This is a genomic window from Catenulispora sp. EB89, from assembly GCF_041261445.1.
In the GTDB taxonomy this organism is placed as follows: Bacteria; Actinomycetota; Actinomycetes; order Streptomycetales; family Catenulisporaceae; genus Catenulispora.
Genome location: NZ_JBGCCU010000005.1, coordinates 228,378 through 286,048 on the forward strand (window position 1 = coordinate 228,378; position 57,671 = coordinate 286,048).

General features: G+C 71.3%; 37 protein-coding genes (1 of these 37 only partly in view). 17 read left to right on the top strand and 20 right to left on the bottom strand.

The features are described from left to right. Positions 1-46 precede the first annotated feature (46 nt). The gene (gene eccB / locus ABH920_RS13310) at positions 47-1,585 is read right to left on the bottom strand and encodes a type VII secretion protein EccB (protein ID WP_370349239.1); all 1,539 of its coding nucleotides are present in this window, start codon (positions 1,583-1,585) and stop codon (positions 47-49) included. Position 1,586: 1 nt separating this feature from the next. Continuing rightward, positions 1,587-3,167 carry a type VII secretion integral membrane protein EccD gene (eccD, locus tag ABH920_RS13315; protein WP_370349240.1) on the bottom strand — a complete coding sequence of 527 codons (1,581 nt, stop codon included), beginning with the start codon at positions 3,165-3,167 and terminating at the stop codon, positions 1,587-1,589. Between the two features lie 154 nt (positions 3,168-3,321). Here eccD and eccCa point away from each other — a divergent pair, with 154 nt between their 5' ends. Beyond that, the gene (gene eccCa, locus ABH920_RS13320; protein WP_370349241.1) at positions 3,322-7,329 is read left to right on the top strand and encodes a type VII secretion protein EccCa; all 4,008 of its coding nucleotides are present in this window, start codon (positions 3,322-3,324) and stop codon (positions 7,327-7,329) included. A 47-nt stretch (positions 7,330-7,376) separates the two neighbouring features. On the opposite strand, the gene ABH920_RS13325 is transcribed toward eccCa, so the two are convergent. Next, positions 7,377-9,287: a fibronectin type III domain-containing protein gene (locus ABH920_RS13325; protein WP_370349242.1), complete on the bottom strand. Its 1,911-nt coding sequence runs from the start codon at positions 9,285-9,287 to the stop codon at positions 7,377-7,379. Positions 9,288-9,378: 91 nt separating this feature from the next. Between ABH920_RS13325 and ABH920_RS13330 the strand changes: the two genes are divergently transcribed. After that, entirely contained in the window at positions 9,379-10,587 is a 1,209-nt protein-coding gene (locus ABH920_RS13330) for a S8 family serine peptidase (protein WP_370349243.1), read from the top strand. Positions 10,588-10,602: 15 nt separating this feature from the next. Here ABH920_RS13330 and ABH920_RS13335 read toward each other — a convergent pair whose 3' ends face one another. The 4 genes from ABH920_RS13335 to ABH920_RS13350 form a co-directional block, all read right to left on the bottom strand. Then, positions 10,603-12,885, bottom strand: coding sequence for a transglutaminase domain-containing protein (locus ABH920_RS13335; protein ID WP_370349244.1), 2,283 nt, complete (start codon positions 12,883-12,885; stop codon positions 10,603-10,605). Next, positions 12,882-14,318 (bottom strand): DUF58 domain-containing protein, encoded by a 1,437-nt coding sequence (locus ABH920_RS13340; protein WP_370349245.1) that lies wholly within the window; start codon positions 14,316-14,318, stop codon positions 12,882-12,884. The genes ABH920_RS13335 and ABH920_RS13340 overlap by 4 nt, the downstream gene beginning before the upstream one ends. Beyond that, the gene (locus ABH920_RS13345; protein WP_370349504.1) at positions 14,311-15,270 is read right to left on the bottom strand and encodes an AAA family ATPase; all 960 of its coding nucleotides are present in this window, start codon (positions 15,268-15,270) and stop codon (positions 14,311-14,313) included. The genes ABH920_RS13340 and ABH920_RS13345 overlap by 8 nt, the downstream gene beginning before the upstream one ends. A 115-nt stretch (positions 15,271-15,385) precedes the next feature. Then, positions 15,386-17,857 carry a fibronectin type III domain-containing protein gene (locus ABH920_RS13350; RefSeq protein WP_370349246.1) on the bottom strand — a complete coding sequence of 824 codons (2,472 nt, stop codon included), beginning with the start codon at positions 17,855-17,857 and terminating at the stop codon, positions 15,386-15,388. A 146-nt stretch (positions 17,858-18,003) separates the two neighbouring features. On the opposite strand from ABH920_RS13350, the gene ABH920_RS13355 reads away from it, so the two are divergent. The 3 genes from ABH920_RS13355 (at position 18,004) to ABH920_RS13365 (ending at position 20,760) form a co-directional block, all read left to right on the top strand. After that, complete coding sequence (locus ABH920_RS13355) at positions 18,004-18,900, top strand: NAD-dependent protein deacetylase (protein WP_370349247.1); 897 nt, start codon at positions 18,004-18,006, stop codon at positions 18,898-18,900. Positions 18,901-18,984: 84 nt separating this feature from the next. Further along, positions 18,985-20,205: a hypothetical protein gene (locus ABH920_RS13360; protein ID WP_370349248.1), complete on the top strand. Its 1,221-nt coding sequence runs from the start codon at positions 18,985-18,987 to the stop codon at positions 20,203-20,205. Between the two features lie 159 nt (positions 20,206-20,364). Next, the gene (locus tag ABH920_RS13365) at positions 20,365-20,760 is read left to right on the top strand and encodes a hypothetical protein (protein ID WP_370349249.1); all 396 of its coding nucleotides are present in this window, start codon (positions 20,365-20,367) and stop codon (positions 20,758-20,760) included. 34 nt (positions 20,761-20,794) lie between these two features. Here ABH920_RS13365 and ABH920_RS13370 read toward each other — a convergent pair whose 3' ends face one another. Both ABH920_RS13370 and ABH920_RS13375 read right to left on the bottom strand, forming a co-directional pair. Next, positions 20,795-22,045, bottom strand: coding sequence for a glycosyltransferase (locus ABH920_RS13370; RefSeq protein WP_370349250.1), 1,251 nt, complete (start codon positions 22,043-22,045; stop codon positions 20,795-20,797). A 77-nt stretch (positions 22,046-22,122) separates the two neighbouring features. Continuing rightward, complete coding sequence (locus tag ABH920_RS13375; protein WP_370349251.1) at positions 22,123-22,971, bottom strand: glycosyltransferase family 2 protein; 849 nt, start codon at positions 22,969-22,971, stop codon at positions 22,123-22,125. Between the two features lie 91 nt (positions 22,972-23,062). Between ABH920_RS13375 and ABH920_RS13380 the strand changes: the two genes are divergently transcribed. Both ABH920_RS13380 and ABH920_RS13385 read left to right on the top strand, forming a co-directional pair. Continuing rightward, a complete protein-coding gene (locus ABH920_RS13380; RefSeq protein WP_370349252.1) occupies positions 23,063-24,163 on the top strand; it encodes a glycosyltransferase family 4 protein in 1,101 nt (366 codons plus the stop codon). Then, positions 24,147-25,079, top strand: coding sequence for a glycosyltransferase family 2 protein (locus ABH920_RS13385; protein WP_370349253.1), 933 nt, complete (start codon positions 24,147-24,149; stop codon positions 25,077-25,079). Before ABH920_RS13380 ends, ABH920_RS13385 begins: the two co-directional genes overlap by 17 nt. Positions 25,080-25,112: 33 nt before the next feature. Here ABH920_RS13385 and ABH920_RS13390 read toward each other — a convergent pair whose 3' ends face one another. The 4 genes from ABH920_RS13390 to ABH920_RS13405 all read right to left on the bottom strand — a co-directional run bounded on the left by ABH920_RS13390 (position 25,113) and on the right by ABH920_RS13405 (position 28,900). Further along, entirely contained in the window at positions 25,113-25,865 is a 753-nt protein-coding gene (locus ABH920_RS13390) for a hypothetical protein (RefSeq protein ID WP_370349254.1), read from the bottom strand. Beyond that, positions 25,862-27,025 (bottom strand): ATP-grasp domain-containing protein, encoded by a 1,164-nt coding sequence (locus tag ABH920_RS13395; protein ID WP_370349255.1) that lies wholly within the window; start codon positions 27,023-27,025, stop codon positions 25,862-25,864. The genes ABH920_RS13390 and ABH920_RS13395 overlap by 4 nt, the downstream gene beginning before the upstream one ends. Positions 27,026-27,425: 400 nt before the next feature. Next, entirely contained in the window at positions 27,426-28,097 is a 672-nt protein-coding gene (locus tag ABH920_RS13400) for a polysaccharide deacetylase family protein (RefSeq protein ID WP_370349256.1), read from the bottom strand. Then, complete coding sequence (locus tag ABH920_RS13405; RefSeq protein WP_370349257.1) at positions 28,094-28,900, bottom strand: glycosyltransferase family 2 protein; 807 nt, start codon at positions 28,898-28,900, stop codon at positions 28,094-28,096. Before ABH920_RS13405 ends, ABH920_RS13400 begins: the two co-directional genes overlap by 4 nt. Before the next feature lie 485 nt (positions 28,901-29,385). Between ABH920_RS13405 and ABH920_RS13410 the strand changes: the two genes are divergently transcribed. The 8 genes from ABH920_RS13410 to ABH920_RS13445 all read left to right on the top strand — a co-directional run bounded on the left by ABH920_RS13410 (position 29,386) and on the right by ABH920_RS13445 (position 41,164). After that, positions 29,386-30,777, top strand: coding sequence for a sugar transferase (locus ABH920_RS13410; protein WP_370349258.1), 1,392 nt, complete (start codon positions 29,386-29,388; stop codon positions 30,775-30,777). Between the two features lies 1 nt (position 30,778). Next, positions 30,779-31,855 carry a Gfo/Idh/MocA family protein gene (locus ABH920_RS13415; RefSeq protein WP_370349259.1) on the top strand — a complete coding sequence of 359 codons (1,077 nt, stop codon included), beginning with the start codon at positions 30,779-30,781 and terminating at the stop codon, positions 31,853-31,855. Further along, the gene (locus ABH920_RS13420) at positions 31,852-32,952 is read left to right on the top strand and encodes an NAD-dependent epimerase/dehydratase family protein (protein WP_370349260.1); all 1,101 of its coding nucleotides are present in this window, start codon (positions 31,852-31,854) and stop codon (positions 32,950-32,952) included. Before ABH920_RS13415 ends, ABH920_RS13420 begins: the two co-directional genes overlap by 4 nt. A gap of 107 nt (positions 32,953-33,059) precedes the next feature. Further along, positions 33,060-34,175: a DegT/DnrJ/EryC1/StrS family aminotransferase gene (locus ABH920_RS13425; RefSeq protein ID WP_370349505.1), complete on the top strand. Its 1,116-nt coding sequence runs from the start codon at positions 33,060-33,062 to the stop codon at positions 34,173-34,175. Next, positions 34,168-34,845, top strand: coding sequence for a NeuD/PglB/VioB family sugar acetyltransferase (locus ABH920_RS13430; RefSeq protein ID WP_370349261.1), 678 nt, complete (start codon positions 34,168-34,170; stop codon positions 34,843-34,845). Before ABH920_RS13425 ends, ABH920_RS13430 begins: the two co-directional genes overlap by 8 nt. Before the next feature lie 130 nt (positions 34,846-34,975). Then, the gene (locus tag ABH920_RS13435; protein ID WP_370349262.1) at positions 34,976-36,094 is read left to right on the top strand and encodes a DegT/DnrJ/EryC1/StrS family aminotransferase; all 1,119 of its coding nucleotides are present in this window, start codon (positions 34,976-34,978) and stop codon (positions 36,092-36,094) included. Between the two features lie 35 nt (positions 36,095-36,129). Then, complete coding sequence (locus tag ABH920_RS13440) at positions 36,130-39,978, top strand: DUF4082 domain-containing protein (RefSeq protein WP_370349263.1); 3,849 nt, start codon at positions 36,130-36,132, stop codon at positions 39,976-39,978. Positions 39,979-40,108: 130 nt separating this feature from the next. Further along, positions 40,109-41,164, top strand: a complete 1,056-nt coding sequence (locus ABH920_RS13445; protein WP_370349264.1) for a glycosyltransferase family 2 protein — start codon at positions 40,109-40,111, stop codon at positions 41,162-41,164. 496 nt (positions 41,165-41,660) lie between these two features. On the opposite strand, the gene ABH920_RS13450 is transcribed toward ABH920_RS13445, so the two are convergent. The 5 genes from ABH920_RS13450 to ABH920_RS13470 form a co-directional block, all read right to left on the bottom strand. Continuing rightward, positions 41,661-42,887 (bottom strand): cytochrome P450, encoded by a 1,227-nt coding sequence (locus ABH920_RS13450; protein ID WP_370349266.1) that lies wholly within the window; start codon positions 42,885-42,887, stop codon positions 41,661-41,663. Further along, entirely contained in the window at positions 42,884-43,459 is a 576-nt protein-coding gene (locus ABH920_RS13455; protein WP_370349267.1) for a TetR/AcrR family transcriptional regulator, read from the bottom strand. The genes ABH920_RS13450 and ABH920_RS13455 overlap by 4 nt, the downstream gene beginning before the upstream one ends. Before the next feature lie 66 nt (positions 43,460-43,525). Continuing rightward, positions 43,526-45,052 (bottom strand): oligosaccharide flippase family protein, encoded by a 1,527-nt coding sequence (locus ABH920_RS13460; protein WP_370349268.1) that lies wholly within the window; start codon positions 45,050-45,052, stop codon positions 43,526-43,528. Continuing rightward, positions 45,049-46,461, bottom strand: coding sequence for an O-antigen ligase family protein (locus ABH920_RS13465; protein WP_370349269.1), 1,413 nt, complete (start codon positions 46,459-46,461; stop codon positions 45,049-45,051). Before ABH920_RS13465 ends, ABH920_RS13460 begins: the two co-directional genes overlap by 4 nt. A gap of 13 nt (positions 46,462-46,474) precedes the next feature. After that, on the bottom strand, positions 46,475-47,368 hold the full coding sequence (locus ABH920_RS13470; RefSeq protein ID WP_370349270.1) for a hypothetical protein: 894 nt from the start codon (positions 47,366-47,368) through the stop codon (positions 46,475-46,477). A 226-nt stretch (positions 47,369-47,594) separates the two neighbouring features. Here ABH920_RS13470 and ABH920_RS13475 point away from each other — a divergent pair, with 226 nt between their 5' ends. Together ABH920_RS13475 and ABH920_RS13480 are read left to right on the top strand one after the other, a co-directional pair. Next, the gene (locus tag ABH920_RS13475) at positions 47,595-48,326 is read left to right on the top strand and encodes a hypothetical protein (protein ID WP_370349271.1); all 732 of its coding nucleotides are present in this window, start codon (positions 47,595-47,597) and stop codon (positions 48,324-48,326) included. 320 nt (positions 48,327-48,646) lie between these two features. Next, positions 48,647-49,914 (top strand): IS3 family transposase gene (locus ABH920_RS13480; RefSeq protein WP_370349272.1). Its coding sequence is split into 2 segments (ribosomal slippage): positions 48,647-49,004 and positions 49,004-49,914, totalling 1,269 coding nucleotides; the frame shifts between segments, so codons are not numbered across the junction. A 661-nt stretch (positions 49,915-50,575) separates the two neighbouring features. On the opposite strand, the gene ABH920_RS13485 is transcribed toward ABH920_RS13480, so the two are convergent. Both ABH920_RS13485 and ABH920_RS13490 read right to left on the bottom strand, forming a co-directional pair. Then, positions 50,576-51,061, bottom strand: coding sequence for a hypothetical protein (locus ABH920_RS13485; RefSeq protein WP_370349273.1), 486 nt, complete (start codon positions 51,059-51,061; stop codon positions 50,576-50,578). A 14-nt stretch (positions 51,062-51,075) separates the two neighbouring features. Next, on the bottom strand, positions 51,076-57,671 hold the 3' portion of the coding sequence (locus ABH920_RS13490) for a hypothetical protein (protein WP_370349274.1). 8,449 nt of this gene lie beyond the right edge of the window; only the last 6,596 of its 15,045 coding nucleotides appear in the window; its start codon lies beyond the right edge, outside the window — the gene reads right to left on this strand; its stop codon occupies positions 51,076-51,078.

Sequence of the window (57,671 nt, forward strand, 5' to 3'; positions counted from 1 at the left end):
CGAGGGCGTAACCGGTTTCGGGGCGATGATTGCGTTCCGCATCCCCCTACGACCCCGAAGCGCCAGCCGAAGAACTGGTGGCCGCCACGCCGGGCCCCGGCGGCACGACCGCCTCCCGTGCGGCGTCCGCGGTCAGTGCCGGGCCGTCGGGCAGGAGATCCAGCATCGTCTGCGGGACCGTGACCGGCACCACCGCGGCGTAGCCGAGGGCCTTGAGCGTGGTTGCCGGATCTGGGCCGAGGGAGTCCTTCGCCGTGTACTCCCCGTTGCCGCTGACCAGGTAGGTCGCCGCCGCGACGCCCGCGTTCGTGCGGCTGCGCACCACGGCGGCGGTGCCGGGTGTCGCGTCGACGCAGTCGGCCAGGTAGGTGGCGGATGGTGTTTGCGGGGGCAGGCGGTAGCAGGTCGGTTGGGTGGTTGTGGCCGGGGCGACCGAGACGGACATCGTGCCGTCAGTGCCGGTCGTGCTCGCACAGGCTGTGGACGGGCCGGCCGCTGCGGCGTTCACCAGCGTCGGCGGCGTCTGGGGCCACTGCCCGTCGCCGGAGGACACCGTGGCGGCGTCGCCGGACTGGCCGTTGCCGACGTCCAGTGGCGTGCCGGTCATCGGCTGCAGGTCGGAGGCTGTCGCGAGCAGTTGGTACTGCAGGTTGTCGATCTGCACGAAGCCCTTGACGGTGACCACGAACAGCCGCTCGGCCACGCCGTTCTGCGCCGGCACCCGCACCAGCTGCCCGACCGACACCTTCTGCCCGGTGACCGTCACGTTCGCGGGAGGCGTGCCGTTGTCCAGTTGCGGCGCACGCAGCGGAGCCAGGGCACTGAGACTGTCCAGCCACGCCTGGCTCACTGGCAGCGCCTGGCCCGGCGACCAGCCGAGGAACGTCAGGACCCGGGCCGGGGTGTCGCCGTTGGCCGCCGCGGCCGGGTCGCCGATCTGGAACCGGTGCCCGTGCCACACCAGCCAGTAGCCGCCGCCTGCCTGCACCACCAGGCCCTGGTCGCCGAGCGGTGCGCCGAGTGCGGCATCTGTGGCCGCACCGATGGTCAGCCGCGTCAGCGTCACGGGTTGGTTCTGGGCGTTGGTTCCGGGTAGTGAGCACACGGTCCACGGCCCGCCGTGCACGTTGCCGGCGCTCGGCAAGTCGTCGGGCGCGCCGACGATCCCGATGTCGGCCGCACGCGGAACGCTGGCCAGCGACTTTTCCGACACCGACACGGTCTTCCACCCCGACGAACCCAGCAGCAGCCGGGCCGAGGTGTAGTTCAGGATCTGGTGCAGCGCGGGCGGCGATCCGGGCGGGGCCGGCGTCGGGTCGTAGATGAAGCGGCTGCCGGTCTCCTTGACGACGATGACCACGTTCGGATCTCGCCACGACGCGCTGTGCCCTGGGCTGAGTGCGCCGAGGACTCCGGCGCCGGCGGCCATCAGTGTCGCGAGCATGATGCTCGCGAAGGTCGCCGTGCTCAGCTTGCGGAGCGGCGCCTCCGGGGAGTCCGGGTCGCCGCTGAGCAGCGTGGCGTGCCGCCGTCGCAGCAGGAAGCGGTACGCCAGGACCTGGTCTCGTCTGCTCTGGACCGCCATGTCAGCCGCCGAGCGAGCGGAAGTAGCCGAACGTGCCCAGCATCAGCAGCGCCAGCGGCACGGTCGCCATCACGCCGGCCAGCTCCAGCAGGTCGGCCCAGCGCGCGAGCGTCGGGGCGAACCGGCGCTCCGGCTGAACCGCGATCCGGCCGACGATCGTGGTCGCGAGCAGAACCACGCCCGCGACCACGCCGAGCCCGACATCGCCGCTGCGCCAGCGCTCTGCGACAGTGGCGGCGGTCGGTACCGCGACGGCCAGCGCGGCTCCGATGAGCCACCACCGCTGCGCGACACCGCCGAACAGCCGCGCACGCAGCGCCAGCAGGGCGGCGATCACCGCGGCGAGCACCGGCGGAGTCCAGCCGGGCCAGCGCAGCGCGAAGGCCGTGCACGCGGCCACGGCCAGCGCCGAGCCGGCGACCAGCGCGGTGACGAGCCGGTCGGCGGTGACGCTGCGTCCGGCCAGAGCCGCTGTGGACAGTGGGGTGCTTTGTGCGCGCAGGTCTGCGGCGTTCAACGGGACCACCGCTCCAGGCAGTCCTGCGGAGCGATAGGCGATGCGCGGTATGAGGACGCTGATGGCCAGCATCAGCGCAGCTGCGAGGGCTGCGCAACCTTCGGCGTTCCAGCGCAGGGACGCCAATGCGGCAAGGGCTATTGCTGCGGCAGCCATTGCCGGAGCGAGCAGCGCCGCGCCGGCCGGCGGCTTGTCGAGCCGCGGACCCGCGCCTGCTCCAACACCACCGCCACCGCCAGTACCACCCCAAACGCCGCCGGCAACCCCAGCACTACCGCCAGCACCGGCGCCGCTGCCACCGGCAAAGCCGCCACCGCCAACACCAGCAGCGCCGCCAGCACCAACGCCGCCGCCACTACCAGCACCAACACCAACAAACCAAGCCCCAAGCACCGAAGCCGCGAAAGCCGCTGCACCCCCGGTCGCCACATGCGCCGCACCAACGCCGCTCAGCGCGTGATCGCCAAGCGGCGCCAGCACCCCGGCAACAGCCGCGAACGGCACGGCCGCGACACCGAAAAAGGCCCCCGCGACGCTGTCGCCGACCGCGCGCGAGAGCGCCCCGGCGGTCAGAAGCAAGGCCAGCGCGATGATCCCCGCAGTGAGCGCCGGCCCGGACCAGCTCGGCCCGGCGTGCAGCAAGGGATACAGAACGACCTGCGGCAGCAGCGCCGCGCACGCCAGCGCGCAGCGCCGCGTCGCCTCCGGCGTCCAGCGCCGCGTGCGGTCGCGCAGGATGCTGCCGACGCCGTCCACCGGATCGTCGAAGACGGCCTCCGGCGCGGCGGCGGCCCGCGGCCGGAAGTACACGATGTCGCCGTCGAGGATGCCGAGCCCGGCGCAGGTCCCGTTGGTGTCCAGCGGCGGCTCGCCGAGCCGCTGCAGCGCCCACCCGCCGTGCGCCGCCCCGGCCTCGACGGCCTGCTCGCCGGTGTGCAGGAGCAGTGTCGGGACCAGCGCCGCGAGCGGGACGTCCGCCGGCACCGCGATGTCCAGCCTCATGCGCGGCGCGACCACCGTGATGCGGCAGGTCTCTGAGAAGGACAGTGCCGGGCTGGTCTCCATGGCCTAGCTCGCCCCCTGCGAATAGTCTGGGTCCGGCGACGGCCGCAGCGCCCAAAGGCCTGTGACCTCCCGTCGCCTCGGTACAGTAGCGGACTCCTGACTTGGCAGGAGGGGCGGCGACGCCCGGAGAGCCGCCGACCATGGGGGCAACACCTTGACGACCCGACCGTTCCACCGTCCCGCCCGGCGTACCGGCCCCGAGCGCCCCCGTGGCGATCTGCTGCTGGAGTCGCCGCCGGAACTCCCCGAGACGGTCGCGGGGAACTTCGGACAGCTGCTGGTGTACCTGCCGATGGCCGCCGGCGGCGCCGCGATGGTCTTCATGTTCGCCGGTCCCGGCGGCTCCATGGCGACGTACCTGGCCGGCGGTCTGTACGGCATGTCCACGATGGGCATGATGGTCGGGCAGCTGGGCCGCGGATCGGGGGAGAAGAAGCGGCGGCTGGAAGGCGAGCGGCGCGACTACCTCCGCTACCTTTCCCAGGCCCGGGCACGGATCCGCGCGACGGCCTCGCGGCAGCGGGAGGCCGCGTACTGGGACAGCCCGGACCCGGACGCGTTGTGGTCGCTGGCGATGACGTCCCGGCTGTGGGAGCGCCGGGCCACCGACCCCGACTTCGGCAACGTGCGCATCGCCGTCGGCCCGCAGCGGCTGGCGATGCGCCTGGTCGCCCCGGACACCAAGCCGCTGGAGGACCTGGACCCGATCGGCGCGGTCGCACTGCGCTCGCTGATCCGCGCGCACGCCGAGGTCCCGGAGCTGCCGGTCGGCGTCGCGCTGCGCTCCTACGCGCGCATTGCGCTGCGCGGCGACGAGGTGGTCGCCCGCGATCTGGCCCGCGCGCTGCTCAGCCAGCTGACGACGTTCCACGCGCCGGCCGATCTGCGGATCGCGGTGTGCACGTCGCGGACGCGGGCCGCGGAGTGGTCGTGGGTGAAGTGGCTGCCGCACGCGCAGCATCCGACGCTGGTCGACGGCGCGGGGCCGGTGCGCATGGTCGCCGAGGACCTCGGCGACCTGGAGGAGATGCTCGGCGGCGACCTGGCCGACCGGCCGCGGTTCCGGCCCGGGGGCTCCGGGCATCCGGAGGCGGCGCAGTGGGTGGTCGTGCTCGACGGCGGCCGGGTGCCGCCGGAGACGCAGTTGGCGATCGGGGATGCCGCGGGCGTGGTGCTGCTGGATCTGACCGGTGCGACGGCGCGGGACGCGGACCGGAATCTGTTGCGGTTGCAGGCGGACGCCGATGGCGTCGGGCTGCTGCGGCGCACTGCCGACGGTACTGATGACGTGCAGCCGATCGGGCGTCCGGATCGGCTGTCGGTGGACCAGGCCGAGGCTTTGGCGCGGGTGTTGGCGCGAGTTCGGATCGGGAGCGGCGCGGCGCTTCCGCAGCCGTTGGACGCGACGTGTGACCTGCCTACGCTGCTCGGCTTGTACGACCTGGATTCCTACGATCCCGAGGAGTTCTGGCGGCACCGTACCGCGCGGGATCGGCTGCGGCTGCCGATCGGTGTCGGTGCCGACGGGGCGCCGGTCGAGCTGGACATCAAGGAGTCGGCGCAGGGCGGTGTCGGGCCGCACGGGCTGATCATCGGGGCGACCGGGTCGGGAAAGAGCGAGTTGCTGCGGACGCTGGTCCTCGGGCTGGCGGTGATGCACTCGTCGGAGACGCTGAACTTCGTGCTCGTCGACTTCAAGGGTGGTGCCACGTTCCTGGGGCTGGAGCGGTTGGCGCATACGTCGGCGCTGATCACGAACCTGTCCGAGGAGCTGCCGCTCGTCGCGCGTATGGAGGATGCGCTGCGGGGGGAGCTGGTGCGGCGGCAGGAGTTGTTGCGGTCGGCGGGGAACTTCACCTCTGTCTACGACTACGAGCGGGCTCGGGCGCAGGGGGCGCTGTTGGAGCCGTTGCCGACGTTGCTGGTGGTCGTCGACGAGTTCAGCGAGTTGTTGTCGACGCGGCCGGAGTTCGCGGAGTTGTTCGTGATGATCGGGCGGCTGGGGCGAAGCCTCGGCGTGCATCTGTTGTTGGCGTCGCAGCGGCTTGAGGAGGGCAAGCTCCGTGGGCTGGAGACGCACCTTTCGTATCGCATCTGTCTGCGGACGTTCTCGGCTATGGAGAGCCGGATGGTGATCGGGGTGGCGGACGCTTATGAGTTGCCGGGGGAGCCGGGGCATGGGTTTGTGAAGTCTGACGTCTCCACGTTGACGCGGTTCAAGGCGGCCTATGTGTCCGGTGCGCATCAGCGGCGGAGTGGGTCGGTGATGCGGGAGGCGGTGCGGGAGTCGCGGATTGTGCCGTTCGGGACTTCTTGGATCGATCCGGTGGTGCCGGTTGCGGGGGCTGCTCCGGCGGATCCGGTCAGTTCCGGCTCTGGGTCTGGTTCCGGGACGGGTTCCGGTTCCGACGCGCGGGCGCCGCGGATGTTCGACGTCTTGCTCGACCGGATCCAGGGGCACGGGCGGCCGGCGCACCGAGTGTGGCTGCCGCCGTTGGACGTCCCGGTGACGTTGGGCGAGCTGGTCGGTCCGGTCGTCGAGGACCCCGAGCACGGTCTGCTCGCGCTGGATTCACCGTGGCGGGGGACGTTGTGCGCGCCGGTGGGGGTCGAGGACCGGCCGTTCGAGCAGCGGCGGGATCCGTTGGTCGTGGATCTGTCCGGGGCCGGCGGGCACGTGGCGATCGTCGGTGCGCCGCTGAGCGGGAAGAGCACGCTGCTGCGGACGCTGATCAGCTCGCTGGCTTTGACGCACGCGCCGGCCGAGGTGCAGTTCTACTGCCTGGACTTCGGCGGTTCTCTGGGGGCGCTGGAGGGACTGCCGCATGTCGGCAGCGTGGCGTCGCGGTTGCGGCCGGAGGCGGTGCGGCGGACCGTCGCCGAGGTCTCGGCGCTGGTGGAGGGGCGGGAGGCGGCGTTCTCGCTGCACGGGATCGACTCGATGGCGGCTTATCGGCGCGCCGTGCGGGAGGGGTCGGCGGTCGCGGACGGGTACGGGGACGTGTTCCTGGTCGTGGACGGCTGGAACCAGCTGCGGCAGGAGTACGAGGCGCTGGAGCAGACGATCACGCGGCTGGCCGCGCGGGGGTTGGCGTACGGGGTGCACGTGGTGGTCGCCACGAACCGGTGGGCCGACATCCGGCAGGCGCTGAAGGAGAGCCTGGCGACGCGGCTGGAGCTGCGGCTCGGGGAGCCTTTCGAGTCGGAGATGTCGCGGCAGGTCGCGGCGGACGTGCCGGCGGCGATGCCGGGGCGCGGCGTCACCTCGGACCGGCTGCACTTCTTGGCGGCGATGCCCCGGATCGACGGCCGGACCGACGACGAGGGGATCGGCGAGGGGCTGCGGGCCCTGGTGCAGGCGTCGAAGGCGGCGTGGCCGGGGGCGGCGGCGCCCGAGGTGCGGTTGCTGCCTCGGGAGCTGACGCCGGAGGGGCTGTTCGCGGGGCGTCCGCGCGACTCCGAGACGCCGGGGGTGGCGCTCGGGCTGGGGGAGGACGACCTCGCGCCGGTGCTGGTGGACTTCGCGGTCGACCCGCACTTCATCGTGTTCGGCGAGAGCACGTCGGGGAAGTCGTCGGTGCTGCGGCACCTCGCGGACTCGCTGGTGCGCGGGTACGAGGCGGAGCAGGCGCGGATCGTGATGGTCGACTACCGGCGCGCCCTGCTGGAGGCGATCGGCGAGCCGCACCTGATCGCCTACGCGGGATCCCCGACGGTCGCCGAGACGACGCTCCGGGACCTGGCGCAGGTACTGCGCGGCCGGCTGCCGGGCCCGGAGGTGTCGCCGGCGCAGCTGCGGGAGCGGAGCTGGTGGAGCGGGGCGGACCTGTACATCGTGGTGGACGACTACGACCTGGTGGCCACCTCGGCGGCGAACCCGATGCTGCCGCTGGTGGAGCTGCTGCCGCACAGCCGGGACATCGGGCTGCACCTGATCGTGGCCCGCACGTCGTCGGGCGCCGCGCGGACGATGACGGACCCGGTGATCAGGGCCCTGCGGGAGCTGGCGACGCCGGGGCTGCTGCTGTCGGGCGGGCGCGAGGACGGGCCGCTGATCGGGACGGTGAGCGCGGTGGCGCAGCCGCCGGGGCGGGGGATTCTGGTGCGGCGGAATCGGGGGAACTTGCTGGTGCAGACGCCTTGGCGGCCGCCGGCGGGGTGAGGGCGGCTGCGCGCGGCGGCGGCGGGCTTGCGCTTCCGGTGGTGCGGCTACGTCACCGCGTGGCTGGACCCCGACCCGCCGGACGAGTCGGGGTTCGAGGGCCCGGGCGTGGTCACGAGCGCACACTGCGTCGGCGGCGCGGTGTGCGGACCGGAGTCCCCTGGCGCGACGGCGTAGGTCACGACACTGACGCAGTAGGTGGTCGAGGGCGTGAGGTTCTTGAAGCCGGCGGTGAGGGTCTGGCCGGCGACGGTCGTGCTCTGCACGGACTGGTTGTGCAGGTTCACCACGACGATGTAGCTCTGCACGCCAGCGGTCACACGCGGGGCGGACCACGTGACCGTCACGTCGGCGCCAGACGCGGCGGCCTTGGCGTCGGTGACCTGGTACTCGGACAGCTTCGCGCCGCTGAAGGGTGAGACGGTGACGACGGGGCCGGCACTCGCCGACTGTGCGGCCTTCTTGGGCGCGGTCGCCACGCCCCATGCGACACCTGCTGCCAGCGCGGTCGCACCTGCGGCGACCAGCAGCACGAGCCCGGTGTTGCGGCGGCGCGGCTCGATCGGCTGGGGCTTCGGCGTGGTGGCGGATGTGGGTGGGGGCGTGGGGCGCGGGATGGGGAACTCGTTGGGCTGGGCCTGCTGGGCGAAGGGCGGCGCGCCGTGCTCGGGCGGCGGGGGGACGAGGAGGGTCGGCTGCTGCGCGATGGGGGGAGCGGCGATGGGCTGCGGCTGGAAGGCGGGCTGAGGCGCGGGTGACGCCTGCGAAGCGAGCCCCGGCTGCGCTTGGGCGGTGGGCTGTTGCGCGGGGGGCTGTGCCTGGTGCGCGCTGACCGGCTGCGGCGAGATGGCTGTTGGGCTCAGCGACTGCTGTTGCGGGACTACTGGCGCTGATTGCGGCTGTGGCGCTGGACTCTGCGGTGCTCCAAGCGCTGGTTCGGGCACAGGCTGCGGCGAGACCGCCGGCGTGCCCGGCTGCTGCTGCGCGATGACTGGCTGCGGTGGCGGCGGCGCTGATTGCGGCTCCGGCATGAGCCCCTGCGCCACCAGCGCGGCCGGCGGCATGAGCCCTCGTGCCTGCTGCGGCGGCGCGATCGGCATCGGCGGCCGAGCGGCCATCAGCCCGGGAATCCGCGCGACCTCCTCCAGCGTCCGCGTCACGTCGTCGAGCGCCGGGCGGCGCGCCGCGTCCGGGTCCATCATGCGGTCGAGGAGTGTCGCCAGTTGCTCGGGCACGCCCGGGTGGTGCAGCTTCGGCGGGGCGCCCTGCACCAGGCGGTGGTAGAGGGCGGCGCGGCCGGTGCGGGCTTCTGTCTCGAAGGGTGCGCGGCCTGTCAGTGCCGTGCGGAGGACCGATGCCAGGCCGTACGTGTCCGAGCCGACGGTGGGGCCGGACCAGCCGAACAGTTCGCGGGGGGCGTGCATGATCGCGGTGGCGGGGACGTCGGGTTGCGACGGCGGTCGGACGGCCCATGCCAGGCCGAAGTGGCCGAGGGCGGGGCCTTCGGGCGTGGGGAAGATGACGTCCGGCGCCACGCCGAGGTGCAGGATTCCGTTGCGGTGCGCGGCTTGGAGCGCGCGGGCGAGGGTCAGGCCGAGGGCCACCACTTCGCCGACCGGCAGTGCGCCCTGCTGCTCGATGCGCGTCGCGAGGGTGCCGGGCAGGACCACGTCGGTCACGAGGAAGGGCCGGTGGTCCTTGGTGAAGCCCAGGTCCCGGACGGCCAGCACGCCCGGCTCGGCGTTGATCGCCACCGCCCCGAGGCAGTCGCTGCGCAGCCGCTTCGCGTCGCGGCCGCGGATGGGCGTGTCCACCAGGGTGACGGCCACCTGCTCCACTTGGCCGTCGACGGTGGCGACACGCGCACGGTAGATCTGGCCGCACCCGGTGAGGGCGAGCGGCTCGACGTCGTCGAATCCCGGTGGCAGCGGATTGCTCTGGGCTTCATCCCCGTTCACCCTTGCAGGATAATGGAGACCTGGCGTACTGCTCCGGGGGGAATCCGCAGGAAATCAGGCCTGGAACGACCGAGGAGGGGGGACACACCGCGTGCGTATCAGGTCGCTGATCGCGGCGTCCGCGTTGGCCGCCGTCCTCCTCGTGCCCGCCGGCGTCGCCTCCTCCGCAGCGCACGCCGACGACACCTGCCACCCCTCCGACGGCCAGGGCGTGCCGAACGTCCCCGCGACCGTGCCCTGGGCCCAGACCGCGCTCGGCCTGACCGACACCGGTGTCTGGGCCCAGTCGCGAGGCCAGGGCGTGGTCGTCGCCGTCGTCGACACCGGCGTCAGCCCGGCCGGGCCGGTCCTGCCCGCCGCCGCCGTCCAGACCGGCGTCAACCTGCTGCCCGGCGGCGGCCCCGGCGACATCGACTGCCACGGCCACGGCACGATGATGGCCGGCGTCATCGCCGGCCGCCCGGGCCTGGCGACGTTCGAAGGCGTCGCCCCGGACGCCACGATCCTGCCGGTCACCGTCACCGACGAGAGCACGAACGACCCGTCCGCCGCCGCTCGCATCGGCGCCGGGATCAGGTGGGCCGTCGACCACGGCGCGCAGGTCGTCAACGTGTCGATCACCACGACGCCGGACACCCCCGCCCTCGACGGCGCCGTCGCCTACGCGAGCGATCACCACGTCCTGATCGTCGCGGCGGCAGGGAACGACCAGAACGCGGGACCGCTTTACCCCGCCTCGATTCCCGGCGTCCTGTCCGTCGGCGGGATCGAGGCCGACGGCTCCGTCTACGCGCAAACCGAGGTCGGGGGCCACGCGGGGGTGGCCGCACCGGCCTCGGCCATCTGGTCGGTCGGAGTCCAGCCGACTTCCCCCAACCAGCCGTACATCCTCAGCGGCGAGGGCACGAGCTACGCCTCGGCATTCGTGGCCGGGACGGCGGCGCTGATCCTGGCCGTCCACCCCGGCCTCACGCCCGACCAGCTGATCCAGCGCATCGAGGCGACCGCAGATCGTCCGAACACCGGCTATCTGCCTGACCCACGCATCGGGTGGGGCGTGGTCAACCCCTACAGAGCCGTCACCGCCGAGCTTCCCGACAAGCCGACCGCCGCCGCGCCTACCACCGCGAACGCGAACGCGATGACGCTGCCGGTCGCGCGCTCGGCGCACGCCGACCCCGTGAAGCGCGGCGCGGTGCTGGCCGTGATCGGTGCGGGAGTGCTCGCGCTCGCCGTGCCTGGAGCTGCGGCAGCAGTGCGCGGCGGACGGCGCCGCGGCTGGAAACCGGGCGTGAAGTAGGGCCTGTGAAACGGCTCAGTGCCGCCGCGTCCGCGACGGAGGCCGCAGCAACCGCACCACCCGCACCCGCCGCGGAGTCCGCCGCCGTGACAGCACCCTGATCTGATCCGCGTACGTCCAAGCCCGCTCGGCCTGCTCGGCGTCCGGAGGCGCCGGCGCGTACGCGGCGACCTCCGCCAACCCCGCGAGCTGCCGGATCGGCTCGGCCCCGTCGGCCCCCAACGGCCCACCGGCGGTCAACGCCAGCTCCGACGGCGTGGTCGTCGTCCGCGCGTCGATCCCCAGTGCGTCCAGGCTTTCCAGCCAGGCCCACTGCGTCCGCCGACGCGGGTCCGGATCACGCCGCCGGAGCGCCAGCCGTCGCCGCCGCGACACGAGCGCGACGACCAGAAGCCCAGCGACAGCCGCGAGCACCAGCACGGCGATCAAGCCCAAGAGCAGCAACACCAACGGCGTCTTGTGGTGCGGCACAGGGTTGTTGAGCTGCACCGAAGGGCCCGTGTACGGAACGGCGGACTGCGAAGCCCCCGACGACGGCGTCGCCGACGTCGGTACCGTGGAGGCCTGCGCCTGCACCGGATTGATGTCGCCGCTCGTCCCCTTGCCGTCGGGAACCGCGTCATAGAACGGGACCCAGCCGACCCCCGCGAAGTAGACCTCGGGCCACACCTTCACGTCCTGGTTCGTGACCGAGTACGTCCCCGCGCCGCTCTGCGTCCCCGGCGCGAACCCGACCACCAACCGCGCCGGAAACCCCACCTGGCGTGCCGCGACCGCGAACAGCGAGGCGAAGGCGTCGGCGCTCGCCCCCACGTGCTTGCTCGGGTCCTTGCCGTAGGAAACCAGGGCACTGAGTCGCCCGAGGCTCTGCCCGGCCGCCGAATCCGGGGCGTAGCCGAACGCCGCGCGAACGGCCGTGGCCAGCGCGTTCATCTGGTCGTAGGGCGTGTCGCCGACCGCGGCGGTCGCTGCGAAGGCGGTCAGGTCGTCGGGCACCTGCGACGGCAGTTGCTCGAAGGGCTGGAGCGCCGAGTCGGTTCCCTGCTGTGCGGCACGCAGCCGGCCCGCGTCGGTGAAGTCCGGCACGCTCGTGTCGACCCGGTACGACAACGACGCCGGCGCCGCGCGGCCGTTCCCGGTGGCGATCATGCCGAGGTCGCCGGCCACCCGGACGTCGGTCCCCGACACCGTCCGCACGCGACCGGCCGCCGGAAGGAACACGCTCGACAGGTCCTGGATGTGCACGGTCTCCGTCACCGAAGCGCTCGGCCCGGACGGGTCCCAGAACGCGGGCGGCGTCGGAAGGCTTTTGCCCGCAAGGCGATACTCCGCCGAGGAGGACCAGTGCCGGCCGTCGTAGGTGTCGAGCACCTGCCAGCGGAGACGCTGGCTGTTGTCGCCGGTGGTGACCGTGAACAGCGGTGAGACAGTGTCCTGCTTCAGCCAGGCGACCGCCTGAGTGAGGGGGTCGGTCTCGTCGAAGATCTGCTGCGCCGGCGCGATCAGGGTGCGCGGGTCCCAGGGGCGGCGTTGCGGCAGCCCCGGGAGGTGCGGTGCCAACGACGCGGCGACCAGCGTCAGCGCGGTCACCGTCGCGAAGAACGGAGCTGTGCGCACGGCGGAGGCCCACGGTCGTGCGCTGCGGTTGCGGATGACGACGGCGTCGGCCGGGTTGCCGCGGGTCGCCTGGTCGACGCCGACGAAGACCACGGCGGTGACGAGGAAGGCCGCGGCGGTCAGGATCGTCTGGGGATCGCCGGCCCCGGCGGAGGCGGCGGTGCCGAGGGCGAGCAGGATCGTCGGCGGGAGCAGGACGGTCAGCGGCGAGGCGCCGCGGATCGCGCAGATGGCGGCCCAGACGGCGCTCCACCACAGGCACGTTCCGGCCGTGGCCAGCAGGACGGCGGTCGGACGCGCTGGTGACGTGGTCGACAGGAGTTGGCGGGCGCCGTCGGTGACCGCTGATCGCAGGACGCTGAGGAAGTCGGCGACGGACTGATGGTCGCCGCCGCGCCAGCTCGCGAGGACGATCGAGCCTGCCGGGAGGATCACGAGCCAGCCGACCAACGCTCCGCCGAGCGCGAACAGCTCGAATCCGCGCCTTTGTCGACCGGCGGCCCACGCTGCCAGAGCGACGATGCCGGAGGGGATGACCGTCGCCAGGACGCAGACCGGGACGACGTCCGCGAGGTCGAACGCGCCGCGGAGCGAGAGGCCGGTGATCGCGCACAGGACTGCCGTCGGTATGGCCAGCAGAATCCTGATGTTCCGGGGCGCGGCGTTGATGCGCGAGGTCATCGCACGCCTCCTCGCGCCGCCGCCTGGGCCAGCCGTTCCCAGCGGTCGCAGATCTCGGCGGCGGTCGGGGCGTCGATGATGGAGAGTCCGGCGGCGCCGCGTGCGGTTCCTGATCCTGATCCGGGGGCTTGGCCCTGGCCCTGGCCTTGGCCTTGGCCTTCGGGTGCGCTGATCCGGGTCAGTGCGGCCAGCCCGAATCGGCCGGCGATCCTGGTCAGCGTGCCGATTTCCCCAGGCTGTGGATGACCGCCGACGACGATGAGGACGCCGCCTCGTTCGGCGTGTTCCAGGTGTTCGAGTGTGTCGGCCAGGCCTTCGCCGGTTCGGCCTGCGGATCTGGTGGATTTGGCGGGTTTGGTGGCCTTGGCGGACTTGGTGGCGAGCAGGGTCACTCCGGCCAGGCGGTCGAGGAAGAGCATTGATTCCTCGGGGGATCCGTTGGCGCTGAGCCGGAGGCCGCCGGTGGTCCACAGGGAGACGGCCTGTCCGGCGCGGACGGCTCCGACGGCAGCGGAGGCGGCGACGTCCACGGCGTGCTCGAAGTCGTCAGGGTTCGCATACAGTGCGGCGTCGGTGATGAGGACGATGGTCGCCTTGGGCGGCGTCACGTCGATGTTCTGCCGGACCATCAGCTCGCCGCGGTGGGCGCTGGCGCGCCAGTGGATGCGGCGCAGGTCGTCTCCGGGCACGTATTCGCGCAGCGTGTGGAAGGTGATGGAGCCTTCCAGCGCCAGGTCGGTGCGGGCCTGCTCGCCTTGGGCGTTCTGGGCGGCGGTGCCGAGCGGGAAGCGGTGGACGGCCGGGTGGACGTGCAGGACGGCTTTGCCGGGCAGGGCGGAGCGGCGGCGGACCAGGCCGAGGGGGTCGGTGCGGTCCCAGTGCAGCGGCCCGACGTCGATGACGCCACGGCGGGCGGTCGGGAGTTCGTAGCGGACTTCGACGGCGGCGTGCGGCGGGAGTTGGCCGATACGGACCGGGATCTCGCGGCTGCCGACGCGCTCCCGGGCCGAGAGGCGCTGGCCCCAGGTCGGGGACTGGTTGCGGACGGTGAGCAGGCCGACGGCGGTTTCGCCGCGGGCCACGCGCAGGGGGTAGACCTCGCGGTCGAGTTCGATCGGCGCGTTGCGTGCGGTCAGGGGGACGACGCACAGGAGGATGACGAGGCCGGCGGTGCCGAGGGCGGCGAAGGCCGGGTAGCCGAAGGCGTAGGCGAGGACGACGCAGGCCAGGGAGGACAGGCCGAGGGCCGTTCCGGTGGAGGTCAGGCGGAGGGTGCGGTCGGAGTCGGGGGGTGCTGGGGCGGGGGCTTCGGGAGCGTCGGGGGCCGCCGCGGCGGTGGCTGCGGCGTCTGTGGCGTCGGAGGTTTCGGCGGTGGCTGTGGCGTTCGCGCCGATGATCGCGCGGTTGGTCGCGCCGTCGGCCGCGTCAGACATTCTCGGCGGTCTGCGGGACCGGAGTGGCGGCCACCGCCGCGGCGACCACGGAGGCCGCGGTCCCGCCGCGCATCAGCGCGTCCTGGTTCAGCAGGATGCGGTGCGCCAGGACCGGTTCGGCGAGGGCCTTCACGTCGTCGGGCGTCAGGTAGACGCGGCCTTGCGAGGCGGCGCGGACCTGGGAGGCGCGCAGCAGGGCCAGGCTGCCGCGCGGGCTGGCGCCGAGCCGGACGTCGGGCATGGTGCGGGTGGCGGCGGCTACGTTCACGACGTAGGAGTAGACGCTCGGCGCCACGAAGACCTGCTCGGCCTGGTGGATCAGCACGGCCACCTCGTCGATGCCCAGCACCGGCGGCAGGTCGCCCAGCCGCCGCGTCCGCTCGCGGCCCTGCAGCACCTCGACCTCGGCGGCGTGATCGGGGTACCCGAGCCGGATGCGCATCAGGAACCTGTCGAGCTGCGCCTCGGGGAGCGGATAGGTGCCGTCCATATCGACCGGGTTCTGGGTCGCGACGACCAGGAACGGCTGCGGCACCGGATGTGTGGTCCCGTCAACGGTGACGTTCCGCTCCTCCATCACCTCCAACAAAGCGGCCTGGGTCTTCGGCGAGGCACGGTTGATCTCGTCGGCGAGCACGACATGCGCGAACACCGGACCGGCGTGGAACGCGAACTCCTGCGCCCGCTGGTCGAAAACGGTGACCCCGGTGACGTCCGACGGCATCAGGTCAGGCGTGAACTGCACCCGGTTCCACGACGCCCCGAGCGACGCCGCCAGCGCCCGCGCCAACGTGGTCTTCCCGGTCCCGGGCACATCCTCGACGAGCAGATGCCCCTCGGCCAGCAGACAGGTCAGCGCGAGCTCGACCGCCGACACCTTGCCCCGCACGACTTCGCAGATCGCGTCGCGCAGCAGGGCGAAGCCGGCGGCGAAGTGCTCGCCGGACAGCATCGGGCGGGGCTCGGTGACGGTCACGGTGGTCCTTGGCGGGTGGTGGTGGTCGGGTGGTGGAGATCGAGAGTTGGGCGGGTGTCAGGTTAATGGGTGCGGGGTTTCTGCGCAGGTGTCAGCCGGTGGGCGGGCCGCCAGAGCAGAGAGGCAGGCCATGAGTGTCGGCGTTGTCGGCGAACCAGTGCGTCGAGGCGTAGCCCCAGTGGCCGTTCGCGCTGACATAAAGCCAGGTGGTGCTGACGACTTGGTTGTTGTCCTGCGAGGGGTAGCCACCTGTGGCGTAGCAGAACGCGGTGACTTGATCGCCGATATTGACGGTCGTGACCCAATCCCCATGCGCTGAGGTGTCGTTGTACGAAGACGGTGTGCGCTGGATCCAGGTCGGGCAGTTCGGAAAAGTGCAGCTGATGATGTTCTTGCTCTTGGCCCAGACGTAGTAGCTCTTGACCGCGTTGAGATCGATCGTGAGGCCGACGCCGTCAACGACGGTGCGGTTCTGACTTGCCGCCCCCGAGGTGCCGTCGGGGGTGTGCGCCTTCACGGAAACGGTGTAGCTGCGGCCTGGGAGGAGGTTCGGGATGGTGGTCGACGGGCCGGGCACGCTCTTGTCGGTGATCGAGATGCCGGGGCCGGTTACTGTCACCAGGTATGTCAGGGGAGTTCCGATACCGGGATCGCTCGGCTTGTTCCACTTGGCATACAGGGTGGTCGAGCTGCCGGCCGGGGTGCTCACTTCCAGGCCGCTTGGCTCACCGGGCATGTAGCAGGCGCGGCTGGCTACGGGAGGCGCGGACGTGGTGAGGCCGGTCGGGCCGATCGCCGTCACAGTGAAGTCGTAGCTCGTGCCGCAGACCAGCCCACTGATGTTCACTGCGGTCGGGTTGTTGGGCACGTTCGTCTGAGTACCGGCGTCCTTGGTCACCGAGACCTTGTAGGACTTGGTGTTCGTCGTGTCGCTCGGGTTCTGCCACTGCACCGTCACGCTGCCGTTGTTGGCCTTGTCCGGCGTGACCTTCACGTCCAGTGGTGCCAGCGGCGGCACCGGAGCCGGCGTGCTGGACGTCGTGCTCGGCGGCGGGGGAGGCGTCGAGGACTTGCTCGGCGGCGTCGAAGGCTTCGAAGGTGTCGGCGTGCTCGGCGTAGTAGAAGGCGCCGAAGTCGGCGTCGGCTTGCTGCTACTGCTCGTCGAAGGCCCCGGCACCGCGACGCTCGTGCTCGGCGGGCCCTCCGGGCTGCTCGGGACCACCGGCTTCGTGGTCGGGGGTGCGCTTGACGTGCTTGTGGAGGTGACCGGTGGGGCCGAGGTCTCGTGGTTCTGCGTCGTGGTCTGCGTGGTCGGGGGTTGGGTCGGGTGCGGGTCCGCGACGGTGGTCGAGTCGCCGGCCGTGGGGATGGTGCTGCCGTTCTTCGTGATGGAGTGCGGGACTCCGTCGGCGGAGACCGAGACCGCGGCGCCGCTGGAGGGGTCGTTGAAGTAGACGATGCCGTCGACGATCTCCGACTGGAATGATCCGCCGTGCGGCAGGATCGGGATCGGGGTGTCGAAGCGGTTCGTGGTGCTGTCGTAGACCAGGGCTGAGCCGCGGGTGAAGTCCGGTATGTAGGTGCGCTGGCCTGCCTGCAGTGGCGGCCGTAGGTCGTCGCTGGTGTAGCCGGCGGGGATGCCGATCGAGGTCGGGATGCCGCTTGTGAGGTTCACCAGGACCAGTTGTGCGGTCGGGGCCGATTCCACGAGGGGGAGTGGCTGGTTGCTGTCGACGCTGGCTACCTGGAGGCTGTTGCCCGAGTTCGCTGCGCCCGGCAGCTTGATGACCTGGCCGGCCACGCCGCCGGTGATGGCGGTGAGGGTGCCGGTGGTGCGGTCCACGACGGTCGGGGTGCCGCCGGCCAGGGCCATCACCATGTCCGAGCCGCCGGGGTCGACGGTGATCGCGGCGCCCGCGGTGTCGCCGTTGACCGGGACGACGGTGCCGGTGGCGGTGACCGGTGCCCACAGGACGCCGTTGTGGTCCACGATCGGGATGCCGAGGCTGCCGGAGAGCTTGACCTGGGTGCCGTCCGCGGCCAGCGTCGTGGGGTCGACCCGCTGCACTGTGCCCGCGGCGGCGTCCACCAGGTAGGCGACTCCGCCTCCGGCCAGGACCGAGGTGTCCGTGCTGTGCGGGATCTGTACGGTCGCGACCAATTGCGAGGTGTCGATGACGGTGATCGACCCGGTCACGGTGTCGCGCACGAAGACCAGGTCGCCGTTCTGCGTCACGTCCATCGAGTGCCCGGAGGCGCCGGGGACCGGGACCTTCGCGGCCGAGCCGCCGCTGATCCCGTCGACCAGGTTGACGCTGCCGTCGGCCGTCGTCGACAGCCACGCGCTGCCCGGGTGCGCCTGCGCGCGGCTCGCGGAAACGTTGCGGCCCAACGCGAAACCGGCCCCGGCCAATGTCACCGTGACCGCCACGCCGACGGCCAGCAGGACCCGGGAGCCCTTCGACTTGTTGGCCCCGTCCTGGGACTGAGACCTGTCGGCCCCGTCCCGCTGGACCTGGACCGCTGTACCGGAAACCCCGTTTGCATCCGGTTCTTGCCGCACGTTTTGCCACATCTTGGGCCCCCATGAGGTCAGAACGTTTTCTGCGCTAGCCCATGTTCGGTCTTAGCATACTGACTTGAACGCCCGAGCGAAGGGGCCCGGAGCGTGAGATGCCCAGTCGCGGCCGGGGAGCTTACGCTGGTGGGGTGCGTACGCGACCGACGTTGACCTGGGAGCCCACCGGCGAGGACTTCCCGCGCACGACGAGCCTGGACGCCATGGTGGAGCTGGTGGCCGGACGCGGGGTCGTCGTGCTGAGCGGCGCCGGGATCTCCACGGAATCCGGGATCCCCGACTACCGCGGCAAATCCGGCGCGCTGCGCAGGCACACGCCGATGACCTACGAGGACTTCGCGGGCAGCGCGCAGGCGCGGCAGCGGTACTGGGCCCGCAGCCACCTCGGGTGGCGCGCGATGGCCGGGGCGCAGCCGAACATCGGGCACCGGGCAGTCGCCGTGCTGCGGGCCTCCGGGCACGTGGACGGCGTCATCACGCAGAACGTGGACGGCCTGCACCAGGCGGCCGGCACCTTGCCCGAGGTGGTCGACCTGCACGGGAGCCTGGACCGGGTGGTCTGCCTCACCTGCGGGGCGTTCAGCGCGCGGACCGAGCTGGAGCGCCGGCTGAACGACGCCAACCCGGTGTTCGACGGCGTCGCGGCGCGCATCAATCCAGACGGCGACGTGGAGCTCGCCGAGGAGGCGGTGCTCCGGTTCCGTTCCGTGGACTGCGACTCGTGCGGCGACGGGGTGCTGAAGCCGGACGTGGTGTTCTTCGGCGAGAACGTGCCCAAGGCGCGGGTCGAGCGGTGCAACGAGCTGGTGGACGGCGCCGAGGCGCTGCTGGTGCTGGGCTCGTCGTTGACGGTGATGTCGGGGCTGCGGTTCGTGCGGCGCGCGGCGGAGGCGGGCAAGCCGGTCGTGATCGTCAATCAGGGCGTGACGCGCGGCGACCGGTACGCGTCGGCCCGTATCGAGGCGCCGCTGGGCAGTGCGCTCGTGGAGCTGGTGGGACGCGTGGGAGCGGCCCCGGATTTCGGTTAGGCCCGCAGGTCAGCGCGACGTACGATGGCTCTCCTCCCCGGGAACCCGGGGAGTTCTCATGTCCTGGAACAGGGGGGTTCACGCATGGATCAGCCTTTGACTCGGCGGGCCGCGGTTCTGCTCGCGGCGGGTGCCGTGGCGGCGGGTGTCGGGGTCGCCGCGCCGATGACGGCGGCGGCGGACGTCGCGCCGCAGGTGACCGTCACCTCGGCGGTCTTCCCGCCGGACGGACAGCCGGGGCCGGTGATCCGGACGCCGGGGACGTTCACCTTCTCGGTGCCCGCCGCCAGCGGCGTCGTCGAGTTCGACTACGTGCTCAACGGCTCGCTGAGTGTGCCGCCCGGCAGCAACGCGCACGTCGCCGCCGGTGCCGACGGGACCGCGACGACCCCGGAGCTCCGGTCGGCGCAGTGGGGGACCAACACGCTCACCGTCGAGGCGGTCACCGCTTCGGGCGCCGTGTCGCAGCCGACGTCCTACTCCTTCTATCTCACCGGCACCACGCAGTTCGACAAGTACTCCGACTACGACGGCGACGGCAACGCCGACCTGCTGTCGGTCGGCGCGGACGGCGGCCTGCGGTTCTCGGCCGGCCTCGGCGACGGCTCGGTGGCGCCCGCGGCCGGGACCCTGAACGGCGCGAACCTCACCGGCGCGCTCATCGCCGGCGGCGGCGACGAGCGGCGCGGGCAGTTCCAGGACCTGTTCATCTTCCAGAACGGCAACCTGTACAACGCCTTCGGCGACGGCCTCGGCGGCTTCTCGACGACGCAGGAGGCGCTGGTGTCGCCTCCGACCGGGATGACGGCGTGGCCGGCGTTCACACAGCTCCTCTCGCCCGGCGACCTGACCGGCCACCGGCGCGCGGACCTGATCGGCAAGGTCGGCGACCAGCTGTTCCTGTACTCGTCGGTGGCGATGAACCACTACAACGCGCCGGTGGCGGTCGCCGGCGCCGGCTGGAGCGGTCGCACCGTCATCGGCGTGGTCCCGGCCGCGAACGGGCTGCACGACCTCATCGCGCGCGACGACGCGTCGGGCCAGATCTGGCGCTACCCCGGCCAGGCCGGCGGGACGTTCGGGGACGAGACGACGCGCGTTCTGATCGGCCACGGGCTGACCGCCAAGCGCTTCCCGCTGGTGATCACTAAGGGCGATGCGAACGGCGACGGGCTGGCCGACATCTGGGCGGTCAACAAGCGCGGCAACCTGTTCCTGCTGCCCGGTGTCGCCGGCGGCGGGTTCGGACACCCGCAGAAGGTCGCCAAGCACAAGGCGTGGGCTGGGGTTACGGCGCTCGGCTGAGGCCTGAGAGGCGAGCGCTGAGCGTCAAGACCGGGTACTGATATTCGTGCATTGACACCTGGCGCTCGGGTGGCGCGGGGCCGGTGATCTGAGAGTTCATCTCACGATCACCGGCCCGTTTTTGCTGCGATGCCGATGGGACGCCTGTACGGTGGCGCGGTGACTGCGATGCTGCTGCCGCGGGAGAACGCGCGGTTCGTGCTGGGTCCGCTGCCGTTGTTGGTCGTGGGGGAGGCGCCGACGGTGCATGGGGAGTTGCCCGCTCTGGTCGCCCCGGAGGGACGGGTGCCGGTGTGCGACGGGTGGCAGCTGATGGCCGGGCTGACCGTGTGCGTGCTTGACGGGCCCAGCGGCGGGTGCCTGATACCCACGTTGGCGGAGACCGGGGACGTCGACGGGATGGTCGCCTGGTGTGACGCCGTCGCCCAGAGCGGAGGCGGGGTGGTGGTCTCGCTGCCGGAGATCCCTGAGGACTTCGACTGGGACGAGATCTTCGGGGGCGGCCGGGCCCGGGGTGGGTTCGTGCGGGGGATGGAGTTGGAAGAGGCCGAGTGAGGCCTCTTCCAACTGGTGCTCTCTGTCGGGGCGGTCAGGGACGCACGGGAGATACCGCCTCGATGTAACGGGGAGCGTGGCGGGGCCAGGAGAGATGTGCCTCGAAGGTGGCGCGGGCCGCCGCCGCGATCTCGGCGCGGCCGGCCGGCGCGTCCTTGAGGAGCGTGGCCAGGGCGTCGGCGAAGGAGCGGATGGTCATGTCGGCGGCTTCGTAGGCGTGGCCGTCGGTGAGGCGGACGTTCTCGCGCAGCGGCCGCAGGGCGATCGGGATGCCGCGGGCCATCGCGTGGGTGACCTTGTTCATCGCGCAGAAGTGGTTGAACGGGTTGTCGGGGTCGGGCACGGCCATCGCGTCGATCCGGCCGAGGAACGTGTCGACGGCGCCGGGGCCGAGCCAGCCGTGGAACGTGACCAGCGAGTCCAGGTCCAGGCGGGTGGCGTGCGCGCGCGCCGCGGGCAGGGCGGGGCCGTCGCCGGCGACCTCGACGCGGAAGCCGGCGGCGCCGTCGGCGCGCAGGAGGGCGACGGCGTCGAGGAGGTCGGTGAGGCCGTCCTGTTCGCCGATCACGCCGAGGTAGCCGATGACGAGGTCGGCCGGCGCGGTTTCGGGCTCGGTGGTGGAGACGTCGGCTGCGTCAGCCTCGGCCGGTGCGGTCAGATCGTCCGGCGCTCCGGTCTCGCCCTCATCCTCATCCCGTTCAGCGGGCACCTCCGCGGTGCGGATGATGATCGCGTCCCGGCCGTACCGCTCCAGGATCCGGGCCCGCTGTTCCTCGCTAGGGGTTATCACCACATCGGCCGTCGTGATCATGCGCTGCTCGGCCGCGAGGAACATCGGCGTCAGTTTGTTGAAGCCGGCGCGCGACTCCGCCAGCACCGGCACCACGTCGCGCTGGTCGTACACAGTCCGGATCCCGTTGCGGCGGGCCCACCAGGCCAGCGGGAACAGCAGGTCCGGGGGGTTGCCGATCTGCAGCATGCGCTTGCTGCCCCGGGAACCGCGCAGCGCACGACGTGCTGCTGCAGCCGCCGCGGAGGCGGTCCAGAAGCCTTCGGCCGCAGTGGCCAGCGCTCCCTGCCCCTCGAAGGAGCGGAAGCGGATCACGTCGATGCCGTCGATCCGCTCCCGGCCCGGCCGGCGTCCGCGGATCGCCGGGCACACCACGCTCACCCGCGCGCCGTCGTCCCGCAGCGCAAGGGCCTGAGACCAGGCGCGCTGGTCGTCGGGCACCGGAAGATTCAGCAGTACCAGCACAGCGTGCGGTGTTCGGACACGGTCCGTCATGGTTTCCCCACCCCCTGGTGGCGGACGCTACCCAAGAATCAGAAACCTGACACTTTGATCTTGCTTCCCGGTCGGGATCACGCTCCCCGGCTCGTGTCGTCGCGCTGCCAGGTCTTGAAGTCCCCCGCACGGACCGCCCGCCGAGCGCGTATTTTGGTCGCGACTGTGAGCGCCAGGAACCACGCGACCTTGGGCCCGTCGCGGACCGGCGAGGCCACGGCGATCGCCCGCAGATCGGACAGCGACGTGCGCGCCGAGTCCGAGGCCGCGGCGAGTTCCGGATCGTCGGCGGCCTGGAGGGTCGAGACCAGCGCCCGGGTGCGGATCTTGAGCAGTGCTCCGGCGGTGCGCGGCGGATGGACGACCACCGACGCCTCCGACACCACCCGCCGCTGTTCCGGCTCGAAGAGCAGCGAGGCCGCGAGGTCGTCGCCGAGCAGCGGCGGCAGCGCGCGCAGCCGTTCCCAGCCCTCGCGCGAGACCCCGACCACGCCGCGCCCGAACAGCCCCTCGCGCACCACCGGCAGCTCGTCCCACACGTCGTAGAACCAGCGCACGGTCCACGGCCGCCCTTCGGGGGGCATCGCCCGCGCCGGCCCGGCCGCCAGGACGCCGGGATCGTCGAACACCGCGGCCAGGGCGCGCACGTCCTGCGCCCCGAGCTCGACGTCCGCGTCCACGTACAGCCGCGGAAAGCCCTCGGCGTGCTCGTCGGCGAGCCGCATGGCGGCGTGCTTGTTCGCCTGCGGAGTGATCAGCACCTTGACGTCGGCGAACGTCCCGGCGATCTCCGCCGTGTCGTCCGTGCAGCCGTTGGCGACGACCCATATCTCGAATTCACCCGGCGCGGCTCCGGCCAGCAGTCTGCTGAGCAGACGTCCGACCACGCTCGCCTCGTTGTGCGCGGGGATGACCACTGACACCACGATTGCCCAGTATCGCATCGGAATCCGCACGCGTGCTGTCAGGGTTCTAATGCTCTTGTGGGGTTGTTCCCGACTTTGCGAGCATGGCCGCGTGACGGACAGCCGGATTCTGGTCCTGGTGTCGGCGGGCTGGTTCCCGCCGTTTCTCGAAGAGGTCGCCGAACAGGCGAAGGCAGGGGAGCGCCCGAAGGTTTGGCTTTACGACCTGCCGTACGACCTGACGGTTCTGGACCAGCGGTTCGTGACCGGTCCGTCGAAGCTGCGCCGGATGATCTACGGCAAGCTGCCGCTGCCGCTGGCCTTCGCCGCGGAGGCGTTCCGCGTGCGCAAGAAGTACGACGCGATCTTCGCCTGGGGTGCCGAGGCCGCGAGCCTGCCGCTGGCTCTGGCGCTGCGCTTCACCGGCCGACGGAAGCGGACGCCGCTCGTCGTGCTCTACAGCTGGATCTCCTCCGGCGCCAAGGCGAAGCTGCTGCGCCACGCCTGGCCCGGCATCAGAACCCTCGTCCTGCCGCCTTCGGCGCAGGCCGAGTTCGCGGTCAAGCAGCTCGGGGTGCCGGCGGACCGGATCGTGTCGCCGAAGTGGGTCGTGGACACCGAGTTCTTCGACCCCGCTCTGGCCAAGCCGGACCCGGACAATCCGGACGCCGTCATGATCTGCTCCGCCGGCCGGGAGATGCGCGACTTCGCCACGCTGATCGCCGCCCTCGACGGGACCGGCGTCCGCTGCCACATCGCCGGCTCGCTGGTCGCCGGGATGGACGACCGCTGGCGCGCCGAGCTCGGCGACCGGGGCGAGCGCGTCGGGCTCCCGGAGGGCGTCACGTTCGGACCGCTGACACCGGTCGAGATGCGCGACCTGTACGCTCGCTCGCGCTTCATCGTGCTGCCGCTGCACCCCAGCGACACCGACAACGGCATCAGCTGCATGATCGAGGCCTTCTCGATGGGCCGCGCGGTGGTGTGCACGCGGGTCGACGGGCAGCGGGACGCGCTGGAAGAAGGAGTCAACGGCGCGTTCGTGCCGGCGCACGACGCGGCGGCGTTGCGGGCGGAGATCCTGGAGCTGATCGCCGATCCGCAGCGGTCGGAGGCGATGGGGTACCAGGCGCGGCAGTTGGCGGAGACGGAGTTCGGGATGGCCCGCTGGGTCGCGGCGTTGACGGAGGTGCTTGATGCAGTCGTCCGCTGAGGACCTGCCCGGGGCGGTGCTGATCGTGGTGACCTGGAACAGCGCCGACGTGCTGCCGGGTCTGCTGGACTCGCTGGAGTCCGGGATGAGCGGGTTGCGCTGGCGCCTGGTGGTCGCCGACAACGACTCGGCCGACGGGACCGCCGATCTGGTGCGGACGACGGCGCCCGACGCGCTCGTGGTGCAGACCGGTCGCAACGCCGGCTACTCCGCCGCGATCAACGCGGCGCTGGACGCCGTCGCGCCACTGGACAAGACGACGGACGCGGTCCTGGTCTGCAACCCGGACATCCGGATGCGGCCGGGGTGCGGCGCGGCTTTGGTGCGCGGGCTGGAGCGGCAGGGGACCGGGATCACGGCACCGGTGCTGTTCGACGGCAGCGGACGGATGATCAGGACACTGCGACGCGAGCCGAATCCGCTGCGGCTGCTGGGCGAGATGGTTCTGGGCGCGCATCGCTCGGGGCGTTTCGCGGCGCTCGGTGAGCAGGTCGCGGATCCCAAGGCGTACCGGGGCCCGACGCGCGCGGACTGGGTGGCCGGGTCGCTGATGGCGTTGTCGCGGGAGTGCGTCGAGGCGTGCGGGCCGTGGGACGAGTCCTTCTTTCTCTATTCAGAGGAGACGGAGTACGCCTTGCGGGCGCGGTCGCACGGCCTCGCGACGCGGTTGGCGCCGGACGCGGTCGCGGTGCACCTGGAGGGTGAGGCGACGGTTTCGCCGAAGCTGTGGACGCTGCTCACGGTGAACCGGGTGCGGCTTTATCGGCGGACGCATGGGACGCCTTCGGTGGCGGCGTTCTGGGGCGCGTTGTTGCTGCGTGAGTCGTCGCGGGCGTTGTTGGGACGCGCGAGCAGTCGAGCGGCGGTGCGGGCGTTGGTGAGCCCGGCTCGGATGCGGGCCAAGCCGGGGCCGTGACGGGAGTGGTCGCTGGGGCTGGTTGGCGCCTGCCTACTTCCTTCTGTTCAGCGCAGTCCGGACCGCCCGAGCCGCGACGGCCCGCGCCGCCTCAGCGGCAGCAAGCGCGACGCCGCCGACCCCCGAGGTCAGCCGCAGTGCCGAGCGGCTGAACGCCAGCGGTTCGAACCGGCCGTCGCGCAGGGCGTCCTCCACGGTCGTGCGGGTCGGCGGGCCGGTGAGCGTGAGCTCCATCGCCAGTGGAAAGAACTGCCGGGCGCTGTGGAAGTCCAGCGCCACGAACGGCGGCAGGCCCAAGCGTTCCGCGTAGGCGCGCGCCTGCCGGTTCGGTGCCCAGCCGTCGTACTTGCGGTTCCAGATCTCGACCGCGGTCAGGTCCTTCGCCCACGCCGGGTCGAAGCGGCGCCAGGCGTTGCGGCGCCAGGGGTGCGCGAAGACGGCGACTCCGTCCGCCTCCCGGGTGTGCGCCAGGACGTCGGCGATGTCCGGGGTCTGGCTCAGGAACGGGACCTCGCCCCAGACCGGGATGTGCACGACGTTGTCCGCGTCGTTGTACTCCAGCCCCGGGACGACCAGGACGCCGTTGCCGGACGCCGCCGCGCAGGCCTCGACGTACTCCTGCCACTTGGCCTCGGTGAAGGTGCGGCTGTGCTCGCACATCAGCAGCACGTTGCGGCCGCGCTTGCGGAACGCGGCGGCCAGGCGGTCCAGCGGCCATGACGCGTCGTCGGACCATTCGGAGTGGATGTGCGCCACCGCGCGGACCTTGGTCACCGGGCCGGTCACGAATCTCTCCGTCTCATCCGAGCAGCTTGGGTGGCGAGCGTCGACCAGGTGTCGCGCCAGAACACGCGCCGCTCGCCGGCACGCAGGTTGTACCAGCGGTCGGCGCGCGTGGGCCGCAGGGCGGCCAGCGTGGCGCCGCGCTTGGGCCACGGCCCCGGGTGGTCCTTCATCGGCCCGCGCAGCACGGCGGCGAGGTGGATCAGCTCGCGGCCGAGGTGGCGGCAGACGATGTGCGGCGGCTCGGGCTCCGGTGCCTCGGGGACGAACGCCGGGTCGAGCGCCTGCCGAACGGCCCACACCGGGTAGTCGAAGCCGCGGCGGACGGCCAGCGCCATGCTGCCCCAGGGGCGGCCGTTGACCTCCATGAACCACGGGGTGCCGTCGGCGTCGCGGAGGAGTTCGACCATGAACATGCCGCGCCAGCCGACGGAGGCCAGCAGCTTCTCGGTGCACTGGCGCAGCTCGTCGTCGACCGCGATGGAGCGGCACGCGCTGGAGGCCGAGCCGCGCGGGTCGGTCATCCGCACGCGGCGGTGGCCGCTCCAGGCACGGACCCCGCCGGGCGTCGCGAAGCCGAAGACCCCCTCCCCGACGCCGGTGAGGAGCTGCTGGACCAGGACGGGGCCGGCGAGGTCCGCGGTGGCGGCCTCGACGTCGGCCTCGGTGGCGGCAGCGCGGCCGCCGGGCCGGATCAGCTTGCCGTCCTGCTCGATCGCGGCCATCGCGGCCTTGACGATCCACGGGCCGCCGGGAGTACGCGCCGGAACCGCGAACCCGGCCCCGGCGGCGGCCTCGACCTGCAGGCGCTTGTCGAGCGCGAACTCGGCGGCCCGGCCGGTGGCGCCGGCGACCCGCAGCCCGGTCCGGTCGGCGACCCAGACGGCCAGGTCGTCGAGCGGCATGAGCACCGAGGCGCCGAGGCGCTGCGCGGCATCGACGACGTCGGCGACACAGGCCGCGGCATCGTCCTCGGGCGCGGTGACCGGCACGATACGGACCCGGCGCGACGCGGCCAGCGCCGGCGAGCTGCCGCGCCGCGCGAAGGCGAAGACCTCGTAGCCGGCGTCGGCGAGGGACCAGGCTGACTCGATCGCCGCGAAGGCATCGGCGAAGCCGATGAGGACGCGGGCGGGGGAGGGAGTGGCGGATGAGGTGGTCATGTGCGGCGGCTCGCTTTCGCGGCGGGGTGCCCGGCGCGGGCCAGGCGGCCGGAAGCGGCGAGACCAGTGGTGAGTAGCCGGCTCGTCGCGGCGGCGCGGGTTGCGTGCGTGTGCTGGCGCGAGGCGGCGGTGAGCAGGAGGTCCGTCGTGGCGGCGAGCGCTGCGTGCGCGTGCCGACTCGTTGTAGCAGCCGGCGTTCCGTGCGCGTGCCGCCTCGAAGCGGCGTGCCTGACAGTCAGCGAGCGGTCGACCGCCGTCACGGGATCCCGGCGGCTGCACTCGCATGCCTCAATGGCAATAGAGAGCTTTCTCGTTGCCATTAAATGTCTTTCCGCAGCACCGGATTTGAGATTGGTCTTGAGCATTGCTCCGACGTTTTCACGCCAGCCGGCGCGCCACCTCATCGCCAAGCCTTGACCGTCAGCCACGCCCGATCCACCGCGCGGCCGCCGGCCGGCCGGGGCGTCAGCATCCGGGCGCGCACCGTCTCGGGCGTGTCGTCGGCCTCGACGCTGTAGCGCGGCTGCAGCCAGTTCCCGCTGTGCGCGGGCCTTGCGTCGCTGGTGAAGACCGTGCGGTAGCCCGCTGTGCGCAGCGCGTGCAGCACCTTGCGGTCGTACGCGCCGAAGGGGCACGCCGCCGTGTCGACCGGGCGGCCCGCGGCTTCGGCGATGCGGGCGCGGGCGTCCTGCAACTCAGTGTTCTGATCCGTCTGGGGGACTTTCGTCCAGGGGCGGTGCGCCGCGCCGTGGGTGCCGATGGTCATGCCGGCGTCGGCCAGGGCCTGGACCGCGTCGTGGTCCAGGTTGCCGGGGGTGCCGAGGCGGTCGGCGATCGGGAAGAAGTCGGCGGTGAGGCCTCGCTCTTGGAGTGCCGGGAGGGCTATGGCCGCGTCGGAGGCGTTGCCGTCGTCGAAGCTCAGGCGGACGTTGGGCTGTTCCGCGCAGAGGTCCAGGACACGCAGGAACGCCGATTTCGTCACCCAGTAGCGGTGCTCGTCCGGTTCGCGTTCCGGGCCGTTCGGTGTGCCGATCCCGTGGAACGAGATGTTCCGCAGCTCTGTGCCGCTCATTCGCCCTCCCCGGCCGGCTGGGGGGCCGGCGTGCCCTGGTGGTGCTGGATGCCGTTCAGCTGCGCGTTCTCGGAGTTCTTGGAGCTCTCGGACTGCGTCTCGTCGTTCCTCTTGTCCTTGTCCCACTGCGTGTAGAAGCTCGACGGGTTCACCAGGTAGCGAACCGTGGGAGTCGGCAGGTGCGTGATGCGGTGGCGCCGCGTGAAGCGGTACATCATCTCCCAGTCCTCGCGCGGGAGCAGGCCGATGGGCCGCGGCATCCGGCTGAAGGTCAGGGCCCTGCTGCGGACCGCGACGAAGGCGTTGCAGTCGAGGAACGAGTCCCACGACGCACGCTTGCGATCGAAGGGTACTGACAACACATCCAGATCCGAGCCGTCCGGCAGCACCCGGTGCAAGGCGGTGTACACGCCGGACAGCCGAGGCGAGTCCATCAGGGTTTTCACCGTCAGGGCCAAGTGGTCCGGCTCCCACGTGTTGTCGTCGTCCAGGAACGCCACATAGCGCGACTCGGTCAGCCGCATCCCCACGTTCCGGACCAGGCCGAGCACATGTGAGTTCTCTGACAGTGACACCGTGCGAAGCCGTGGATCCGCAGGTAGCCGTGCCGCGTCCAATCCGCCGCCGCCGTCGTCCACGACGACGACCACGAAGTCCGACCAGGTCTGCGCCAGAACCGAGGCCACTGCTGCGGAAAGCCCGTCCGGGCGTTTGTAGGTCGGGATCACCACCGCGACCCGGGCGGACAAAAGCGGCGCTTCGCTCCGCAGGCGCCGCACTTCACGATCTTCGAAGCCGCGCATGCGTAGCACACTCGGCCATTTCGTGGTTCTGTTCCGCCACTCGAAGATGACTTGCCAGCCGATGAGCCGATTCAGTGCGTCCTTGCTCCAACGCAGCGCATTGCGCGCCATCCCTCTCCCCCCAACCCACCGGCCCCGCGAGGCTTCGGTGGTTGTCCCACAGGCGACCATGTTTGGACACAGTACGTATAACAGCAGAACGACGCTAAGTGTTAGCCATGATATCTCTCCAGGACATCTCGCGCGAAGTATTGCAGCCCACTACCATTGGCTCTCGTTCGACGGTGTTCGGGCAGTTACGCAACGGTCATGGCCGAGGGATGTGCGGGGCGGGCGGCGTCGGGCGGTGCGATGAGATTCCGTGGGGGGATTTCGGCATGGCGGTCGGGTCAGGCGTGGAAAGTCAGGTCGTGCGGCGGCTACAGCCCGCACGAACCTGGACCATGAGATACGGCAGGCGCGCCGGTACGGCGCTCCTGGTAGCGATGGACTGGACATGCGCGACCGTGGCCACCTGGTTCGCGGTCCCGGTCCAGGAGCAGTGGCCGGCGCTGGTCGCCGTGCCTGTGGCATGGGTCGGTGCGTCCAGTGCGCACCGGCTGTACGAGCGGCGGCACGTGGGGCCGGGCACCGAGGAGTACCACCGGATCCTCAGGGCCTGTCTCGCGGCGATGGCCGCTCTGGCGGCGTTGTGCGCGCTGGTGGCGCGCAACGACAGACTTCTGCGCGGGCTGCTCGTGGCAGTCCCGACCGCGGCGGTGGGTTCGCTGTTGGCCCGCAGGGCGTTCCGCGCCACGCAGGCCCGGCATCCCGGGCTGTCGTCGCGGCCGGCGCTGTTGGTCGGCAGCGCGATTCAGTGCTCTGCGATGGCCGCGATCCTGCGGCGGGAACGCTCGTCGCTGCGCGCGGTGGCCGCGCTGGAGGTGGCGGGCCCGGGACAGGGCCCGTTGTCGCAACCGTCGGGCTCGGTACCGCCGAGTCCACAGGACCCGTTGGACCCGCTCAATGTGGGCACGCTGACCGCGCACGGCGGACCCAGCGACGCCGAGCAGGTCGCGACGGCTTTGCAGGTGACCGGATGCGAGGTCGTGGTGCTCATGCCCGGCCCGCATCTCGGAGCGGCGGCGCTCAGCGGGCTGGGCTGGCGCCTGGCGAACCAGGGTGTGGACATCCTGGTCGCCCCGTTCCTCAGTGAGATCGCGCCGGCGCGGCTGGCGGTCCGGCGGGACGGCGGCGTGCCGCTGTTCCACATCCGCGAGCCGCGGTTGTCGCGTGGGGCGCGGGTCCCGAAGGAGATCAGCGAGCGGGTGATGGCCGCCATCGGCATCCTGCTGCTGTCGCCGATCTTCCTGGCGGTGTCGCTGGCGATCATGTTCGGCGACGGGCGCCCGATCTACTTCCGGCAAACCCGCGTGGGGCTGCGCGGGGAGCACTTCGTCCTCTACAAGTTCCGCACCATGTCCACCAACGCCGCGGCGGCGAAGCAGGAGCTCGCGCATCTCAACGTGAACTCCGACGGCTTGCTGTTCAAGGCGCGGCGGGACCCGCGGGTGACGAAGGTCGGCGCCGTGCTGCGCCGGTACTCGCTGGACGAGCTGCCGCAGCTGCTCAACGTGGTGCGCGGCGACATGTCCCTGGTCGGGCCGCGTCCGCCGCTGCCGGAAGAGGCGGCGAAGTACAGCGAGGAGGTCCGGCGCCGGCTGCTGGTCAAGCCGGGCCTGACCGGGCTGTGGCAGGTGAGCGGCCGCTCCGACCTGGCGTGGGCGGACGCGGTGCGGCTGGACCTGGGATACGTCGAGAACTGGTCGCTGGGCCTGGACGCGGAGATCTTGCTGCGCACCGGCTCGGCTGTCGTCAAGGGCAAAGGAGCGTACTGAAATGTCGGGGGGATCGCCGGCCGCTGAGCGGCCGGGTATCGCGGTGGTCGGTGCCGGGTATTGGGGACCGAACCTCGTGCGGAACTTCATGGCCTCGCCGGACTGGGACCTGCGCTGGCTGGTCGACCTGGACACCGAGCGGGCCCGTAAGGTCGCGGCGCCGTACGCCAGCGTCCAGGTCACTGGAACGTTGGACGAGGCGCTGGCCGACCCGCAGGTCAAGGCGGTGGCGATCGCGACGCCGGCGCGCACGCATCGGGACGTCGCGCTGGCCGCGCTGCGCTCCGGGCGGCACGTCCTGGTCGAGAAGCCGCTGGCCGCCACCGAGGCCGAGGGCGCCGAACTGGTCGCCGAGGCGGCCGAGCGCGGCCTGATTCTGATGTGCGACCACACCTACTGCTACACCCCGGCGGCCCTGGCCATCAGGGAGCTGATCCACTCGGGCGAGCTCGGCGAGGTGCACTTCGTCGACTCGGTCCGGATCAACCTGGGGCTCATCCAGCCGGACGTCGACGTGTTGTGGGACCTGGCTCCGCACGACCTGTCGATCCTGGACTTCATCCTCCCGCCGGGGGTGAAGCCGGTGGCGGTGGCCGCGACCGGCGCCGACCCGATAGGGGCCGGCCGGACCTGCGTGGCGTACCTGACGCTGGCGCTGTCCAGCGGCGCGATCGCGCACGGCCACGTGAACTGGCTGTCGCCGAGCAAGGTGCGCACCACCATCGTCGGCGGCTCCAAGCGCACCCTGGTCTGGGACGACATGAACCCCGCGCAGCGGGTCAGCGTCTTCGACCGCGGGGTGGACCTGGCCACGCCGGACGAGCTCGGCGCGGACCAGCGGCGCGCGGCCCTGGTGTCATACCGGATCGGCGACATGGTCGCCCCTGCGCTGAACGAGCGGGAGGCGCTGGCGGCGGCGGTCGAGGAGTTCGCCCGCGCCGTGCGCACCGGCACGCCGGCCGCCACCGACGGCCGCGCGGGTCTGCGGGTCCTGCGGATCCTCGAGGCGGCCTCGCGCAGCCTCGCCGAGAACGGAGCCCTCGTGGCTGTGAACGACGACGCCTTGGAGGGCGAATGAACGACACGGTTCCCACCGGCGCGGCGGTCGACCTGGCCGGCAGCCGCGCGCTGGTCACCGGCGGGGCCGGAACGATCGGCTCGCACGTCGTGGACCGGCTGCTGGACGCCGGCTGCGGGTCGGTGGTCGTGCTGGACAACTTCGTGCGCGGCCGCCGGGCCAACCTGGCCGCGGCCCTGCCCAGCGGTCGCGTGCGGATCGTCGAGGGCGACATCGGGGACCGGGGCCTGCTCGCGGAGCTGACCGCCGGCACTGACGTGGTGTTCCACCTGGCGGCGATCCGGATCACGCAGTGTGCCGAGGAGCCGCGGCTGGCCAACGAGGTGTTGGTGGACGGCACGTTCAACGTGCTGGAGGCCGCGGCGGCGGCCGGGGTGAAGAAGGTCGTCGCCTCGTCGTCGGCCTCGGTCTACGGCCTGGCCGAGCAGTTCCCGACCGACGAGCGCCACCACTCCTACAACAACGACACCTTCTACGGCGCGGCGAAAGCCTTCAACGAGGCGATGCTCCGCAGCTTCAAGAGCATGTACGGGCTCGACTACGTGGCGCTCCGCTACTTCAACGTCTACGGCCCGCGCATGGACATCCACGGCCTCTACACCGAGGTGCTGATCCGCTGGATGGAGCGCATCGCCTCGGGAACGCCGCCGCTGATCCTCGGCGACGGCACGCAGACGATGGACTTCGTGCACGTCGCGGACATCGCGCGGGCGAACGTGCTGGCCGCCGCGGCGGACCTCACCGACGACGTGTTCAACATCGCCTGCGGCGTCGAGACCAGCCTGAACGACCTGGCGAAGACGCTGCTGGAGGTCATGGGCTCGGATCTGCCGGTGGAGTACGGGCCGCCGCGCGCGGTCAACGGCGTCACCCGGCGCCTGGCCGACACCTCGCGGGCCGAGGCGCGGCTGGGGTTCAAGGCCGAGATGGGGCTGCGCGAAGGCCTCGCCGACCTGGTCGAGTGGTGGCGCGGCGAGCAGGCCGGGCCGGCGCCGTCCGAGCCGGTGTCGCGGGTGGCGGCTGCGGCCGAGCTGGCCGCGGTGGCGGCCGAGGCCGGGTCCGGTTCCGGGGCCGCGGTCGAAGGAGCTTCTTCGTGAGCGCGACGCTGGATGGTCCGGTGGCGACGGTGGCGGCTGCGGCGACCGTGGCCTCCGCGGCCGTGGACAACGGCACCGAGGGCGCGGACCTGCCGCGCATCCCGGTGATGATCCCGTGGCTCGGAGAGGAAGAGGCCGAGGCGGCGGCCGAGGCCGTGCGCTCCGGCTGGGTCGCGCAGGGCCCGCGGGTCGCGGAGTTCGAGCGGGCCTTCGCCGCCGAGGTCGGTGCCGCGCACGGCGTCGCCGTCAGCTCCGGGACCACGGCGCTGCACCTCGGCCTGGTGGCACTCGGCGTCAAGGCCGGGGACGAGGTCGTCGTGCCGTCGCTGTCGTTCATCGCGACCGCGAACGCGGCACGGTACGTCGGTGCCACTCCGGTGTTCGCCGACGTCGATCTCACCACCGGGAATCTGACCCCTGAGACGATCACCGCCGTCCTGACGCCCAGGACGCGCGCCGTCATCCTGGTGCACCAGGGCGGGGTCCCAGCGGATCTGGACGCCCTGCGCGGGCTGTGTGCGGACCGCGGCCTCGCGCTGTTGGAGGACGCGGCGTGCGCGGCCGGCGTGCGCTACCGGGACCGACCGGTCGGCGCCGGCGCGCAGGCGGCCGCCTGGTCGTTCCACCCGCGCAAGCTGCTCACCACCGGTGAGGGCGGCATGGTCACCACCGACGACGCCGAGTCCGCCGCGCGGATGCGGCGGCTGCGCGAGCACGGGATGAACGTCTCGGCCGCCGACCGGCACGCCAGCAGCAAGCCGGTGCTTGAGGCGTATCTGGAGACCGGCTTCAACTACCGGATGACCGACATCCAGGCCGCCGTCGGGCTGGTGCAGCTGCGGAAGCTGGCCGCGACGGTCGCCGAGCGGCGCGAGCTCGCGGCGCGGTACCGGCGGGCGCTGGCTGATATCAAGGGCCTGACTCCGGTCACGGACCCCGCGTACGGGCGGACCAACTACCAGTCGTTCTGGGTGCGCCTGGACGAGCGGTACCCGGTCACCCGCGACGATCTGCTGCTCCGGCTCTCGGACGCCGGGGTGTCCGCGCGCCGCGGCATCATGGCCGCGCACCTGGAGCCCGCCTACGCGGACGTCAGCACGCCGCGGCTGCCGGTCACCGAGGACCTGAGCCTGAACTCGTTGATCCTGCCGGTGTTCCACGGCATGACCGACGGCCAGCAGGACCGCGTGGTAGCCGTGCTGAAGGCGGCGGCCGGTGACTGAACTGCGGATCGCGATAGCCGGGGCGGGCGGCTTCGGCCGGGAGACGGCCGACGCCGTGCGTGATCTGTATCCGGGCTCCGACGTGTTCGCCGGGTTCCTGGACGACGCCAGTCCCGGGCTGCTCATCGCCGACCAGGTGCTGGGTCCGGTCGACCTGGTGCGCGAGCTGCCGGGCGTGCGGCTCGTGGTCTGCGTCGGCAACCCGCGCAACTACTTCGCGCGGGCCGAGATCGTCGAGCGGCTCGGGCTGCCCGAGCGCCGGTACGCGACCGTCGTCCACCCCTTCGCGCAGGTGTCGCGGAGTTCGACGGTCGGCGCCGGCTCGGTGCTGCTCGCCGGGGTGGTCCTGACCGCCGACGCCACGATCAGCCGGCACGTGGCCGTGATGCCGCACGCCGTGGTGACCCACGACGTCGTGGTCCGGGACTTCGCGACCCTGGCCTCCGGGGTGAAGCTCGGCGGCGGCGTGGTGGTCGACGAGGGCGCCTACATCGGGGCCGGGGCGATGGTCCGGGAGGGCGTGCACATCGGCGCCTGGTCGCAGGTCGGCATGGGATCCGTGGTGCTCCGCGACGTCCCGGATGGCGAGGTGTGGGTCGGGAATCCGGCCCGCAAACTGCGGGACGTCCGGCGCCCGGAGCCGTCAGCACGCCGAGCCGTACTTCGGTGAGCGCGGCGAAAGGAGACGGCGAGGGTCAAGGCAGATGCCCTCGCCGCCGTTGTCATAGCACCACCACCTGTCATCGATCACTCACCCACCGCGCCGGGCAGCGCGGTGTCACCGACCGGAGGACCCATCCATGAGCCCGCGCATACCCCTGGTCGACCTGGCCGCCGCGCACGCGGAGATCGCGCACGCGGTCCAGGCCGGGTTCGCCGAGGTGCTGGCCACCACGGGATTCGTCGGCGGTCCGCAGGTGGCGGCCTTCGAGCGCGAGTACGCGGCGTTCGGCGGCGTCCGGCACTGCGTCGGCGTGGCCAACGGCACCGACGCGGTGGAGCTGTCGCTGCGGGCGGTCGGAGTCGTCCCGGGCGATGAGGTGATCGTGCCGGCGAACACCTTCGCCGCGACCGCCGGCGCGGTGGCCAGGATCGGCGCCAAGCCGGTGTTCGTGGACTGCGATCCCGTCACCTGCCTGATCGACGTCCCGGCCGCGCTGGCCGCGATCCGTCCGGCCACCAAGGCGATCGTGCCGGTCCATCTCTACGGACAGCTGGCACCGGTGGAGGAGCTGCTGGCCGGGCTGGCAGGCAGCGACATCCGCGTCGTCGAGGACGCCGCCCAGTGCCAGGGCGCGAGCCGGCTGGGCCGGACGCCCGGCTCGGGCCCCGGGGCGATCGCCGCGACGAGCTTCTATCCGGGGAAGAACCTCGGCGCGTACGGGGACGGAGGCGCGGTCCTCACCGACGACGAGGAGCTGGCCGGGACGGTGCGCAAGCTGGGCAGCCACGGCGGCCTGGTGAAGTACGCGCACGACATCGCGGGCGTCAACAGCCGGCTCGACGCGCTGCAGGCTGTGGTCCTGCGCGCCAAGCTGCGCCGGCTCCCGGAGTGGAACGCCGCACGCCAGGCCGCGGCGGCGTACTACGACAAGCTGCTCGCCGATATCGAGGACGTCACGCTGCCGGCCGTGCTGCCGGGCAACGAGCACGTCTGGCATCTGTACACAGTCCAGGTTCCCGCGCGCGACGCGGTCCTGGCCGGCCTGGAGGCCGAGGGCATCGGCGCGGGGATCCACTACCCGGTGCCGCTCCACCGGACCGGCGCGTTCGCCACCGACGCGTCGTTCCCGCACGCCGAACACGTCGCGGCGCACACGCTCTCCCTGCCGCTGCACCCGCACCTGATGCGGGAGCAGCAGGAGACCGTCGTCGCCGCCCTGGCCCGGGCGCTCTCAGCGCACCAGAGCCGCTCGTAGCAGGACCAGAGCACTTCGAACGAGGTTGCCGAACGATGTCGCACAAGATTTTCAGAGGGCTGAGAAAGCCTGTATACGCCGCCGTCGCGGCGGCGGTCGCCTCTGTGGTGACGGTGTGGGGCGCGGCCGTGCCGGCCCACGCCTCGGCGTGTGCCAACGCGGTGGCGTGTGAGAACCAGCAGACCTCCGGTGTGGAGGATCTGACGGACGGCGCCGGGAACCTGGCGACGTACACCAGTGCCTACGGAGACATCCAGGGGTTCGTCAACAGCGAGAGCGTCCTGCCGGGCGGCACGATCACCTTGAAGGTGGAGTCGCCGACGCAGTACGCCGTCGAGGTCGACCGGCTCGGGTACTACGGGGGCAAGGGCTCCCGGATGATGTCGTGGAGCATGAACACCTCGACCGGCACGTACCCCGCCGACTACGGCAGCACCCTGCCGGCGTGTGACTCCGACAAGTCCACCGGTCTGGTGGACTGCGGCAACTGGCCGACCACCGTGTCGATCCAGGTGCCGTCCACCGCGGTGTCCGGGGTCTACATCGTGGCACTGGAGCAGTGGGACAGCACCGACGCGCTGATCGGCTACATGCCGGTGCCGGTGGTGGTCCGGGAGCCGGACAACGCCGCGCACCACAGCGACGTCGTGGTGCAGACCTCCGACCAGACCTGGCAGGCCTACAACACCTTCGGCGGCCAGGACGTGTACGTCGGAAACGGCCCGGCGCCGGACGGACGCGCGTACCGCGTCAGCTACAACCGTCCGCTGCCGGACATCGGCCAGAACGGGATCTTCGGCTCGGAGTTCTCGCTGATCTACTGGCTGGAGGAGAACGGCTACGACGTCAGCTACATCTCCGGCATCGATGCCACGACTGATCCGGCGTCGGTGAGCAACCACAAGGTGTTCATCTCCTCAGGCCACGACGAGTACTGGAACCAAGCCCAGTGGAACAACGTCATGGCCGCGCGGCACGCCGGGCAGAACCAGATCTTCATGTCGGGCAACGAGGTGTTCTGGCGGACCCGGATGGAGAACAGCATCGACGGGTCGAACACGCCGAACCGCACGATGACCACCTACAAGATGACGAAGCTGTACGGGACCACCCCGGTGGACGGAGTCCCAGACCCGACAGGGCAGTGGACCGGGACCTGGATGGACGCGCACGGCTTGGGGACAGGCGCGGCACCTGAGGACCAGTTGACCGGCACGTTGTTCTCGGTCAACGCGAACCAGTACTCGCCGATCACCTTCTCGTCGCAGTTCTCGAACCTGCGGGTCTGGCGGAACACGACGGTCGCGAGCCTCATGAGCGGTTCGGAGAGCACGCCGTACGGTCTGCTCGGCTACGAGTGGGACTCGGACTACGCCGACTCCACCCGGCCGCCCGGTGAGATCGACCTGTCCTCGACGACGCTGACCGTGGACCAGCTCCGCACGGACTACGGCAACGACTACTCGACCGGGCAGGCCACGCACAGCCTGGTGGAGTTCCGCGACCAGACGTCGCACGCGCTGGTGTTCGGCACGGCCACGGTCCAGTGGTCCTGGGGTCTGAACAACCTGCATACCGACAACACCGGCGTCGCGAACCCGCCGAACCCGCCCAACCAGACCACCACGGCGGACCGCGACGTCCAGCAGGCGACCATGAACATGCTCTCCGACGAGGGCGTGCAGCCGACCACCCCGCAGACCGGGCTGGTCGTCGGGACGGCGCTGCCGGCCGGGACGCAGGGGCCGACGACGACGATGACCGCTCCGGCCGCCGGTTCCACGGTGCAGGTGCTCAAGCCGCTGACGGCGACCGGCACCGCGGCGCCGTCGACCGGGACCGTGGTGGCCCGCGTCGAGGTCTCCGTGGACGGCGGCACGACGTGGAACGCCGCCAGCACGACGCACACCGCCGGCGGCTCGGTGTCCTGGAGCTACGCCTGGACGCCGACCACGATGGGCAGCGCGACGATCCAGGTCCGGTCCGAGGACGACAACGCGGACATCGGGGCCACGCAGTCGGTCACGCTGACCGTGGGGCCGCAGATCTGCCCCTGCGTGATCTTCCCGTCCACCGCCTCGCCGGCCCATCCGGACAGCGGGGACGGCTCGTCGGTGGAGATCGGGACGAAGTTCAAGACCTCGACCGCGGGCAAGATCACCGGCGTCCGGTTCTACCAGAGCCCGGCGAACACCGGCTCCCACGTGGCGAGCCTGTGGACCTCGAACGGGATCCTGCTCGGGTCCACCCCGGCCTCGACGGCGACGGTGACCCAGCCCGGCTGGCAGACCCTGAACTTCACCACTCCGGTGTCGATCAAGGCCAACACGACGTACGTCGTGTCGTACCACGCACCGGTCGGGCACTACGCGGCCGACGCCGGGTACTTCACGAACGGCGGGGCCGGCGCGCCGCCGATCCAGGCGCAGCAGTCGTCGTCGTCCGGCGGGAACGGCGTCTACACCTATGCGGCGTCGACTTCCTTCCCGAACAACTCCTACAACGACACCAACTACTGGGTGGACCCGGTGTTCGACAACACCGGGATCCCGACCACGCCGCCGACGGTGACGTCGACGTCGCCGGGGTCGGGGGCGACCGCGGTGTCGCCGACGGCTCCGGTGACGGCGTCGTTCAGCGCGGCCATGGACCCGACGACGGCGACCTTCACGGTGAAGGACGGGACGGGGACCGCGGTGCCCGGGTCCGTGAGCTACACGGCGGCGACGAACACGATCGTGTTCACGCCGGACAGCCCGCTGGGGCTGAGCACCGGGTACACCGCTTCGATCCAGGCGGACGACGCGTACGGGAACGCGATGACGGCTCCGGTGACGTGGTCGTTCACCACGGCCGCCACGATGCCGGCGCCGTCGTGCCCGTGCACGCTGTGGCCGTCGTCCACGGTGCCCACGACCGCGGACTCCGGGGACGGGAACTCGGTGGAGCTCGGGGTGAAGTTCTCGTCGTCGATCGCGGGGAACGTGACCGGGCTGCGGTTCTACAAGAGTGCCGCGAACACCGGCACGCACACCGGGACGCTGTGGAGCGCCACCGGGCAGCAGCTGGCGACGGGCACGTTCACCGGGGAGAGCGCTTCCGGGTGGCAGACGCTGACGTTCTCGACGCCGGTGTCGATCGCGGCGAACACGACGTACGTGGTCTCCTACCACGCGCCGGTCGGGCACTACGCGGCTGACGCGGGGTACTTCACCAACCAGCACACGTACTATCCGCTGAGCGCGCCGGGCACTTCCAACGGTCTGTACTCCTACGGGTCGACGACCACGTTCCCGACGAACACCTACAACGCCACGAACTACTGGGTGGATCCGGTGTTCCAGACGACGGCGCCGGCCGCGAGCCCGGCCGCGACACCGCTGAAGAGCCCGAGCGTGCGGGTGAGCGGGACGCGGACGACGGGTGCGACGGGGGCCGCGGTGGTGCCGACGCTCGCGGGCAACCGGCTCGCGCTGCGCGAGGACCCGGTGATGGACCCGACGCATCCGATCACGACGGTGCTTCCCCCGACGGCCGATCCGGCTTCGGTGAAGATGACCGTGGTGACGGCGGCGCCGGTGCCGGGGCAGGAGTGGCAGGCGGGGACGAACATGCCGGGGTACGTGACGTTCGATCCGACGACGCATGTGGTGGCGTTCCATCCCAACGGGATGCTGCCGCGGAACGCCTCGTACCGGGTGACGGTGAACGCGAACGTCGACAACGACGATCCGACGCCGCCGCTGACCTGGGTGATCCAGCCGACGGTCGTGGCCGGCGGAACGCCGCACGTGCCGGGCGAGGGGACGCCGTTGGGGGTGGCGCCGGGCGTGTTGCCGTCGCCTTCCTACGGGAGTCGGAGTAACAAGCCGGGGATCCGGTAGGGCTGGCGGCCGGTCGGGTTCTGCGCTTTCGGGCGTGGGGGCCGGCCGGCCGCTTGCTGGTTTGTTCTTGTAGTTGTTCTTGTTCTTCTTTGACAGTGAGCTTTAGCGGCGAGGGACCGGGCGGATTGTTATGGGCAGTGTCAGTGTCGTGATCCCGTGCTACCGGTACGGGCACTTCTTGGCCGACTGCGTGCGGAGCGTGCTGGACGAACAGCCCGGCGTCGACGTACGGGTCCTGATCATCGACGACGCCTCGCCCGACGACTCGGCGGACCGCGCCCGGGAGCTGGCGGCGGCCGACCCGCGGATCACGGTGCAGGTGCACGAGGCCAACCGGGGGCACATCGCGACGTACAACGAGGGGCTGCTGGAGTGGGCCGACGGGGACTACAGCGTCCTGCTGTCGGCCGACGACCGGCTCACACCCGGGGCGCTGGTACGCGCGACGGCACTGCTGGACGCGCACCCCGCGGTCGGGTTCGTGTACGGACACCCGCTGACCTTCCAGGACGGCTCCGCGCTGCCGCCGGCACGCGGCGCGGACTGGCACAGCGGCCAGTGGGCGGTCCGCCCGGGCCTGTGGTGGCTCCGGCGCCGCTTCCGCACGGCGGAGGGATGCATCACCTCACCGGAGGTGGTGATCCGCACCTCGGTCCAGAAGCGCATCGGCGGCTACGACCCCGCACTGCCGCACTCAGGCGACATCGAGATGTGGATGCGCGCCGCGTCGGTGGCCGGCGTAGGCCACATCCGAGGCGCGGACCAGGCGTACTACCGGCGGCACGCCGCGAACATGTCGACGGTCGACTTCGGCGGCCAACTGGACGACCTGCGCCAACGCCGCGCGGCATTCGAGTCGGTCCTGGTGAAGTGCGGCGACGCCCTGCCGGACGCCGACGCGTGGGCCGCGGACATGCGCCGGAGGCTGGCACGGCAGGCACTGCGGCGGGCGGTGCGCGCGTACGACAAGGGACTGACGGGGACGGTCCCGGTGACGGAGCTGGTCACCTTCGCGGAGGACTGCTGGCCGGAGTACCGCAGGCTGCCGGAGTACGCGGGCCTGAAGGTGCGGCGCGCGGTGGGGGAGCGGGCGATGCCCTACCTGCGGCCGCTGGTGGTGAGCGCGGCGGTGAATCGGGGACGGGAGTGGGTTTGGTGGCAGTCTTGGCGGCGGCGGGGGTGGTAGGCGGGGCGGTGTGCGGGTCGGTGGGCTGGCGAACACCGGCCGTGCCGCTGGTGCAGCCGCTTCCTGCTTGACTGCCGCCAGCCGGGTGCTGCCGATCGAGCGCTGAGCGACTGGCTGTCGGGCACCGGCGGCGCCGCCAGCTCAGTCGCTCGCTGCTCGATTGCTGCCAGCCGAGTGCTGCGGACCGAGCGCCGATCGCAGACCACTCGGTTGGCGAGCATCGACCTTGCTGTGTGCCGCCGACTGCCGACTGCCGACTGCCGATCGCCGATCGCCGATCGCCGATCGCCGATCGCCGATCGCCGACTGCAGACCGCAGACTGCAGACCGCCGATCGCCGATCGCCGATCGCAGACCACTCGGTTGGCGAGCATCGACCCTGCTGTGTGCTGCTCGACCGCCTCTCGCCGCTCGCCGACATCAGCCGCTGATCGCAAGCCGCTGCTGACCGCAGGCCGCCGGCGCGCGCACCGTCATGCGTCCCGCGGCGCGCACCTCAACCAGCCAGCACCGGCAGCTGCCGCAGCCCCCTGATCGTCGACCCCGGCTTGCGCCGTACCGGGCCCGCGATCCTCAGCTGGGGCATGCGCTCCGCCAGCAGCTGCATGGCGATCGTCAGCTCCATGCGGGCCAGGGGTTGGCCCACGCAGTAGTGGGCGCCGCTGGAGAAGGCCAGGTGGTCGGCTGGGTCCTTGCGGTCGATGTCGAATCGCTCCGGGTGGTCGTAGACCTCGGGGTCGCGGCCGGCGGCGCCGAGCAGGGTCACGACCGACTGGCCTTGTTTGATCCGGTGGCCTTCGAGCTCGACGTCCTCCAGGGCGATGCGGCTCGTCACCTGGACCGGGGGGTCGTAGCGGAGTGCTTCTTCGACCGCCTTCGGGGCCAGGCGTTCGGGGTCCGCGCGGAGTGCTTCCCACTGGTCCGGGTTGTTCAGGAGGGCCAGGATGCCGTTGCCGATGACGTTGACGGTGGTCTCGAAGCCCGCTATCAGCAGCAGGAAGACCATCGGTTCCAGTTCGGCCGGCTCGATCTGGTCGCCTTCGGCGGCGATCAGGCGGCTGATCAGGTCGTCGGCCGGTTCGCGGCGGCGGAGTTCGAAGAGCTTCTCGAACAGGGCGTGCAGCTTGGCGTCCGAGGCGGCGAAGCGTGAGGCCTGGCGCAGGGACTGGATGCCGTCGAGGGCGCTGCCGATGACGGCGCCGTGCTCGGCGAACTCGCCGCTGTCGGCGTCGGGGATGCCCAGCAGTTCGGTGATGACGCTGATCGGGAGCGGCGCGGCGAAGCCGGAGACCACGTCGAAACGCCCTGTGGCAGACGCCCGGTCGAGCAGTTCGCCGACCGTGCTCTCGATGCGGGCCCGGAACGACGGCAGTGTCTTCGGGCTGAACGCCGGCTGGGCCAGCCGCCGCAGCCGGGTGTGGTCCGGGGCGTTCATGCCGAGGAACGACATGTCCAACTGCTCGTCCTGCACCACGCCGAACCTGCGGTCCCGCAACACCGCGTTGCACACCCGGTGGCTCGTCGTCGACCAGTTCCCCCGCGCCGTCAGGGCCAGCGTCCCCCGCTCGCGCATCCGCCGGTAGATGGGATACGGGTCCTCGCGCCCCTTCCGCGTCATGAGCATCGCCAGCGGCTCGCGCCGGATGTGCGCCAGATACTGCGTGCTGGCGCGTTGCATGGAGAGGTACGCCGCGAATCCGGCCGTCTGCGAGAACTTGCTCATGCCCGCACGCCCAAACCGTGCAGCAGAGTACTGAGCGCGAGATCCGGCGCGTCGAGCGGCGCCAGCTTCCCGAACTGCACGCACTCGGCGGCCGTGTACACGAGCGAATACAGCGTCTGCAGCATCCACCAGTCCGGCGTCGACGCGGCGAGCAGCCCCTGGCTCCGGGCCCGATCGAGCACCGCCAGGCAGCGCTTCTCCGCGTCGATGTACCGCTCCGTGAGTTCGTGGTCCTCGTCGAGGACGGGGTTCCGCCACAGGAACGTCAGCTGCGGACCGCTCTCGATCATCGCGACGATCAGCCGCCGCAGCCCCGCCTCGGTGCCGGGCTCGTCGGCGACGCGGTCCACCGCCTGCTCGTAGATCTCCGTGGCCCGCAGGCCCACCGCGCGCACCAGGTCGTCCCTGGTCGCGTAGTGCTTGTGCAACGTCGTACGGCTGATCCCGGCGGCTTCTGCCACTTCGGCGAGCGAGGCGCCGGGTTGGGCCAGGAGTACTTCCGCGACGACGTCGAGCAGGGGCCGCTTCACCGCGCGTCGGGAGCGGCCGAGGATGCCGGACTGAACAGTCATGTTCAGAACGGTACGCCTGCGTTTTTCACATGACAATGGTGTGCGGTAGTGAACGCCTCTGAACAGCTATAGCGACTCCCCCGAAGCGAGCCGCTCGTCGGTGATCGCGGGCAGCGGCGTCGCCTTCGGCCGCCGGCTGAGCCGGGAGCCCACCGCGCCCCACACCTGCCGCATCGCCGACGCCGGCACGGCGATCGGCACGTACGCGACCATCGCCGCCAGGCTCGCCCCGGCCAGCCCGAGATCGGAGTCGCCGGCGACGTGGTTCACCGCCATGGCGACCGCGACCACCACGGCGCCGCCGATGACCGGTCGCCACGTGACCGCGAAGATGCGGAGCGGATGGATGCCCACGGCGCGCAACGTCAGGAGGTAGGCCGGCCCGATGAGGCCCGCCGCGACGATGACGTGGCCCAGTCCCACGCCGCTGATGCCGTGGCGGTGCGCGCCGATGATGAGCGCGGGGATCAACGCGGCCAACCAGATCGCCTGGACGGTCAGGAGCGCCCGGGAGCGCCCGGCGGCAACCATGAAGTCGTAACAGAGCTCGAAGATGATCCGCAGCAGACCGAGAATCGCCAGGTAGCGCAAGGCACCGGCGGCGCCGGTCCACTGGTCGCCGTAGACCGAGCGGATGATCGGGCTCGGCAACGCCGCCAGCAGGGCGCAGGCCGGGACCGAGGCGATCAGCAGCGGCGAGAGTCCGCTGGTGAAACCGTCGGTGAGGGTCTGCGCGGAGACGGCCGCGCGCGAGAACCCGGCGAAGGAAACGCGCCGCGCCGTCTCGGAGATCGCCCGCACCGGCCAGCTCGACATCGTGAACGCCACCCGGTACAGGCCCAGCGCCACCGGCCCGAGCGTCGCGCCGACCACCGCGCTGTCGGTGTTCATCGTCGCCAGGACGAACAGGCTCGCACCGGCCAGCGGGGCGCCGTAGCGGATGAGTTCGCGGGCCACCGCGCGGTCCCAGCCCGGCCGCAGATATCCGGGGGCTGCGATACCACAGCCGATCAGCGCCACCATCACGCCGGCCACGCCGCCCCAGGCGAAGCTGGAGGCACCCCAGCCGCGGAACGCCAGGATCAGCGTCAGGCCGGAGCTCACGACGAAGGTCAGCAGGTCGATCGTCAGCCGCGCGCGCTGTCGGAACTCGCGCATCAGCACGGCGTTCGGGACGCAGGCCACGCCGTCGACGACCACGGCGAAGCACAGGATCCGCAGGACGCCGGTCGCGTCCGGGGAGCCCAGCATGATCGCGATGTCGTGCGCCAGGAACCAGAGCGCGACGTACAGCAGCGTGCTGGACGCCGTCGCGAGCGTGACCACCGTCGGCGCGAACGTGCGCGGGTCGCGGTCCCAGCGCACCACGGCCAGGCTGACGCCCAGCTCGTTGAACGACAGCAGCACCGCCTGCGCGACGCCGCCGACCGCGTACAGGCCCCAGTCCCGCGGCGTCAGCGCGCCGCGCGCCAGGACCACGCCGGTGGCGAAGGTGCCGATCCGGATCAGCAGGGTGTTGATCAGACTCCACTTTGCGGCGGAGCGGACCCGGTCGCCGAGCGATTCCGGTGCGTCGGCTTGCGTCTGGCTCATCCGGTACCTGCCTGGGCTCGGGCTCTGGCGGCGGCTTCCGAGCGGGCTATGCCTAAATAAGCACCCGAACAGCCGAAGAGGAGGAAGAACAACCCGCTGAGCATCGGGAAGCTGAGCGTGTCGAAGGTGGCGCTGATGAAGAGCATCACCGCGAAGGCCGCCGCGAAGCACTGGCCGAGGTCGCGGTACGGCTCGTCCACGCTCAGCTTGCGGCCCAGCCGCCCGGCGCGGATGCCGGTGAAGTAGATGACCAGCACGGCCAGGACCCCGACCACGCCGACCTCGACGAGCGCGAGGAGGTAGTAGTTGTCGGTGTAGCGGTAGAGGCTGGGGATGAACGTGGCCGGGCCGCGGCCGAACCACGGCCGTTGTTTGATGTACGGCGCGACGCCCGCGTAGTCCTTCGTGCGGGCCTGCGAGCTGTTGTCGGAGGTTCCGGAGGCCGAGGAGAACAGCACCAGGATCGTGCCGAGCAGGCCCGGGACGAGGACCCGGACGGCCGCGGCCCCGACCAGCGTCATGAGGTAGGCGGGGCGGCGCCGGGCCTTGGGCCAGGACGGCATCAGCACCGCCAGGACCACGACCAGGCCGATGATCGCGGTGCGGGACACCGTCATCGGGAGGCTGATGATCATGGTGGTCACCGGGCCGTAGCGGCGCAGCATGTTCTTCAGCCCGGTGCCCCAGCGCGCGGCGTCGCCGGCCTGCTGGAGCGCGAAGGGCAGGTGGACCGCGATCACCGCGCCGAACTCCAGCGGCTGGGTGGTCGTGGCCTGCGCACGCAGGTGGCCGCCGCGGGCGCCGGTGGCGGCCGGATCGCTGTTGGTCGCCAGGCCCGGGATGATGACGTGCTCGGTCAGCTGCCAGCCGGAGAAGAACTCGAAGATGCCGATCACGGCCACGACCGTGCCGAGCAGGACCAGCCGGCGCAGCAGCACCTCCAGGCGGGCCCGCTCGGTGATCCCGGCGGAGGCCACGACCACCAGGCCGCACCAGATCAGCATGAGGATCAGGGCCCGGTCGGCGGCCTGGGTCTCCAGCGGGCTGGCCGAGCGGCCGGACAGGCCGATGTAGGACAGGGTGAAGGCGACGGTGAAGACGCACATCGCCTTGCGCACCGAGCTGGACCCCGGATCCAGGCTGAGGCGCCCGGTGAGGCGTCCGGCCAGGAACCACAGGAGCGCCATGACCGAGAAGATGGTCGCCGGGGCGCCCAGGGCGCCGAGGTTGGCGAACGTCTGGGTGGCCGGCGCCAGCATCACCAGGGCGGCGTAGATGGTCAGAATCGAGGCGGCGTCGCGCTTCGGGGGCTTCGCATCCGGCGTGGCCGTCGCGGGCTTGCGGGCCGGGGCGACGTCGCCGCCGCGACGGATGGGGCGACGCAGGCGCGGAGGCGCCGGAGCGCTCACGTCCCGGCGCCCGTCAGCGCGAGCCCGGATCGCGATCGGTGATCGCGAGGTGTTCGAGCGGGAGTGGCTCGATGTCGATCCACGGCTCGGTTTCATCCTCGTCCTCTGGATCGAACTCGGGATCGCGGTAGCGGGGGAGCTGGGAGGCGGAGGACAGGGCCGGGGTGCGTCGGGCCAGGGTGCCGGTGCCGGCGCTTGCGGTGCTGATGCTGTTCCCGCTTCCGGTCCCGCTTCCGTTTCCGGTCCCGTTCCCGGAACCGATCCGGCGGCGCGGCTGGCCGGCGCGCTCGCGGGCCCGGCGCAGCGCCAGCGCCTCGCTGCCGAAGACCGAGAGGAAGAGGATCGCCAGACCGAAGACGCCGGCCCCGGCCACGTCCTCGAACTTCTTCTTCATCGACGTCGTGGGCTTCTGCGGCGGCACCACGACCACCGCGCGGATCAGCGTCGAGCTGGGCAGCGAGGCCGTGGTGGTGGTCTGGATCACCGCGAGCTGGTCGATCGCGTACTGGTCGAACGTCTGCAGTTCGGTCAGCACCTGGTTCTGGTTCTTACCGCTCACCGTCAGAGTGAGGAAGGGCCCCGAGGCGTTCGGGGCGAGCTCGGCCGAGGCCGGGTCGACGACCCCGCGGGCGGCCAGATCGGCCGCCGACTGGTCCGAGCCCAGACGGCGCGCGAGAAAGTCCGCCATCGGCGTCAGGGAACTGTCGAAGGCCAGGAAAGGATTCCCGGTCCGCTGGTTCGCGCTGGAAGCCGCCGACGAGTTCAGAAGACTGATCGTCGACGTGGTCTGATACGTGGACGAGATCATCGTCCAGGCAGCTCCCGGAAGGGCGATAGCCACGATCAGCGCGGGGATGGACACGTACCATCGCCGCAGCATGACGCGCAGCATCGTGCCGAGATCCATGGTCCCCCCACGTTTCGCTTCGGCCCGCGTGCCGAATCCCAGACGGAACCCGACGGTGGTCCATGATAGGGCCGTATAAGGCCACGGGGAAGGAAACGGACAAGGTCGCGGTTGAGGGGATCTCCCTCGGCCCGCGGGCTTCCGCACCGGCCCACCGGCCTGCATCATCGAGAACGTCGTCGCGGGCCACCAACGGCGCGCACGACCGGCCGAGGAGGGGACGAGTGTGAGGGCGCACGACGCGCAGGGCGAGCCCGGCACGGCGGGCACGACGCGGGGCTGGCGGAACGCCCGCGTGGTGCGCGAGGTGCGGCTCCGCGCGCGCGCCTGGTGGCTCGCCATCCCGATCCTGGCGGTGACGATGGCCGGCGGCTACGCCGCGACCCACCCCGCGCCCCGCTACCGGACCCAGGCGGTGGTCCAGGTCGAGGCCCCGGCGATCGAGCAGGCGAAGGCAGACAACCCGAACCCCTACGCGGACCAGAAGGCCTCACTGGCGGCCACGGCAGCCCTGATCGCCGAGGGCCTGTCAAGCGACTCGAGCGCCGCGCAGCTCCACGCCGAAGGCATGTCGGCGGGCTACTCCCTGACCCCGCGCAACAGCGGCACAACGCAGGAGCCGTACTACTGGCTGCCGCGCCTGGACATCACGGCGGACGGCCCGAGCGTCGCGGCAGCCTCGGGATCGCTGAAGATCCTGCTGAACGCCCTGAACGCAGACCTCGACGACCTACAGAACCGCGTCGGCGTCGACGCCGGCGACCGGGTGCGGACGCAGCTGCTGGTATCGCCCTCGACCGGCCCGGTGCCAGTGCGCAAGACGCGGGCGCTGGCGGGCGTCCTGCTGATCGGCGGCGGCGCCGCAGCGCTGATTCCCGGGTGGGTGCGGCGCGAGGCCCGGCGGCGGAGCGCGGGGCGCGGCGGGCGGCGGTTGGAGGTTGCGGGGGCGGAGTGGTGAGGGTGGTTGGGGGCGGGTTGCGCTGGCGGCCGCCGGTCGGGAGCGGTGAGCGGGGCCGGGGTGGCCAGGTTGCTGGTTCCGGTGAGAACCGGTGCCGTGGTGGTTGCGGGTGGCGACGGGGCTGCGCGACCGGCCATGTGGCTAGGGGGTCCGAAGGACCATGTGGGGTGTTGGTTCTGGGTCCCTCGCCGCGTCGACGGGCGAAGCCAACCTGGCCGGGCTGGTGGTGTCCAGCCGGGCGCGACTGCACCACGGGGCTTCCCCCTGGTTGGTGGACACCTTTGATCGGCCCTTGGTGGGCCGTGGAGAGGTGATTATTTATGGTGTTCAAGCTCTATCCGCCGGGGTTCCGTGCCGATGCGGTGGCGCTGTATCTGTCGGATCCTGGCCACACTCTCGGTGCTGTGGCCCGTGACTTGGGGGTCTCCCGGCAGTTACTGCATCAGTGGGTGAACGGTGCCGCCGGGGTCGACGTGGCGGACATCAGCAGCCGCACGAACCACACGACCTGCACCGACGGGGAGACCGTGTACGACAGCCCTACCAGCCCCGAGCCCGGCGGCGAGCCGGAGCCGCCGCAGGCGCAGCTGGAGATGCTGCGCCGTCAACTGGCACAGGCCCGCAAAGAGAACCAGAAGCTCACGGTCGAACGTGACATCCTGCGTGCGGCCACACAGTTTTTCGCACAAGAGATGATCTGGTGAGCCGCTGCCAGTTCATCGAGGACCACTGCGATGCCTGGAGCATCAAGCGGCTGTGCCACGTGCTGAACGTGCCACGATCCTCCTTCTACAAGTGGCGTACCGGCCGGGCCGGCCGCGCCGCCAGGGCCGCGGCCGACGCCGCCCTGGCCGAGACCATCGGGAGAATCCATCAACAGTGGTCGGGGACGTGGGGCTCGCCGCGGATCACGGCCGAACTGCGCGAACAGCACGGCATGGTGATCAACGAGAAGAAGGTCGCGCGGGTGATACGCGCCTTCGGCATCGTGGGCCTGTGGCTGCGTCGTCGCGCGACCACGACCATCCCCGACCCGCAGGCATCGATGATCCCCGACTTGTTCGGCCGGGACTTCACCGCCGATGCGCCGAACACCAAGTACATGGGCGACATCACCTACCTGCCCTACGGCGACGGACAGTTCCTCTACCTGGCCACAGTGATCGACTGCCACAGCCGCCGCATCGCCGGCTGGTCCATCGCCGACCACATGCGCACCGACCTGGTCACTGATGCCCTCAAAGCCGCCGCGGCACTACGCGGCAGCCTGCATGGCGCGATCTTCCACTCCGACCACGGTGCCCAATACGCCTCGGCCCAGTACGCCGATATGTGCCGCAGCCTGGGCGTCACCCGCTCCATGGGCGCTGTGGGCACCTCCGCCGACAACGCCGCCTGCGAATCCTTCCACGCCAGCCTCAAACGCGAGACCCTGCAACACCGCCACCGCTGGGACACCGCCGACCAAGCCCGCACCGAAGTCTCCAACTGGCTCCACCGATACAACACACACCGACGACACTCCGCCAACGGCCAACTCAGCCCCAAAACCTACGAACACGCATATACACTCGCACTAGCCGCATAAACACACAGGGTGTCCACCTTCAAGGGGGAAGGCCCCACAGCAGCAGGGGTGCGGCTTGATACCGCCGGACCGGACTGGTTCCGTTTACGGCGACGACGCGGCGAGGGACCCAGAACCTCGGCGACCACAAGCAGCGACTGCCGCCGGCCAGCGCGGCGCAGGCAACAGCGTGATGGCAAGCCGAACAGTCGCGGGCCGCCGCCAAACAGCAGGTCGTGCGGGTCGCCCCCTCGCTGTAGAGTGCCCGCCGGAGGCCTCGAGGTGCCCACCAAACGCGGCAGGCAGCCGCCAGACCAAACGCGTGCGCAGTGACTCGGACCTGTGCGTGGTCGTGGACGCGAAAACCGCCAGCCGCCAACGCACCACAGTAGCGACCTGAACTACTGCGCGGTCTTGCCCGCGAAAACCGGCGGCCGCCACCGCGCCGGCGCAGAGACTTGAACCGGTGCGTGGTCGTGTCCATGAAAACCGGCGGCCGCACCGCGCCGCCGCACAGACCTGAACCAGTGCGCGGTCTTGCCCGCGAAAACCGGCGGCCGCCAGCGCAACCCCGCCCCGCACAATCGAACTGCGTCCCCCGCGAGGTCACCAAACCTTAGGCGAAGCCGTAAGAAAAGCCTGTAAAGCCACAGATCAACCGCAACCTGCCAACAATCAGACCCTACTCCCCGAACAACTCCTCCAAAGCCCGCTCAACAACCTCCACCCCCGGCGTCGGACACACCCACCCCGCCGCCCGCATGGCGGCCAAGAACTCCGCCTCCGGGGCGAAGCCGTACTCGCCGAGGTAGTAGGCCAGCGCGTCGTTCCACACCCATGTGCCGTCCGTGCGGAAGTTCATCGGCACCACCTCGCCGCGTGCCGGCTCGACGAAGTCCGGCTCCGTCGCGGTCGTCATCAGCAGCGCGGTACCCGCCGCCAGGTACGCCAGCGGCTCCGTGCGCTCCGCCGGGGTGAGGCGGGGGTGGTTCGGCAGGTAGTACGGGACGCCGTCGGTGGCGCCGTCGAAGACTTTGGCGATGCGGGTTGTGTTCGGCGTGTTCGTCGTGCCCGGCGCGCCCGTCGTGCTTGGCGTGTTCGTCGCGTTCGTCGTGCCCTGCGTGCCCTGCGTGCCCGGCGTGCTCGGCATATTCGGCGTATCCGGCATAGTCCTCATCCTTCCTATTCCGCGTCCGGAGTGGCCATCCACCTGAGAATGGTCGGCCAGTAGTGCTCCATGATCACCGATATCGCCGCGTTCAGAGGCGGCGCCGCCGGACGCAAGTCGCCGCCGTGCGTCAGCAGCGCCTGGATCGTCGTGGCGGCGGCGGAGCCGGCCGGGAGTTCGGTGTGCAGCTGCTCCAGGGCCGTGCGCAGTGGCGGCGTCATCGGCGACGTGTCGCGCACGATCAGCGTCAGCGGCGTCGGCACGTCGTGCCCCGACAGCCGTTGCAGCACCACGGCCTTCTTGCTGAAGTCCAGGCGTTCGCCGGCGTTCAGGTACAGGCCGGCGAACAGGGCGTCGCGGTCCGCGATCGTCATGGCGTCCGGGGCCGGGTGGAAGCGGCTCGCGGTCCAGTCCAGGGAGTTCATCAGTTCCCTGCGGTCCTCCTGGGGGAAGCCGAGGTCGGTGAGGCGGCTGTCGACGAAGGTCCTGAAGCGGGCGTAGGTCACGTCTCGGTTCACCTCCGTCGGCTCCGGGTCCGGCGGCGGGTTGTCGTGCCGCGCCTGGTCGCCGAGCCATGCGGGCAGGGCGATGGCCCGTTGGCGCGCCGGATCGGGGCGGAAGTGGATGTTCGCCGGGGCGACGAAGCCGTTGTCGGTCATCGTGGTCCCGGCCAGGTGCCGGTCGTGGCGGATCAGCGACAGGAAGATCTGCACGGTCCCGGGGTCCTGGGTGGCCAGGTTCGCGAACAGTGCCGGGAGTGCCTTGTCGATCGTCAGGTGCTGGTTGCCGAAGCGGTCGCTGCCGCCGACGCGCACGATGTCCCCGGTGAAGTGCCCGAACATCAGCGAGGTGTTGTGGAACAGCATCCGCTGGTTGCCGTTCGGCTTGACCGACGGCTCCGGCACGGCACCCGGCTCGGAGTGCGACAGCCGCTCGGTGAACCCCTCGGCGACGTCCAGCCGGTTCATGTGGCGCGGCAGGAGCCTGATGGATCCCAGGTGTGGCGCCCCGTTCACCAGCGTCACGGGCCGGGCCAGCATCGAGCCCGAACGGTTGTCACGGACCCAGACCTGCCCACCGTCCTCCAGCCTGGTCGTGATGTCCGCCAGCGACTGCTCCTCCGGGGTCGGAGCTCCGTTGAGGGTGAAGGCCACGGCTGAGGCGTCGTGATCGTGGCCTGCGTTTTGCTCGTGGGGCGCCTCGCTGTCGGGCGGATTGTGCGAATCGTCGGGCTCAGGCTCGTGCCGCGTGAAAGACATCTGATGCAATGCTTCCCGAATATCGCCACGATCAGTCGGCGCGTGCTCCGCCAACGTCGCGATCGTCCCCGGATCGAGAAGCCCCGACAGCGTCTTGCGCATCGCGTTCATGTGCTGGTCGATCAAGTGCCGTTCGAAGAGCGAGTCGTTGGTGGCGAGCACGCCGGCCAGCGTCCGCAACGGCTCGTGCGCGGCCTCGGGCCAGTCCTTGATCTCCTCCTCGGTACGGGGCAGCGTCCGGGTGAGCAGCGTCAGCGCGGAGGTGCGCCCCAGGCGCTCGTCCTGCTTCAGCTCCAGCGCGACGGCCCCGTCCGGCGTGAAGCGCCGCCAGGCCCCGGTCTCCGGCTTCTTGCGCAGCGGCTTCAGCTTCGGCGCGCCGTCGTCGCCGTACTCGTACAGGTTCTCCGAGACGTGCGTGTTGCCGTTCCGGTCGGCCCAGGCCTTGTCGTTCGGCGCGATCACGTCGACGCCCAGCGTCTTGGCCAGCTCGTGCGCGAAGCCGTTGTCGTGCATCCCGGTGTAGCAGGAGAACAACCGCACCGGCCGCTTGTTCTGCGACCAGCTCTTGTCCTGCTGGATGATCGCGGCCAGCTCCTTCACCGACAGGTGCCCGTTGCCGAGGTGCACGGCGCCCGGCGAACCGTGCAGCGCGACGGTGAAGTAGCGCCGGTCCGGGCTGGCCATCATCGCGTCGATCGCCGATTTCAGGCCACTGTCCGGCTTGTGCTTCAGGTTGCGGATCCACAGGACGTCGTCGGTGCGCGCCGCGAAGTCCTTGTCGATGCGGGCCAGCCAGTCGCCGCGCGACTTGTCGTCCGCGAAGTCGTGGCCGACGTGCACCTTGAAGCCGCCGACCTCGCGGCGCAGCCGCAGCTCGACGATCGAGACGCGGGCGAAGGCCTGGCCGGTGGCGTTGTAGACCTCGGTGTGCTCGAACTTCTGGCGCTGCTCGAACGGCAGGGAGTCAGTGAACTTCTCGACGGCGGCGTGCAGGTCGTGGACGGCGGCGACGTGCGCGCGGTCGTCGGTCAGGCCGGCGAGGGCGTTCGCCTTGTCCTGGACGTCCTTGAAGCCGGGGTGTTGGAGGAAGGCCGTGTTCTTGCCCGCGGCCATCGAGGTCATCGCGTCGGCGACGAGCTTGGCGTCGTCCTGGTGTTGCTTGACGGTGGCGAAGTCGACGGCGTCCTCGGCGTCCTCGTCGTGGGCGGCGTCGTGCGGCGCCCCGTGCAGGGCGTCGCGGAGTTCTTCGACGGTGTCGGGTAGGTGGACCGGGATCAGGTCGTGCAGCTCGCCGATCCGGTTGTGCGGCAGGCCGATGTCATCGGCGAGCTGCCGGACGTGGTCGCCGGTGACCTGGTGCCAGGGCAGCGGCGCGCCGGTCGTCAGGCGGCCGATCTCGGCCAGGACGTAGTCCGCGGCCGGCGGCAGGTGTTCGGCGCGCTGGGCCCAGTCGCCGTAGAGGGCCAGGACGCCGTCGCCGTAGCCGGTGACGCCCGCGTCGTCGGGATGGACGTCGAAGTGATCGAGGGCGCCCTCGTGGAACTTGATCTCGTGCGGCGCCTCCGTGCCGTTGTGCACGGCGACGAAGTCGGCGCCGGCGAGCAGGTGCTGCCCGGCCTCGGTGACGTCGACGACGCCGTTGTGCCGCTCGCCGAGCTGGTGGCCGATCTCCGCGGCGTTGGTGCCGGACTCGCGGATGTCCATGCCGACCATGTCGCGGCGCAGCGTCAGGCGGAGCATGACGCGGTCGAAGCGCTCGTCGTCGTAGAGCGCGGCGCCCTCGCGGTCGGCGGCGGTGTAGAGGCCGCGGCCGAGGTGGATCCAGTCGAGCCGGTTCAGGGGCTCGATACGGCCGTTGAGGTGGGCCAGGGCGGTGCGGATGTCGACGAGGCGGTAGACGGTGGTGCCGGCCGGGACGGTGTGGACGGTGACGGAGTCGTCGCCGGGGCGGATGAAGGGGGCGACGAGGGGGGTGACGGTGGCGTGGGTGGGGTGCGTGGGCGGAGCAGGCTGATCGTTGCGGACTTCGTGGACGGCGTGCAGGACGTGGTCGCGCGAGAGCAGGCCGGGGACGCGCTCCAGGAGTGCTGCCTCGGGGACGGTGCCCGGGGACAGGCTGATGCGCATGACGAGGCGGCGGAAGTCCTCGGGCGAGGTATCGCGGGCCAGGCCCTCCAGCTGAGTGAGCTCGTCCGGAGTGAAGCGGCTGAGCTCGGTGCGCGTCGCGGCATCGATCTGGATCGCGTCGAGAACTGGTTGATCGTGATGTGGCTCGGGCTCGACGTGCGGTTCAGGAATCGGTTCGTGAGGCACCACCGGCTCGTGAGGCACTACCGGCTCGTGCGGCGCCGTCGGCTCGTGCACCACCGGCTCATGCACCACCACCGGAGCCACCACCGGCTCCGGCTCCCCCCGCAACTCCCGCAGCTTCGCCGCCGGCACCCCCAGCGCCTCCGCCCCGGCGGCGTCCACGTGCACCAGCACGTCGACCGTCGTGCTGCGGGGCGCGCCGCCGCGGCCGAAGTCGAGCTTCAGCTCCACCGGCACGTGCACCGCGTACAGTCCGCCGGGCTGCCGGTCCCAGCGCGGCCGGGTCTCCGTGCTGTGCGTCTCGCTGGTCTTCTCGCGGTGCTCGGTGGCGTGCCCGACGCCGGCGCGGCCGCCGACCGTCACGCCGCTCGGGGTGACGCCGCTGACCGACAGCTGGCCCCTGGTCTCGTCCTTCGTGCTGTCCGAGTGCTCGACCGTGGTGCTGACGTCGCGGTGGCTGAACGACTCGCGCTCGGCGCCCGCCTTCAGGAACGCCACGCTCTTCGGCGCCTTCAGCGTCCCCTCGACCAGCACGCCGCGCTTCATCATCAGCGTGCGACCGCCGAGGTCCACGCCCCGGAACTCCGCGCCGCCCGGCTTGAGCACGTCGTGCAGCGCGCCGACGAAGCTGCCCTTGCTGAGCACCGCGGCGTCCTGCGGCGCATGCCGTTGCTCCGTCCCGCCGGCCTCGCGGAACAGGGTGCTGATCTTCTCCTGGCCGTGCCAGTCCAACGTGACCGCGTGGTCCGAAAGCTTCGGCCCCAGCCCGCCTGAAGCGTCAGGGGCGTCGAGCACATGCGTCTTCGGCTCGAAGACCCGCACCTCGCTCACGTAGCTGCCCTCGACCGACTTCTGCAGCGCCTCCGGCGGCCGGTCGCCGAAGTGCAGGTTCCACAACGGATGCGACAGCCGCGTGATCGTGTACGTGTACTCGACGTCCTGCCGGTACTCGTCCACCGGCTCGCCCGAGAACCGCAGCCCCTCGGACTCCACATCCCGCCGCGCCCGCGTCTGGACGTCGGCGGAGATGCCCGAGTGCGTCTCCGTGCCGGTGGCCGTCACGTGCGGCGTGTCGACCCCGAACGTCGCCGCGCCGGACGTCGTCTTCGACCCGCCCGAGCGCTCGCTCGACGTCACCGCGTCCGCGTTGTACATCTTCACGCCGCCGGTGGCGTTGGTGTCGTGCAGCACCGGCCGACCGATCGGGCGGGCCTGGATCCGCAGCTCGTACCGGCCGCCGCTCCCGGTGACGATCGGGTGCGTCAGCCCGCCGTCGCTCAGCTTCCGGATCTGCGAGGCCAGCGTCGGCGTCTGGAGCAGGTCGCGCACTTGCTCGCTCAGGTCGTGGTCGCCGAACGCCGCGTCGGCCTTGGCCGTCGCCTCCAGCCCCAGGCCGCCGTCCGGGTGGGCGCCGACCGGACCGAACAGCATGCCGGACTTCAGCGCCGGGGACGGATCGCCCTCGCCCGGCGTCTTGAAGCCCTCGAAGACCTTCTCCGGCGCGTCGGCCGGGAAGTCGAAGTGCTCCTGCCGGTTGTGCAGCTCGCTGAGCGGCACCATGACCAGCGTCTCGCCGACGGTCTCGATCGGGCGGCCGTCCACACCGGTGACCCGGTGCCGCACCTGCGTCCGCACCAGGGCCATCTGCACCGTCTTGGCGGTCATCAGACGCGAGGTGTTCTCGCCGCGTCCGGTGTTCGAGCCCTGAGCCGCGTCGCGCGAGTGGCTGACGGTGACGCCGCCGGTGAGGTCGTCGCCCGCGCCGCCGCCGAACCCGGAGCCGCCCTTGCCCTGCCGGACCTCCCGGTCGTGGTCCACGGCCGTGCCGGCCTCGCCGTGGCTCTCGACGTACACCGAGAGCGTCTTGAGCACCTGCGGCCGCCCGGTCGGGGTCACGTCCCAGTGCACGCCCGGCGCGACCCGCACGCCGCCGCCGGAGAGCAGCGGCAGCTCCGCGGCGAACCGGCCGTTCCCGAACTCCGAGGCCAGATCAGGGTTCTTTTTCGCGATCTCCGCGCGCAGCCTGTCCATCCCGCCGCCGTTGACCGCCATGTGGATCGGCGTCGTGGCCAGCGGCGAGCGCTCGTGCTCGGCCAGCGGCCGCAGCGGCAGCGGCTTGCCGAGCCCGGAGGTGGCCTTGACCAGGTCCGAGGACACCCACATGTGCAGGCCGCCGTCCACCGAGCCCTCGATCGGCTTCTCGGCGTGTTCCAGCTTCCAGCCGAGCCTGCCGCCGACCTCGAACAGCGTGCTGCCGCTGAGGCTGCGCGTGTACTGCCGCACTCCGCCGGACACCGTCGAGCGCGAGGCCTTCGTCTCTCGGCCGCTGATGGTGGCGGTGAACAGGCCGTTGCTCTTGCCGACGCCGAGCGAGGTGGTCAGGGACAGGTCCTGCTGCTTCGAGCTGCGGATCCTCGAGGTCTGCGACGCCTGGTGGATCGAGATCGGCATCAGCTTGTCGTCCACGCCGAGCGACGTCGCCTCCGTGGGCTTCAGGCCGTTCAGCGACAGCCGCAGCGGCACGTCCTTGCCGTCGATCCGCAGCTTGACCGTCACGCCCTCGCCGGCCAGCGCGTCGGCGCGCTGCGCCAGGCCGGGGCCGGAGACCGCGGTGACGATACGGCGCCAGTTCTGGTGCTTGCCGTCGGTGCCGTGTAGGAAGGAGCCGCTGGGATCGTCCTCGAACAGCTTGGCCAGGTCCTCGGTGGCGCCGTCCGGCAGGTGGTCGGACAGCTTCGTGACGAGGTCCCGGTACAGCCCGTCCAGGTTCGAGAGCTTCTTGACCTGGCCGAGCGGCAGGTCGTGCGAGGTCATCAGGTGCGGGTCGAGGCGGTCCGCGCCCTCGGCGGCCGCCTTGCGCTCCGGGGTCCCGTCCGCGCTGATCAGCCGGGCGTGGTCGGCGGTGCGCAGCCGGACCCAGGCGGTGGCGTCCGGCACCGTGAGGCGCTCGGTCTGGTCGCCGATGCCGATGTGCAGTTCGAGTTTCGATTCCAGCTGGTAGGAAGCGTTCTCGTCCTCGGCGCGGGTCGTGCGGGTGACGG

Bases quoted from the DNA above. Each gene is read 5' to 3' on its own strand.
- eccB (WP_370349239.1), bottom strand. From the start codon at position 1,585: ATGGCGGTCCAGAGCAGACGAGACCAGGTCCTGGCGTACCGCTTCCTG.
- eccD (WP_370349240.1), bottom strand. From the start codon at position 3,167: ATGGAGACCAGCCCGGCACTGTCCTTCTCAGAGACCTGCCGCATCACG.
- ABH920_RS13335 (WP_370349244.1), bottom strand. From the start codon at position 12,885: ATGACCTCGCGCATCAACGCCGCGCCCCGGAACATCAGGATTCTGCTG.
- ABH920_RS13340 (WP_370349245.1), bottom strand. From the start codon at position 14,318: ATGTCTGACGCGGCCGACGGCGCGACCAACCGCGCGATCATCGGCGCG.
- ABH920_RS13345 (WP_370349504.1), bottom strand. From the start codon at position 15,270: ATGCTGTCCGGCGAGCACTTCGCCGCCGGCTTCGCCCTGCTGCGCGAC.
- ABH920_RS13360 (WP_370349248.1), top strand. From the start codon at position 18,985: ATGGATCAGCCTTTGACTCGGCGGGCCGCGGTTCTGCTCGCGGCGGGT.
- ABH920_RS13370 (WP_370349250.1), bottom strand. From the start codon at position 22,045: ATGACGGACCGTGTCCGAACACCGCACGCTGTGCTGGTACTGCTGAAT.
- ABH920_RS13385 (WP_370349253.1), top strand. From the start codon at position 24,147: ATGCAGTCGTCCGCTGAGGACCTGCCCGGGGCGGTGCTGATCGTGGTG.
- ABH920_RS13395 (WP_370349255.1), bottom strand. From the start codon at position 27,025: ATGACCACCTCATCCGCCACTCCCTCCCCCGCCCGCGTCCTCATCGGC.
- ABH920_RS13400 (WP_370349256.1), bottom strand. From the start codon at position 28,097: ATGAGCGGCACAGAGCTGCGGAACATCTCGTTCCACGGGATCGGCACA.
- ABH920_RS13405 (WP_370349257.1), bottom strand. From the start codon at position 28,900: ATGCGCGGCTTCGAAGATCGTGAAGTGCGGCGCCTGCGGAGCGAAGCG.
- ABH920_RS13410 (WP_370349258.1), top strand. From the start codon at position 29,386: ATGGACTGGACATGCGCGACCGTGGCCACCTGGTTCGCGGTCCCGGTC.
- ABH920_RS13415 (WP_370349259.1), top strand. From the start codon at position 30,779: ATGTCGGGGGGATCGCCGGCCGCTGAGCGGCCGGGTATCGCGGTGGTC.
- ABH920_RS13420 (WP_370349260.1), top strand. From the start codon at position 31,852: ATGAACGACACGGTTCCCACCGGCGCGGCGGTCGACCTGGCCGGCAGC.
- ABH920_RS13425 (WP_370349505.1), top strand. From the start codon at position 33,060: ATGATCCCGTGGCTCGGAGAGGAAGAGGCCGAGGCGGCGGCCGAGGCC.
- ABH920_RS13435 (WP_370349262.1), top strand. From the start codon at position 34,976: ATGAGCCCGCGCATACCCCTGGTCGACCTGGCCGCCGCGCACGCGGAG.
- ABH920_RS13440 (WP_370349263.1), top strand. From the start codon at position 36,130: ATGTCGCACAAGATTTTCAGAGGGCTGAGAAAGCCTGTATACGCCGCC.
- ABH920_RS13445 (WP_370349264.1), top strand. From the start codon at position 40,109: ATGGGCAGTGTCAGTGTCGTGATCCCGTGCTACCGGTACGGGCACTTC.
- ABH920_RS13450 (WP_370349266.1), bottom strand. From the start codon at position 42,887: ATGAGCAAGTTCTCGCAGACGGCCGGATTCGCGGCGTACCTCTCCATG.
- ABH920_RS13455 (WP_370349267.1), bottom strand. From the start codon at position 43,459: ATGACTGTTCAGTCCGGCATCCTCGGCCGCTCCCGACGCGCGGTGAAG.
- ABH920_RS13460 (WP_370349268.1), bottom strand. From the start codon at position 45,052: ATGAGCCAGACGCAAGCCGACGCACCGGAATCGCTCGGCGACCGGGTC.
- ABH920_RS13470 (WP_370349270.1), bottom strand. From the start codon at position 47,368: ATGGATCTCGGCACGATGCTGCGCGTCATGCTGCGGCGATGGTACGTG.
- ABH920_RS13485 (WP_370349273.1), bottom strand. From the start codon at position 51,061: ATGCCGGATACGCCGAATATGCCGAGCACGCCGGGCACGCAGGGCACG.